Genomic DNA, 56,802 nt, shown 5'->3' with positions numbered 1-56,802 from the left:
AGTGGATACGATAAATTGACGCCCGCGCCTTTGGAATTCACGAATCACAAAACTGGCCTTTGGCCTGACGGAAGCCCATGCATTACGACCTGACCGACCTCCGCCTCTTTTTGAATGTCGGCGAGACGGAGAACCTGACCCGTGCCGCCGAGCGCAGCTTTCTGTCGCTGCCCGCGGCCAGCACGCGGATCAAGCAACTGGAAGAGGCGTTCCAGACACAATTGCTGATCCGACAGGTCAAGGGCGTGCGGCTCACGCCGGCGGGCGATGCGCTGCTGCGCCATGCGCGCGAGGTCTTCCGCGAGCTCGAATGCCTGCACGCGGACCTGCGGCCGTATGCCAAGGGCGTGAAGGGCCGCGTGCGGCTGCTGGCCAACACCACCGCGACCAACTCGTTCCTGGCCACGGGCGTCTCGCGCTTCCTGAGCGAGAACCCGGACGTGGACATCGAGCTGGAAGAGCATTTGTCGCAGGAGATCGTGTCGGCGATCAGCGCCGGCGCGGCCGATCTCGGCATCGTCGCCGGCGAGGTCGCCACGCAGGACCTGGATGCGATGCACCTGTGCAGCGACGCGCTGATCGTGATCGCCCCGGTCAACCATCCGCTGCCGACGTTCAAGCGCCTGCATTTCGCCGACCTGCTCGACACCTGCCGCTTTGTCGGCCTGAACCAGTTCAGCGCGATCCAGTCGTTCCTCGACCGCATTGCCGCCGGCATGGGCAAGCGCATCAGCCTGCGCATCCAGGTCGGCAGCTTCGACGCGGTATGCCGCATGGTCGAGGCCGGCGCGGGCATCGCCATCGTCCCCAACAGCTGCGCGCGCCGCTACGCCAGCCGCAAGGTGCTGCGCTTTATCCCGCTCGAAGACGAATGGGCCAGGCGCGAACTGCGCCTGGTGCGCCGGCCGGGGCGCGAACTGCCCCAGTTCGCCGAAACCCTGATCCAGTACCTGGTCGACGCCGCGCGCGAGCCGGTGTAGCGCGCCGCGCGGTTTCAGCCGGCGCCCAGCCCGCCGCCGTGCACCACCAGCGCCGCCAGCGGACGCAGCGACACCACCATCACCAGCAGCAGGCCCATGGCGAACACGCCGGGCCAGCTGGTGCGGCCGCGGCGCACCAGCGAGTCGTTTTCCAGTTCGGGCGAGTAGTGGTACTCGCGCAGATGCCGGATGGTGGCCTCGGCGTGCCAGCGGTAGAGTTCGTTGCCATACAGGCCCAGCAGCAGCGCCAGCGCGTACAGCAGCGGCCGGCCCGCCACCGGCAGTTCCAGGCCGAACCAGGCATGCAGCAGCGGCTCGGCGCCGACGATCAGCGCATAGACGCCCACCTGCCAGTACATGCGCCGGTAAGCCATCCAGAACGGGCCCAGCAGGCAGGCCGCCCAGTTCCACGAGATGCCGCTGTGGGTTTCGGCGACCGACCAGCGCTCGCCGTAGTACGGAAAGCGCGGCCCCACGAATGCGGCCAGTGCCGCGTCGTCACGGATCGATGCATGCATGCCAACCTCCCTTCTGCTGCGTCGGCGGCGCCCTGACGTCGCGGCGCGGCCTGTGCCACAGCATAGGTTGCGCGCGACCCCGGCTGTGTGCGCCGGCGCGCATTCGGCGCCGGAAAGTCGGGGGAAAGGGACAGGTCGGCGCGCAAGGGCACAGACCGGCGCACGGGTCCGTGGTGCGGCAACGCTACTTCCAGCGTTGCAGGATCTGCAGGATGACCAGCGTGAATACGGTGGCGATCACCGCCGTGGTGTCGCGCCCCAATCCCGCCGCCACGCCGATGGCCGCCACCATCCAGATGCTGGCCGCGGTGGTCAGGCCCTTGATATGGGCTTCGTCGTTCTGCTTGAGGATGGCGCCGGCGCCCAGGAAGCCGATGCCGGCGATCAGCCCCTGCAGCACGCGGCTCATGTCGGCCAGCGGCACGCCGGCCTGCAGCGGCACCAGCACGAACAGCGCCGAGCCCAGCGCCACCAGCATATGGGTGCGCAGCCCCGCCGCCTTGCCGGAGGATTCGCGCTCATAGCCGATCAGGCCGCCCAGCAGCACCGCCATGCACAGCCGCACCAGGATGCGGGTGGCCTCGGCCGCGTCCGGCACATCGGCAAATTCGGCGCGAAAAGCGCGCAAGATCTCGGTCCAGACTGACTCCATCGCCAACCTCCGGGACTTGGGTGCAGGCCTGAGCGTAGCACGCCACACCCGGCCCCCGGCAACACCCGTGCGCCACATCGCCGCGTGGTCCGACGTGTGCGGCGACGTCCTACAAGCCAAGCGGAACCTCCCCGACAGTCCCGCCGGCGCGGCATTCCTATATTGGAATCACCAACCACTGCCATCCCATGGAGTTGCACCATGCCCTATATCCTCGCCTGGCTACTTGGTGTTCCGGCTTTTGTCCTGGTCCTGATCTGGCTCTTCGTCCACTGACCGGCAGGCCGTGCCGGAAGCACCGGCCCTACCCTCCACTGGCGCTGCGCGCGCCGCACCTTGCACGCCCGGTTCGCCGGGCGTTTCGCATGTCGGGGCCGGCTTGCGCGCACTGCCGCGCCGCCCCGCTGCACCGCTTGCAGCGCACGTAAGCCGCACCTAAGCCGCACCTGAGTCGCACCTGAGTCGCACCTAAGCCGCCCCTAAGCCGCTCTTTCGCAAATCCGAATTTCGGCGTGCAGGGGGCTCGGGAATAATGGCCCCAGTTTCCAATCGACCCGGCGACCATGCACGCAGACCAGGATCCCGACCAGCTGTACCCCGAAATCCGCGAGGCGGTGCGCAGCCTGTGCGCGGGCTTCGATTCGGCGTACTGGCAACGGGTGGAAGAGCAGGAAGCCTTTCCCGAGAGCTTTGTCCAGGCGCTGACGCAGGCCGGCTGGCTGTCGGCGCTGATCCCCGAAGCCTATGGCGGCTCCGGGCTGTCGCTGACCGCGGCGTCGGTCATCATGGAGGAAATCAACCGCAGCGGCGGCAACTCCGGCGCCTGCCACGGGCAGATGTACGTGATGGGCTGCCTGCTGCGCCATGGCTCCGAAGCGCAGAAACAGCGCTGGCTGCCGGCGATCGCCTCGGGCGAGCTGCGCATGCAGTCGATGGCCGTGACCGAGCCGACTACCGGCACCGACACCACCAAGCTCAAGACCACCGCGGTGCGCCAGGGCGACAAGTACATCGTCAACGGCCAGAAGGTGTGGATTTCGCGCGTGCAGCACTCGGACCTGATGCTGCTGCTGGCGCGCACCACGCCGCTGGACCAGGTCAAGCGCAAGTCCGACGGCCTGTCGGTATTCGTGGTCGACCTCCGCGATGCCATCGGCAAGGGCCTGACGGTCAAGCCGATCCGCAACATGGTCAACCACGAGACCAACGAGCTGTTCTTCGACAACCTGGAAGTCCCCGCCGCAAACCTGATCGGCGAGGAAGGCAAGGGCCTGAAGTACATCCTCGACGGCCTCAACGCCGAGCGCATCCTGATCGCCGCCGAGTGCATCGGCGACGGCTACTGGTTCGTCGGGCGCGCCAGCAACTACGCGCGCGACCGCATCGTGTTCGACCGCCCGATCGGCCAGAACCAGGCGGTGCAGTTCCCGATCGCGCGCGCGTACGTCAACGTCGAGGCCGCCAGCCTGATGCGCTACAAGGCCGCGCGGCTGTTCGACGCCGGCAAGACTTGCGGCAAGGAAGCGAATATCGCCAAGCTGCTGGCCGCCGACGCCTCGTGGGAGGCCGCCAACGTCTGCCTGCAGACGCATGGCGGCTTCGGCTTCGCCGCCGAATACGACATCGAGCGCAAGTTCCGCGAGACCCGCCTGTACCAGGTGGCGCCGATCTCCACCAACCTGATCCTGTCCTACGTGGCCGAGCACGTGCTCGAGTTGCCGCGTTCGTTCTGAGAACCCTACATGTCCCAATCCCCCCAAGGCATCCGCCCGCTCGACGGCATTCGCGTGGTCTCGCTCGAGCACGCCGTGGCCGCGCCCTTCGCCACGCGCCAGCTGGCCGACCTGGGCGCGCGCGTGATCAAGATCGAGCGTCCCGGCGTGGGCGACTTCGCGCGCGGCTATGACCAGTCGGTGCACGGCCAGGCCTCGTATTTCGTCTGGCTCAACCGCGGCAAGGAAAGCCTGACGCTGGACCTGAAGAACGACGAGGCGCAGTCCATCCTGCACCGGCTGCTGGCCGATGCCGACGTGCTGGTGCAGAACCTCGCCCCCGGCGCCGCCGCGCGCATGGGCCTGGACTTCGACACCCTGCACGGCAAGTACGGCAAGCTGATCGTCTGCGACATCTCCGGCTACGGCGACTCGGGCCCCTATCGCGACAAGAAGGCCTACGACCTGCTGATCCAGGCCGCCGCCGGCCTGGTCGGCCTGACCGGCGGCCCCAACGAGCCGTCGCGCGCCGGCGTGTCGATCGCCGACATCTCGGCCGGCATGTATGCCTACAGCGGCATCCTGTCGGCGCTGCTGCAGCGCGGGCGCACCGGCAAGGGCCTGCGCGTGCAGGTGACCATGTTCGAGGCCATGGCCGAGTGGATGAACCAGGTGCTTTACTTCGGCCACTACGGCGGCACGCCGCCGGCGCGCTTCGGCGCCTCGCATCCGACCATCGCGCCGTATGGCGTGCATCGCACCAGCGATGGCAGCGTGATCTTCAGCGTGCAGAACGAACGCGAGTTCGCCAACTTCTGCGAGATCGTGCTCGGCAACCGCGCGCTGGCGCAGGACGAGCGTTATTCCAGCAATACCGCGCGCGTGCGCAACCGCGCCGAACTCACCGCGCTGATCGAAGCCCGCTTTGCGTCGCTGACGGTGGCGCAGGCCGAGGCGCTGCTGGACCAGGCGCAGATCGCCAACGCGCCGATGAACGACATCGAAGCGGTGTGGAACCATCCGCAGCTGCAGGCGCGCCAGCGCTGGCGCGAAGTGGCCACGCCCAATGGCCCGATCGGCGCGCTGCTGCCGCCCGCCAACCTGTCGGGCGTCGAACCCGTGATGGGCGACGTGCCGGCGCTGGGCGCGCACAGCCGCAGCATCCTGGCCGAGCTGGGCTACGGCGACAGCGACATCGACGCCCTGGCAAGCCAGCGCACCATCTGAGCCGACACCGGCGCCCAGTCACACCGGGCGCCCTTCCCCTTCCGCAAGCCCTGTTCAAATCTCCGGAGCCGGCATGAGCCAAGCCGCAGACACCACTTACCCGACCCGCCAGCTTTGCGATTTCCTGGCCAACCTCAAGCTGGCCGACGTGCCCGCGCCCGTGATCGAGCGCACCAAGGACCTGTTCCTCGACTGGATCGCCTCGGCCATCGCCGGCAAGGATGCCCCCGCGGTGCGCAAGCTGCAGGAATTCGCCGCGGCGATGGGCCCGTCCGACGGCGCCGCCGAAGTGCTGGTGGACCGCCGCCGCACCTCGCCCTACTTCGCCGCGCTGATCAACGGCGCTTCGTCGCACGTGGTCGAGCAGGACGACGTGCACAACGGCTCGGTGCTGCATCCGGCCGCGGTGGTGTTCCCGGCCGTGGTCGCCGCCGCGCAGGCCGAGGGCAAGACCGGCGCCGAAGTGCTGCTGGCCTCGATCGCCGGCTATGAGGCCGGCATCCGCATCGGCGAGTTCATGGGCCGCTCGCACTACCGCGTGTTCCACACCACCGGCACCGTCGGCACGCTCGCCGCCGCCGCCGCGGTGGCCAAGCTGTTCGGCCTCGATGCCGAAGGCATCAACCAGGCGCTGGGCTCGGCCGGCACCCAGGCCGCCGGCCTGTGGGAATTCCTGCGCGACGCCGCCGACTCCAAGCAGCTGCACACCGCCAAGGCCGCGGCCGACGGCCTGCAGTCGGCGTGGCTGGCGCGCGCCGGCTTCACCGGCGCGAAGCAGATCCTGGAAGGCGCCCAGGGCATGGCCGCCGGCATGTCGAGCGATGCCAACCCCGCCTGCCTGACCGATGGCCTGGGCACGCGCTGGGCCACCGCCGAGACCTCGTTCAAGTTCTTCGCCTCGTGCCGCCACACGCACCCCGCCGCCGATGCGCTCAAGGCGCTGATGCAGCGCGAAGGCGTTGCCGCCGACCAGATCGCCAGCGTCACCACGCACGTGCACCAGGGCGCCATCGACGTGCTCGGTCCCGTGGTCAATCCCGCCACCATCCACCAGGCCAAGTTCTCGATGGGCACCGTGCTGGGGCTGGTGGCCGTGCACGGCCACGCCGGCCTGGGCGAGTTCGAGCAGCATGCGCTGCAGGACCCGGCGGTGGCCGCATTCCGCGGCAAGGTCGAGATGGAGCTCGATGCCGAGATCAACGCCGCCTACCCGCGCCAGTGGATCGGCCGCGTGACGGCCAGGACCACCGACGGCCGCACGCTGGCCGCGCGCGTCGACGTGCCCAAGGGCGATCCCGACAACACGCTGTCGCGTCCGGAGCTGGAAGCGAAGGCGCTGCAGCTGGGCGCGTTCCGCAACGGCGCCAGCGAGGCCGAGATGCGCGCCATCATCGCGCGCGTGTGGGCGCTGGAGGAGGCGCCCAACGTCAACGACTGGCTCCCCGCCGCACGCTGAGCACCGCCATGTCCACTGCCGTCACTTACCTGTTCGTGCCGGGCGACCGGCCCGAGCGCTTCGACAAGGCCGCTGCCGCCGGCCCCGACGTGATGATCCTCGACCTCGAGGACGCGGTCCATCCGGATGCCAAGCCCGCCGCGCGCGAAGCCATCGCCGCATGGCTGGCCGGCCGGCCCGGCGCCAGCGCGTTCGTGCGCATCAACGACAGCGCCTCGCCCGCGTTTGCCGCGGACCTGGCCTGGCTGCGCGCACTGCCCGCCGGCACCGCGCTGGCCGGGCTGCTGGTGCCCAAGGCCGACCCTGTCGCGCTGGCCACCATCGCGCAAACCCTGCAAGCGATCAACGCCAAGGGCGAGCTGGTCGCCATCATCGAGACCGCGCTCGGCCTGCACCACGTCGACGCCGTGGCCTCCGCCAGCGGCGTCGCGCGCCTGGCCTTCGGCTCGCTCGACTATGCGGTCGACCTGGGCTGCAGCCATACCCGCGACGCGCTCGCCTTCGCGCGCGCGCGCATCGTGCTGGCTTCGCGCGTGGCCGGCCTGCCGCCGCCGGTCGACGGCGTGACCACCGCGCTCAAGGACGAAGCCGTGCTCGCCAGCGACGTCGCCTACGCGCGCGAACTCGGCTTTGCCGGCAAGCTCTGCATCCACCCGGCGCAGCTGGGCGCGGTCCGCGCCGGCTTCCTGCCCAGCCCCGAGCAGCTCGACTGGGCCCGGCGCGTGCTGGACGCCACCGCCAGCGGCAGCCACGCGGTGCAGGTCGATGGCAAGATGGTCGACCGGCCCGTGATCGAGCAGGCCCGCCGGCTGCTGGCGCTGGCGCCATAACGCGGCATCCGACTCCCCTCATGCATCCGAAGGCCACCTGCCATGACTGACGCCACCTCTGAACTCGAACGCCTGCGCGGCTGGATCGGCCGCAGCGAAGCGCGCACCGAAACCCTGACGCCGGAGCCGGTCGCCGGCCTCGCCGCCACCTTCGACCTGGACCCCGACGAAGTCGCCGCCGGCCCGCTGCCGCCGCTGTGGCACTGGCTCTATTTCCTTCCGCGCGCGCCGCAGCGCGAACTGGGCCGCGACGGCCATCCAACGCTCGGCGGCTTCATGCCGCCGGTGCCGCTGCCGCGCCGCATGTGGGCCGGCAGCGAACTCAGCTTCAGCCATCCGCTGCATATCGGCGACACCGTCACGCGCACCTCCACCATCGCCGACGTCCAGCACAAGACCGGCCGCAGCGGCGAGTTGTGGTTCGTCGCCGTCGACCACGAACTGACCGTCAACGGCAAGACCGCCATCAACGAGCGCCACGACATCGTCTACCGCGCCATGCCGGATCCCAGCAAGCCGCAACCGCCGCGCCCGCGCCTGGAACACACCGCGCAATGGCAGCGCACGCTGCAGGCCGACCCGGTCATGCTGTTCCGCTATTCGGCCCTGACCTTCAACGGCCACCGCATCCACTACGACCGCCAGTACACGCGCGAAGTCGAAGGCTATCCCGGCCTGGTGGTGCACGGCCCGATGCAGGCCATGCTGATGCTGGACCTGGTGGCACGCGAGCAACCCAAGGCGCAAGTGAAGCGCTTCGGCTTCCGCGGATTGGCGCCGTTGTTCGACCAGGACACGATTACTGTGGGTGGTGCGGCGGATCCGACGCAGCCGGGGCGGCTGGTGTTGTGGACGGGGGATGATGCGGGGGGGCAGGCGATGCAGGGGTGGGCGGAGGTGGAGGGGTAAAGGCAGGGGGCGCGGGCGGCTAGTCCCGTCGTCAGTACTGGTAGACGAACTGGAATCCGCCTGCCACGCTGGCGGTGTGAAACGTTGCCGGCTTGTACACCGGCATGCCGGCGAACAGGTCATAGAACAGCCGGCCAAAGCCAGGACCGAAGCCGCCGCGCAACCCAATCACCGCACCGGCCAGGCGCGTACCGGCAAGGCCTGCCGTCGACGGCCCGAAAACGCTGCCATAGTCGAGACCGGCGTACAGCGCCTGGCCGGTTGCGCCAAGCGGCAGCTGCAATTCATTGCGCCAGTAAAAGCCGCTGTCGCCGGCCAGCAGCCGCTCCCCGTCGAAACCACGCACGGTGTAGCGGCTGCCGATGGTCATGGCGTCCAGTGAATAAAGCCGGTCATTGGTGTACTGACCACGGAAGGTCGTGACATAGCGAAGCGGAAATTCGCCCACCTTGAACGGCACCGACAGGTTGGCATCCGCGACAAGCATCCGGAATCGCCAGGTCGGCCCACCGATCGCGGCCAGGGTGTCATCCTGCGACCCGAATCCGCCAATGCCCTGGCGGTACGCGAGCGTGCCGTCAAACTGCGCCGCACCGAAATAGTGGCGGTCGGTGAAACCAGCCTCCAGCACGGTGTTGTTGCGCCGCTGCTGGGTAATCTCCGTGTCCTCGATAAAACTGTGCCCGAAGCGGCGCGACAGTCGGAACTGCAGTCCCAACACATCGTTCTGGCTGCGCCGGATCACGCGGTGCAGCTTCAGGTCGACTGTCCGCGAATCGCCGCTGGACACGAAGGTTTGGTTGACGCCGGCAATCTGCTGGAAATAGGTGTTGGAATAGGCCGACAGCGTGCCGGTCCAGTAGCCCCACGGCACCGAATAGAAGCCGTTCCAGCCGTGCGTGCCTCGGCGCTTGTCACTGAACGCCAGATCCTGGCTGTATCCGACGTTGAACAGGTCATTGAGGCCCAGTGGGTTGTCGACGGCTAGGCTCAGGTTGCCCTGAGGCTTGCCGGTCGAGCGCGTGCCAGAGTTATCGACCGAGGCCACGAACGTCCACGGCTTGGCGCGCTTGACCGTAACGACCACGTCGCTGACGCCGGGTGTGGGAGTCGGCACGATTTGCATGTCGGCATCCTGACTGCTCACGCGCTTCAGCTGCTCCAGCCCTTGCTCCAGGTCGCGCAGGTTGAGGAGCTCTCCCGAGCGCGACGGGAACGCGGACTTCCAGGTGCCGCGTGTTTCGGGATCGGCAAAGCGGAGTTCTCCGATGAGGCCGGGGATCAATGCCAGGCGCAGCGTGCCGGTGCTCAGATCCTGCTGCGGCAGCAATACACGCGTGGTGACGTAGCCGCGGCTAAGGATGGCCTGGGAGACGCCCCTGGTGAGTACCTCCAGACCTTGCTTGCCAACGCAGGCGCCTTGGTAGTGATTGAGCCATGTCAGGGCAAAGGCGAAGGGATCTTGGGGCAAGGCGGAAGTGCCTTGTGCTTTGGCAGCTTCTGGCAGGTCGGTCGGGACGTCTAGCGTGAAGCGGTCGATGGGGAAGCAAGGCGACTCGAGCGGCAGGGCCGGGTATTCGACTGGCCCCGCAGCGTCTGCGCGGACCGCAGACGCTTGCACGGCTTGGGCGCGCTCGCGGGCTTCTTGCTGCTCCCGGGCGCGCTGTTCTTGTTCGGCAGCAACAGAAGTGGCAACTTGCTGTGCGAACACAGATGAAGGAAGTAAAAAGAGGAAGGCGACACAAAGGGAAAGAGCACGCGCCCTGCGCGCCTCGTCAGAATGAGGGTGCTTCATGGAGTTTAATCCTACTGCTTCGGCCCCAATGCCTGGCTATCTGGCTAGGAGCCTTTCTCACGGCAACATGACCATCTTGGCCGTTACCATCGATCAGATGCACGTTAATCCGACCCACATTCACCTGAAATTATGGATCCATTTCTCGCAAGCGATATATACAACTGCCAGAAATACGAATCCAGTGAATAGAAAGTAAAGAACTTTTTCTGATCGACTCATCTTCTTCCATTGATCTGGTGTTGGGCCGCCACCAATTGCCATAGTTGCTCCTTTATTCCAGTGAACCTTCGATCAATATCCTCATTGGATTACCCGAAAACCAAACTTTGTCGGTGATGCACGATACGCGGCACGGCGAGCCCAGCATATCGGGCTCGACGACGGATCGAGTACTGTATTTGTCGTGTACCGTGCCCCCGAATCGCTGTCACAATATTTGATCGAACGAGCGACGCGATCGATCACCCATATGGCGTCGATGCTCAGTCGGAATTTCGTGCCGAGTTATCGTTCGCGGTGAGCCAGTGTCCGCACACTCTGCAACGAGTCGGAGCCAAATCAACATAGGGGATCGGATGACCTCTTGGTACCGTTCTACAGAATGGACAGCGATACAGCAGACCAATCACGAGCAACAAGACGGAAACGAAAACCACAACATGGATTACAACAAGATATTCATACGACTTGTGGAGAAACTTGAATGCGGGAAACCCAAAGAAGCCCCACGATCAGGATTGCGATTACGCAATACCTAACTTTGTTGAATGCAATTATCATCGATTTATCGGATATCATTTTATTCACTTCCCTTGCCAAATTCTCGGATTCACCCATTCCCAAGCGCCCGGCCAGGTGCGAAACTAGGCTGACGGCCACAAGCCACCGCCTGGAAGCTTGGGAATATCGGCAGCACTCCAAGTCGTCGGCATTCGGCGCAGCGGTTCGAAATTGACCTTCCAAATATCCACTTCGCAAGGAATGTTTGCCTCGTCAACGAACAATGTGGCGATGACAAGTACTCCGTCCAAGTCGAATGCCTGTCCAGTAGAGGCAACCCGCCTGACGCCTCGGATTTCTGGATTCGAAGAGACTGAAATTTGAAAACTCCCCATCGCGCCATCATCCAGATTTCTGACTTGAAAACTCGACCATTCCGTAGGGCAATCCACGTTCTGTGAAATCTCACAAAGAAATGTCACGAGAGACGCTTCTGCACTTGATATTTCTCGCCAACTCATTTCGCACCCCGTACCGTAATGCGGCCAACATTTACGTTGCCGTCTTGGCCCTTGAAGCCAACGAAGTCAACTAACTTTCCGCCCACAACCACCGTTCCATTGTAGGGTCCTGAGGGTAATGCCGGCCCGATTGCGTTGAGACGGTCTCCAATCGCTGCCTGAACTTCTGCACGCGGCAAGCCGGCCTCGTCAATATGACGGAATGTGTGATATGCCTGATTCGGATTGTTTCCGAACGCTACGTTTGGATTCGAGAATATTGGCAAGCGCCCGAGATTCGGCGCAGAGTCCGTATCCCCATAAGCAAACTGCGGCAGCACCCCCCGCTGAGCTTCGGCATATTCTTTGGCAATCGGTGAGTTGGCCGGCTGCGACAGCAGTACAGTCTGGGCCTTCATGTACTGTTCGTAGGTAACGCCCTCGTCTTTCGGTATGCCCGTCTCATCGTAGTAGGTACCCAGCACCACATCCATAGCCCTTTCCATCTGCGCTGGGGTCATGCCAGCCTTCGCAGCTTCCTTTTTCGCGATTGTCCTTATGTCCTCGGGCTTGGCATATGTCAGCTGGCGATTGAACCGGTCCACAATCGAGGCGGTCGTTGAACCTGCACCGCCACCGATCACTGCTCCGATACCACCCGCAGCGATATTGCCGGCGATATTGGCAATCGCTTGATCCAGGTCGCTATTGCCGGAATTGACGTAAGTGTAGGTAGTGGTCACGCCATCTTGAATTTTTGGACCCAGTAGCGATGCCGCAGCCGCCCCAGCAGCGCCTGCCAGCGCATTGCCGCCGCCCACCCCGGCAATAAGTGCACCGCCCGCGCTGTGGAGCATGGCGCGATACTCGCCGCCCTCCTTCCAGCCGTCCACATCGGCCTGTGCCGCAGCCATCGTCAACTGGTTCTCTACGCTCGGATCCTGCCTGTACGCTTCTGCGGCGGCGTTGTATCGATTCTGCGCTTCCTCCTGCTTGGCATTGGCAACCTGGCCCACCGTCTTTGCCACCGCCTCCCCCGCCGCCTGCGCCGCGTTCAGCATGTCCGACTGCCTGTCGAGCACATCCTTCAGGTCCGGATTCTTCCCCACCGAGGTATTGGTCCCGCTCGTGTCGCGCTTGAGCTCCGCAAGGTCTTGCTTCTGGTTCCCCGCATCGCGGATGCTGACAGTGCCATCCGCAATAGCACTGCTTGCGATGCCATTCTGGCTGCCGCTCTTGTGTTGGGGAATCATCGGGCTGATGCCGCCGGTGTTCTTGCCTGAGGTTGGTCCGCTGCTCTTCTCTTCGTTCTGTGAGCCAGCGGTAATGCCGGCCGACACGCCGAACGAAGTCGCGCTGTAGTCCGAGTGGTTCTGGATGTCGCTGAAACTGAGCGTCCCGGTGTCGAGGCGGTTCTTGTCCTTGCCGCCCGCGCTGGCTATCACCGCACCCTTGAGATCGGTATTGCCCTCGACGCGGATGTCAAAGCCATCGTCGCCCGCGTAGATCCCCGACTGCTCGCTCACATTCGCATAGCTGCCGCTCGCCTTGCCCTTGCTCGCGGAGACGCTGGCCGATCCGCCTCCCTGGCCGATGCTGAAGCCGCCGCCCATGCTTTCCTGCCTGGCGCGCATTTCCTCGGTGTCTTGTCGGCTGGCGATATTGAGGTTGCCACCTACGTCGCCCACGACCTTGCCGCCATTGACTGTGGCGCCGAGGATGTTGGTGTCATTGCCCGACACAAAAGCCACCGACTCCTTGCCGCTCACATGGCTGTTGACATGGGTGGCCCCGGTACTGTCCGCGTTGCCCTTGGCCCTGGAGCCCGACGCCGATACGCCAAATCCCTGCGCACCATACGAAATGCCGACACTGGCGCTGCTCGACTTGCTGGTGCTGTGGCTTTCGTTTGTGTCCGTGGCGGACACGACGTTGATGTCGTTCCTGGCACCCAATGCCACCTTGTTTGCGGCCACGTCGGAGCCGATGATATTCAGGTTGCCGGCCGTCTGGTTGCCATCGGCGTCAATGCCGGTCGCAACGAAGGCAACGGTGCCGCCTGCCGTGACGCGTGAACTGCTATGCGTGGCGCTATCCTCGGCCAGCGTCTGCTTGCTTTGGCTGGAGCCCCACGAGAGCGTCACCGCCGCACCGGTTGCTGGGTTGGCTCCGTTAGCGAGCGCGCTGCCCGCATCGAATGCGTCGCGCGCAGAAGCGATGCCCCACAGTGCCGCAGCACGCCCGTCCTGGCTCTTGCCGACAGAACTCATCTTGTTGCCGGCATCGAGGGCAGCGCCGATGGCGCCGCCCGACACGCCAAGCGTAAAGCCGCTCTGCTTGACCTCGTGGGTTTCATCGTGATGCCGGCTTCCCTTTGTCGCTTCGATCGTGACATCAGCCGCCACGCCCGTGATGTCCTTCGCCGCAAGCAACTCGCTGCCTGTAACCCTCAATGCGCTGCCCGCATTCAGGTGGACACTGCCATCGGTGCTGCCCACCAGGCTTGCCGTCTGCGTGACGGCGTTATCGTTGGTCGCGTCCTTCTGCTCGTACTTGCCATAGGACAAGCCGGACCCGGTGGCGCCAAGCCCTGACTTGGTGGTGCGCTCGAAACGATGACTGGAACCGGTGTTCTGCGCACTCATAATAGTGAGGTCGCGGCCTGCGGCCAGGTTCACGTCGTGGGTAGCGGGGACGTTGGAGCCTGCCACGGTCAGGTCGCGTCCGGCGCTGCCAGAGACACTGTCGGCCGAGATCAGCGATCCGACCGCGATGGCTTGCCTTTCGCTGTACTCCTTCGTGGTCTGCTCCTTTGACAGGAAGCCGGACCGATTGGTCTGCGACCAGCCTTGCGCGCTATGCGTTTCGTTGATCGTACCGACGGTCACGTCACCGGTACCGGTACCGGTCAAGGTAGCGGTTCCCTTATCGGTGCCAACGGTCGAACCCAGAACCGCAAGGTTGCCGGTGCCCGTTGGCACGGCGGCTGCCTCCGGCGACATCCTGATGCCGCTTTCGCCCAGCACGGTAGCTGCCAGCTGCGCCTGCCCGGCAGCCAGCGTTGCGTTGTTGCCAGCCTGCACGGAACTCCCGCGCGCCACCTCACCGTAAGACGACTTGGTGTATTGCGCGTTCTTTCCGCCAAGCGATCCCTCGCTATGCGTGTTCGAATCCAGTGATGCCGTCGCCGTGGCATTGCGGCCCGCGATCACCGAAGCATTGCTCCCCGCGTCGACAGTCGAGCCGGTGAGCGTCGCATCGCGGCCGGCCACCACCGCGACGTTGCCGCCCGCCCGAACGCTGCTGCCCACGCCGATGGCGGTCTGGTCGTGGTAATAGCTCTGGCCATCGCGCGAGCTGGAATCCTGTGTGGTGCCAACCGCCACCGTGCCGATGTTCAGATCACGGCCTGCGGCCAGCTGTGCATGGTTCCCCGCCTCCACCATGCCGCCGGCGATATTGACGTCGCGTCCAGCCTGAACGGCAACGTTGCCTGTGCCCGAGATGGACGCCACCGATCCGATCCCCGTGGCGCCTACCGTGTGGGCGCCCATCGTGCTTTCATTGGAGATTGTCTGCGTCTCGTTGATCACGTCGCGCCCGGCAGACACGAGTGTGTCGGTGCCACTGATGCGCCCGCCAAGGTTCCGCACGTCTTGCTGGGCCTGAACCACGGTGGGACCGGCCCCGCCGATCTCGCCCCAGTTGACAATGTTGCTGCCGAACACCTGCGTCGTCAGGTCGCCCACTATCCGGCCGCTATTGGCCAGCTCACCGGAGGCATCTAGTTTGACCTTGCTGCCCGTCACCAACGCACCGGTGCTGGTGAGGTCTACGGCATGGCTATGGGCCAGGTACAGCCGGGGCACCAGCACCGACTGGCGCGTGCCGTCCGGCAGCGTCACGTCCTGCGACACCAGCCACACCATGTCGGTAGTGAGCTGCGCCATCTGGTCCTCGGACAGGCCAATGCCCGGCGCCAGGTTGAACGACCTGGCGTAGGCCGCACCGTTGTCCATCAACGCCTTGTACTCATCCATCTGGTCGCTGTAGCCGGCCAGGAAGGTGCGCCCGGTCAGTTGCGTCACCTGGTCGCGGATCAGTTTCTGCTCGTAGAAGCCGTCGCCCAGGCGCTTCTGCAGCATCGTCGGATCCATGCCGAGTTGGCGCAGCATGTAATCGCTGGAAATGAACCGGCCGTACTGCGTGAAGCGCGGGTCGGTGGCAACCAGATAGGTGGCGGCGGGCGCGGTCTGATAGCGATACAGGCCATTGGTTGGCAGGGTCAGTTCCGGCAATCCGCCGCCGGCCGTACCCACCGTCTGTGGCCGGTCGGTGTTGCCGTTTGCACCGCGAACCGGGCTGGCAGTGGCGTCGCCGCCCGAGACGCCGCTGCCTGTCACGGTCTCGCCGCGGCGGTTGACGGTGAGGACGGAGATATCCTGTGCGGTCGTCTGCACCATTTGATTGGCAGAGGCGATGGCCGGCAGTGCATCCACGGTTTGCGGGGCTTGAGGTGTGGTGGGATACGGCACCACCTGGGTGTCATTGTTGCCGCCGGTCTTCTGGTGCCAGTAGAAGGTCGACGTTTCCGTCGTGCTGACGGAATGCTGCAGAACCGTGCCGACATCCTGCACCGAGCCGCCCGCGGCCAAGCGCACGAGGTCACCGCCGGCGGCCATGATGGACGACTGGTTGAGGATGTTGCCCCCGTCGCTGTTGATGCGGATGGCGCCACCCGCCTGCAGCTTTGCGGGATCACTTGCGCTCACCAGGCGGTCCGTGGCGGTGGTGGTCGTGACCGACCGCGAGGTTTCGCTGTAGTCGTGGCTGTCCACGCCCAGATCGAAGCGGATCCGCACCTGGTCCGGACGGATGTTCCTGGCCGGATCCCAGTCCGGCCAAAAGGTGATGCTGTAGGTATCGCCGTTATCCGTGATGGACTGGTAATACTGCGTCGGGTTGCTGGTGAGGTTGCGCGTCAGGGGCTGCGCGGGCAGGCAATCGGAGCAGATGACTCGGGAACTGGCGTCAAAGTACTGTTCGACCGGAGGCTTGGTGAAAGCAAAGGACTGGTCCGTGGCATTTAGATCCGTGACGGCGGTTTTGTCTACCGTCAGGGTCACGGGCTGCATCAGGGCGTAGGTGCGGCTGGCGCTGACTGGGGCATTCCCGCCTTCCCAATACCAGCTTGGGAACGTTACGCTTTGGTGGAAGTTCAGGTCGGCTCCGCTCATGTCCGCATCCCACAGGCTCAGCGTTTGCGCCGCACTCGTGACGGGAGCGCCCGGCTCGGTGACGATGCTGCTACGCGTATTGCTGACCTGGCTTGCCGCGATGTCGATATCGCCTTCCGCTTCGATCGTCGCCGACCGGTTGGTGAGCACACTGGTCTGGTTGGCCAGCAAACCCGTGGCAGGGTCGCGAACGCCGTCGCGGGCGATCTGCAGGGTGCCGGCGCTGTAGAACGTCGCCCCATCGAGGTTCTGGACCGAGTGGGCGGCGTAGACGTTGAGGGCTTCCGCCGCCGCCATCAACGCCGCAGCCCCATTATTGGTGATGTCGTTGCCCTGCACCGTCACGTTGTTGCCGATGATGGTGCCGGTATTGGCCGTGGTCCCGCTCGTAGTCTGGACGGTATCGCCCTCGATGCGCCCGGCGTTGGCGAGGGTGCCGGCGGCGCTCACCGTAGTAGTTTTGCCGTTCATGTCCGCGCCGGCGGCGTTGACGACGTCGGCGCCGGCCACGGTCAGATCCCCCACCGCGGCCAGCGTGCCGGTGTTGGTCAGGGTGCCGGTGGCGGCAACGCGCATGTTGCCATCGGCGTGCAGCCGGTTCGCGGCATCGTTGAGATAGTCGCCGGCCACGTCGAGCACCAGGTTGCGCCCGGCGGTCATCTCGCCGCTGCCCGACACCGCTCCCTTGACCGCGATGTCCTGATTGGCCTTGATCGTGCCGCCGGCGTTGCTCAGGATCGCGACATCGATGGAAGCGTCGGTCTCGCTCTGGATCTGGCCGCCGTCATTGACTAACGTGGCGTCGGCCTGGTCCAGCACCAGACCCTTGCCGCCGTAGAGCAGGCCGCCCGAGTTGTCCGCGCGACGCCGGGTGTTGAGCGCCAGCGCGCCACTGGCGAGCACCTGGCCGTCGGCGGTGTTGTTGAGATCCTGCGCATTGACGATGACGTCGCCGTTGCCGCCCAGCGTGCCGCCGGTATTGGTCAGCGCATAGGTCGCCGTCACCGTGGTGGCCCCGTCGCCGGCGTTGGTCAGGTGACCGAGGGTGTTGTCGAAGCTCGCGGCGGAAACACCAAGCTGGCCGTGCGCGCCATTGGCGGCCAGCGTGCCGCTGGCATTGACGAGCTTGCCGGCAGCGATGGCGGCGAGGTCGCCATCGGTCTGTGCCGAGCCGCCGGTGTTGTCAATCTGGCCGCCGCTGCCAAGCGTCAAGCCGTCCTTGCCATACAGCTTGCCGTGGCGGTTGAGCAGGTCGGCGCTGGTGGCAATGGTGGCCTGGCCCTGGGCCGACATGCTGCCGCCTGCGTTGTCCAGCGCGGCCGCCGTAGCTTGCAGCGCTCCGTTGGTTTCGATCGTGCCCGCGGTGTTGGAGAGTTCGCTTTCGCTCGTCACCGTCAGCAGCCCGGCGCCGGCATGCTGGATCCTGCCACCCGCATTGGCGATGGTCTGGGCCGATGCGGAGAAGTTGGCACCATTGGCCGCAAGCGTGCCTTGCGCATTGTCGAGCGTGCCGCCAACGCGCACCGTGGCATCGCTGGCGCCGTACTGGTTGATGGTTCCGTTGCGATTGAGCAGGTCGCCAGTGGCGGTGATCGCAAGCCGGTCGCCTTCGACTCGGCCCCCTGTATTGTCAAGGGCGGCGGTGTCCAGCTTCAGCGTGGCGGCGGATAGCGCGCCCTTGCGGTTGGTCGCGGCGCCCGCAATACTGGCGGCCAGCGTGCCGCCCGCGGTCAGCTTGCCGTTGTCGTTGTCGAGCGCCTGCGTGTGGAGCGTTACGTCGCCGAGCGCATTGATCCGGCCGTGGTTGGCCAGCGCGCCGGCATTGAGCACCGCATTGCCGTTGCCACCGATCAGCCCGCCCTCGGCACCATTGGCGGTCGTGCCGGCGGCGTTGACCAGTGCCCCGCTGGTGGCGACGGACAGGCCGTCGCCGTTGAGTGACACGATGCGGCCCGCCGTGTTGTCGAGCGCGCCAGCTTGCGTCGACAGCGCGCCGCTGGCCTGGATCGTGCCCTGCGTATTGTTGACTGCGCCGGTCACCTTCAAGGTGATGGCCTGCTCCGCCACGATCTGGCCGCCCTGGTTCGATAGGCTGTCCGCCTGCAGCACCAGGCCGCCGTGGCTGGAGAGCTGGCCTCCGTCGTTGACCAGCGCACCGCCCGCCGCAGCATTGAGCGCCGCGCCCGCGCGGGTGGTGGCACCGGTCAGATCCAGCTCGCCCGCGCCAGCCTGCAGGTTCAGGTTGCCGCCCGCCGAGGTCTGGCTGCCGGCCAGGTCCATGCCCGCACCCTGCAGCGTCGCATGGCCGCTGGCCTGGTTGTGGCCAGTGGCGGTCAGTGCGCCGGCGGTAGCAACCACGGCAAGGTCGGCCGGTGCGGCGGCCGAGCCATCGGCGTTCACGCCAGCGGCCAGCGTGCCTGTAGAGGCGACACTGCCGGCATAGGCGTTGAGCCATTGCTGGCTGGCCAGCGTGCCCGTATTGGCCAGCACGCCATCGGTGTTGATCGACACACCTTGCATGCCGTACGTGGTGCCGCTGTTGTCGATGCCGTCGCGCGCGTAGGCCACCAGGTTTCCGCTGGCATTGGTTTGTCCGGCCAGCACCAGCTTGCCCTGGGCTGTCAGCGTCAGCTCGCCCGCCTGGGCGGCGGCAACGCCACGCAATGACACCCCCACGCCATGCTCGGTGGAAGCCAGCATGATCTTGCTGGCATACATGCCGCCGAGTTGCGACACATCGATGCCCAGGGCAGGTGCGGCTCCCTGGCCGGCAATCGGTGTGGCAGCCAGCGTGGCGCGATCCACCTGGCTGGCGCCGGCGATGACATTCAACTGGTTGCCATAGACCGCCGCATTCACCTGCACCGCGCGTGCGATCAGGTCCACCTGGTCGGCATAGGCTGCGTTGATGCCGTCGCCCTGGACCACGATTTGTCCGCCGGTGACGCGGAATGCATCGAGGCTGCCGCCGCCCCCGAATACCGGCGTGCCGGTGGTGAGCGTGGCCCGGCTGGTATTGATGAAGCCCAGGCCATTGACCATCAATCCATTCGGATTGGCGATGACCACCTCCGATCTGGGACCCGCCACCTCGACATAGCCCTGCAACTGGCTGGGAGACGAGCCGGTGACCTGATTGACGATGATGCGTGCCGATCCGCCCGGCAGCAGATTGGGGTTGCCGTTGACATAGCCGGCCTGCTGGGTGGAAACCGGCGTCGGCGCATTGTTCAGGATGATCCCCGGGCGCGGCACATCGAATTGCGCGTAGGCGTTGGCCGAAACGCCAGCCGCCGACGGGCGAGTGATATTGACCTGCTGCAAGCCATTGGCGGTCTGCACTACCGTCGGGCGGTTGGCGCCAGAGTTTGGATCCGCGACCACCTGCGCTTGCGCGCATGGCACGCCAGCAGCGATCCAGACAGCCAGCGCAAGTGCCGGGATCGCAAAGCGCGCAATGCGCGCGGATTGGGCGATTCCGGCAGCAGAACGCAATCCCGCCTGCCGGCCCTTGCCACATCCCGTGGCACATTCCGGCACGGCAACCGGCATGCCGCGCGCGGCGTTGAAGACAAGGCGATAGAGATTCCGATTCATACCCGGATGCGAGACGCGGATGACCGATGCAGGACCACCAGGCTGCGTTCCTGCGCGCCCTGGCGACGATTTGAAGGGGCAGGAATCAGTGCGGCAGCCGCACCACGTACACCCCGGCGGCAGGCGCCGAGGCGGTCACGTTCACGTTGGTGCCATTCACGGTGCCCTGGCTGCCTGGCGCGACGGCGTAGGTGACGCCATTGGTAGTGCTCTGGACCACTTCGATGGCCGGTGCGGCTGCAAGCGCAGCCGGCGTGGTAAAGGTCAGGCTGATTTGCGGGTTGAGCAGGCTGGCGTAGCCGCCGTCCGTCTTGACCTCGTAGACGTAATCGGCAACGATGCCCGCTGGGAGCGGATCAGGCTTGCCGAGGCAGATCGTGACGTTGGCAAGGCCCGTGGCCGGTGTCTTGACGGTCAGCCTGGCGATGCCGTCGTCGGTCGCGACGGACATGTTGGCGTTCGGCACCGCGCTGTTGGACAGCGTGAGTTTCCTGTAGCTATCGGGGCAGGAGAACGCGGCGGGCGCGGGCGTGAGGGTTGGGCTGGAGGCGCCGCCATTTACGGCAGACTGGTCCGGCGGGGAAGTGCCGGCATTGCCATCATCGCCCCCGCCGCCGCAAGCGGCAAACAGCGCGACACTGGAAACCAGACCTGCGTACATCGCCAATTTTTTCATTGCTCAAGTCCTCTGCGGGTGGGTTAATCGCTCCTCCTGACGGCATCAATAAATATGATCGCCGGCAGTGAACGAATTAACTGCTTCCCAGACTAATGCGTCTATCAGACTTGCCTTAAAACTTATAAAACAATGAAAACGTTTACTGCATGTGACGTATCAGGTTGATTTATGCGAAAATCTTCGTGCGTTATGCGTTACATCCAGAATATTACGATCCGAACATTTCTACGATTTCTTGGAAATTTCGAATTTACAAAAATATTTCTAAGGAAAATGGCCAGCGTAGATCGCCGGAGCGCAAACGCCCGATCAACACGGCGCAGTCCCAAAAATCCCTCCCAAAAAGCAAAAAGGCCGGCATCCGCCGGCCCCTCCGCAATATCCACAAACCCTCAATCCGCCCGGATATTCGCCTTCTTCACCACCCCACCCCACAACGCCAGCTCGCGCTGGATCCGGTCCCCCAGCGCCTTGGGCGTGCTGATATTGACGTCGTAACCGCCGGCAGTCATCCGTTGCCGGAACGCGGCATCCTCGCCCACCGTCTTCTGCGCCTTGACCAGCTTGTCGACCACATCGGCCGGCAGCTTCTGCGGCCCCACCAGCGCATACCAGCCGGTCAGGTCATAGTCCTTCTGGCCCGACTCGATCATGGTCGGCACGTTCGGCAGCGCCGGGTTGCGCGTCTTCGACGTGACCGCCAGCGCCCGCACCTTGCCGCCGTTGATATGGCCGATGGCGGTGCCGGTGATATCGAACATGAAGGTGACCTTGCCGCTCATCACGTCGGCCATCGCGGGCGCGTTGCCCTTGTACGGCACGTGCAGCATCTTCACGTTGTTCATCTGCGCCAGCAGTTCGGCCGACAGGTGGTTGGACGCGCCCACGCCCGCGGAGCCGAACGAGACGCCCTCAGGGTTCTTGCGCGCGTAATCGACCAGCTCGCCCACGTTCTTTGCCGGGAAGTCCTTGTTCACCAGCAGCACGTTGGTGTAGTCCGTGATCAGGCCGATGTAGGTGAAGTCCTTGACCGGGTTGAAGTTGACCGCGTGCTGGATCAGCGGGGTCATGGTCATGGTGGGGCTGGCGACGAAATACAGCGTATAGCCGTCCGGCGCCGCCTTGGCGGTCATGTCGGCGGCGATCGCGCCGCTGGCGCCGGCGCGGTTGTCCACCACCACCGGCTGCTTGAGCACGCGGCCCAGTTGCTCGGCGTAGATGCGCGCGGCGGTGTCGACCGGCCCGCCGGGGGCGTAGCCGACCAGCAGCTTGACCGGGCGCGACGGATAGGCATCGGCGGCCCATGCCGCCCCTTGCAGCAACAGCGTGGCGGTCAGCGCGGCCAGCGTCTTCCATGTTTTCATTTATGTTCTCCTCCAGGGATGGCTGTAGTGCCCGGGGCCCCGTGCCCCGCGGCCTTAGTCGAGCATGGCGCGCAGCGGCTGCTTGAGCAGCTTGCCGCTCGCCGTGGTCGGAATCACGTCGACGGTGCGGACTTCGGCCGGCCTCTTGTACGGCGCCAGGCTGTCGCGCAGGTAGGTATCCAGCGCCTTGCGGTCGAGTTCGGCGCCTTCCTGCAGTTCGATGAAGGCCACCACCTCTTCGTTGCCGTCGCCCGTGGTGCGCCCCACCACGGCGGACTGGCGCACGCCGGCAAAGGCGTTGATCACCGACTCCACTTCGATCGGATACACGTTGAAGCCGGAACGGATGATCAGGTCCTTGGAGCGGCCCGAGATAAACAGCGCGCCGTCGGCATCCAGATAGCCGAGGTCGCCGGTATTGAGCCAGCCGCCGGGCAGCAGCGCCTCGGCGGTCTGTTCGGGATTGCGGTAGTAGCCCACCATCACGCCGGGGCCGCGCACGCGGATCTGGCCGCGTTCGCCGGCGGGCAGCGGCTTGCCTTCGGCGTCGGTGATTTCGATCTCGACGCCTTCGACGATATAGCCGGCCGAGCAATCGGCACGCGGGGCGTCCATGCGCGTAATGAAGAGCGAGCCGGCGTATTCGGTGATGCCGTAGCCGTGGTGCAGCGGCTGACCGAACAGCGTTTCGACGTCGCGCTTGAGCGTGGGATCGAGCGGAGCGCCGCCGGTATAGAGGTAGCGCAGGCGCGGATAGGCGCCGGGCTTGGCGCCCGCCGCGGGCGCGACCGCCATGATGCGCGTGAACATGGTCGGCACGCCCTGCAGGATGGTGACGCCGGGCGTGGCCAGCGCCTCGAACACTTCATTGGCGTCGAAGCGCGGGCGCAGGAACAGGCTGGCGCCGGCGTACAGGGTGGCCATCAGCACCGTGGCGATGCCGAAGATATGCGACATCGGCAGCGCACCGTACGCCACGTCGGCCGGGCCCATGTCGCGCGAAGTGGCGGAGATGCGCGCGAACTGCGTCAGGCCGGCGTGCGGCACCATCACGCCCTTGGGCGCGCCAGTGGTGCCGGAGGTGTAGATCAGCGTGGCGACGCGGCCAGCCAGCTCGGCGGGCTCGCGCTGCGGCGCGCTGGCCGCATGCGCCACGCGCATGCCATCGTCATAGACCGCGCAACCCGTAGGCTGTGCGCCCAGCCGCTCGCCGTGCGCCGCGGCAACGTCGGAGACATGGCCGGTGAACAGCGCCAGCGCCGGCTGCGCGTGGTCGCGGATATTGTCGATCTCGCGCGCGGACAGGCGTGCGTTGACGTTGATCGGCCAGGCGTGCAGCAGGCTGCAGGCGAACAGCGTGACTACCATCTCGTTGCAGTTCTCGCCGACCACCATGACGCGGTCGCCCTCGCCTACGCCCTGCCCAGCCAGCCAGTCGCGCGCGGCTTCGATGCGCCGCCACAGCTCGCCATAGCTGATGACGGCACCGCTCTCGTACAGGCATGGCGCCTGCGGTGTCTGCGCGGCCCAGTGGGCGGGGATCTCGTGGATAAAGCGGGGGCGGAAGGAAGACATGGTGCTGGTGGATCTCTCGAATGCGGGCTGAGTCGGATATGCGGCGGAATGCACCCGGCCACATCAAAACTGGCCGCATCAGTTTGCGGCAAGCCTCGCGCCGCAGCCATTTGGAATTCACTAAGGTGGTGTTCGTCCACGCCACGGTCCCCGGCGGGCAGCCCTGGCGAACGCTGCCGGGCACGGGTGGTTCCGTCGCCGCGAAGGACGCCTTCCGGATTGATAAAGCAACGAATCCGAAGTGGCCCCTACAATCGGCCGGCACAGCAAGGGCTTTGGCCATGGCGCGCTGCACAACCACGGGCAATACAGGTTTGCGCGCCAGCGCCGCGCGGCCCGCGTACCACAGGGGACATACAGATGGATTTGCGTTTCACCGCCGAGGAACAGGCCTTCCGCGAGGAAGTCCGCGCTTTCGTGCAGGCCAAGCTGCCGGAAGACATCCGCAACAAGGTGCTCAACCACCAGCGCGTGGAAAAGGACGACTACGTCCGCTGGCACCGCATCCTGCAGGCGCAGGGCTGGGGCGCGCCCACCTGGCCCACGCAATGGGGCGGCACCGGCTGGACCGCGCTGCAGCGCCTGATCTTCGAGATCGAGACCTTCCGCGCCGGCGCGCCGCGCCTGCTGCCGTTCGGGCTGACCATGATCGGCCCGGTGCTGATGAAGTACGCCAGCCCCGAAATGCAGCAGCGCTTCCTGCCGCGCATCCCGGGCGTGGAAGACTTCTGGTGCCAGGGCTACTCCGAGCCGGGCTCGGGCTCCGACCTGGCTTCGCTGAAGACCCGCGCGGTGCGCAAGGGCGACAAGTACATCGTCAACGGCCAGAAGACCTGGACCACGATGGCGCATTTTGCCGACTGGATCTTCTGCCTGGTGCGCACCGACCCGGAAGCCAAGGCGCAGGAAGGCATCTCGATGCTGCTGATCGACATGAAGTCGCCCGGCGTGACGGTGCGTCCGATCACCACGCTGGATGGCGGCCACGACGTCAACGAGACCTGGTTCGAGGACGTCGAAGTGCCGGTCGAGAACCTGGTCGGCGAAGAGAACCGCGCCTGGACCTACGCCAAGTACCTGCTCGGCCATGAACGCACCGGCATCGCCGGCATCGGCCACTGCCACCGCGAGCTGCGCCAGCTCAAGCATTACGCCGCGCAGGCCACCGACGGCGCCGGCCGCCCGCTGATCGAAGACGTGCGCATGCGCGACAAGATCGCCCGCGTCGAGATGGACATCATGGCGCTGGAAATGCTGCTGCTGCGCGTGGCCACGCAGGCCGCCGGCACGCCGGGGCCCGAGGCGTCGATCGTCAAGATCCGCGGCTCGGAGGTGCAGCAGGACCTGGGCATGCTGATGATGGAAGTGGCCGGCCCCAACGCCTGGCCGTATTCGCCCGACTGGCTCGAGCCCGGCGCGACGCAGCCGGTATCGGGTCCGGAGTGGGCCGCACCGGCCGCCGCCACCTATTACGACATGCGCAAGACCTCGATCTACGGCGGCGCGACCGAAGTGCAGAAGAACATCATCTCCAAGATGATCCTGGGTTTCTGAAAGGATAGCTGACATGGACTTCACCTACAGCGAAGAGCAACAGATGCTGGCGGACAGCCTGCGCCGCTTCATCGATACCGAATACACCTTCGAGGCCCGCCGCAAGAGCGCGCGCCAGGGCGAGAGCCTGGACCGCGGCGTGTGGAACAAGCTGGCCGAAATGGGCGTGCTGGGCCTGACCGTGCCGGCCGATTTCGGCGGCTTCGGCGAAGGCCCCGCCAGCCAGCTGGTGGTGCAGCGCGAGCTGGGCCGCGGCCTGGTGCTGGAGCCGGTCACCCCCAGCGGCGTGATGGCCGCCGCCATCCTGGCCGCCCACGGCAGCGACGCGCAAAAACAAGAATGGCTGCCCGCGATCGCCGCGGGCGAGCGCATCGTCACGCTGGCCTACCTGGAGCCCACCACCCGCTACCGCCCGGAATCAGCCCGCGCCAGCGCCGAGCGCAGCGGCGACGGCTACGTGATCAGCGGCACCAAGAGCGTGGTCTGGCACGGCGCCGCCGCCGACGCCTACCTGCTGACCGCGCGCGTCTCGGGCAGCAACGAGATCGCGCTGTTCCTGGTGCCGCGCGACAGCAAGGGCCTGGGCGTGACCGCCTACCCCACCATCGACGGCCTGCGTGCCGCCGACCTGTCGCTGCAGAACGTCAGCGTGCCGGCCAGCGCGCTGGTGGGCCAGCCCGCCGACGGGCTCGCGGCGCTCGGCGTCGGCCTGGAGCACGGCATCGCCGCGCTGTGCGCCGAGGGCGCGGGCGCGATGGAAAAGCTGATCCAGATCACCGGCGAATACCTTGGCACGCGCCAGCAGTTCGGCAAGCCGCTGGCGAGCTTCCAGGCGCTGCAGCACCGCATGGCCGACATGCTGGTGCAGAAGGAACTGGCGCTGTCGATGGCCTACGTCGCCGCGCAGGCGCTGGACGAAACCGATCCCGCCGCGCGCCGCCGCATGCTGTCGGCCGCCAAGGTGACGGTGGCGCGCGCCGGGCGCTTTGTCGGCCAGCAGGCGGTGCAGCTGCACGGCGGCATGGGCATGACCGACGAGCTGTCGGTCGGCGACTACTTCAAGCGCCTGACCATGCTGGACCAGCTGCTGGGCGACAGCGACTACCACCTGCAGCGTTTTGGCGAGGTGATGGAGGCCTGATCGGCGGCGGCGTCATTGGCGACACGTCGTCCCCGCGCAGGCGGGGACCCAGTGTCTTTAAAGCGCAAGCGCTTCTTAAAGTCGCTGGGTTCCTGCTTTCGCGGGAATGACGGGGGTCTTTGTTCTTTTGGTAGGGGCCTCGCCGTGACTACCTCCACCTGGCGCCATGGCAATACCGGTCTGCTGCCCGCCTGCTGTGATTCTGCACCGTGCTATCGTTGTTCTTCCCGATACCGTACACAAGCGAAGAAGGAGAGAACATGAGAATCCTGCTTACCGCGACCGCAGCCGTTGCCGTCATGGCCGGATGCTCAAGCCCGGCACAACGGATGGCCGATTGCCAGGCGCAAGGAATCAGCCGTGACGCGTGCTATACAACCGAGCAAAACCGGCAAGCCGCTATCAATGCCGCAGCGGAGAAGCAAGCCCTGGAGAATGCACAGAAGGCGAGCGGACTGAAGAGCAAATAGGACGCTGCTGACAGAGGGTTCGTGGCGCCTTTGACAGAGGTGCGGCGTTGGCAGTGGCCGCACCGTCGCTGCGCCCTTCCCACTCTCGGCAACCCTCCTTCAAGTCGTCCCCATCGCCACCAGGTTCAGCGCCGCCAGCGCTCCCCCCGGAAACTGGTACTGCCTTCCGCCCACGGCGAGCGAACCCAAATCGATGCCGAAGAACCCGAGCCGATCGATCAACCTGGCGACCTCGGCTTTGGCGTTGGCATCGTCGCCCGACAGGAACATCACGCGGCGGCCGCCTTCGGCTTGCGGATCGCCGGAGACCAGCGCCGGTTGCAGGTGATTGAACGCCTTGACCACGCGCGCGCCGGGCACGAGGTCTGCGAACACCTCGCTCGAAGCCCGGCCATGCAGGTCCGCAGGGCGAAACAGCGGGGCTCGATCGGATTGTTGGCGTCGATGACAATGCGCCCGCCAAAGCCGGGCAGCCCGCTCAGTGCCTGCGGCAGCTTCGACCAGTTCACGGCCACCAGCACGATGTCCTGCGCCGCGGCTTCCTCGCGCGTGCCTGGGCGGATCGAAGGACCGATCGCTGTCACGACATCCTGCAGCGTTTCAGGCCCGCGGCTGTTGGCCAGCACTGCGTCGATGCCGTGCCGTGCCAGCGCCTTCGCGAACGCCGTGCCGATCGCCCCCGCGCCGATAATGCCGATGGTCTTGCCGATATGCGTTTGCATGTTGCTCTCCTGGCTCAGGCGGTGAAGCCGCCATCGGCGACGATCTCCGCACCGGTGACGAAGGCTGCGTCCGGGCCGGCGAGGAACGCCACCACGCCGGCAATCTCATGCGGCTGCCCGTATCGGCCCAGCGCAATGCCGGGTCCGACGATTTCACTGACCGGGCCGCCGGCAGGATTCATATCGGTATCGGTCGGGCCCGGATGGACCGTGTTGACCGTGATGCCTTTCGGCCCCAGGTCGCGCACCAGGCTGCGATTGAAGCCTGCGATCGCACCCTTGGTCAGCGTGTAGAGCGATGCCGTCGGAAACGCCGCGTAGCGCGCCATCGACGAACCGATGTGGATCACGCGCCCGCCCGGCTTCATATGGCGCACGGCTTCCTGCGTGGCCACGAATACGCCGGTCACGTTCACCGCGATCATGCGCTCGTAGGTGTCGAACGGGATGTCCTCGATGGCGCCGCCCAGGCCCAGGCCGGCGTTGTTGACGAGGATGTCGAGCCCACCGAATGCGGCCACCGTATCCGCCACGGCCCGGCGCACCGCCGCGGCGTCACCGGCGTCTGCGGCAAGCGCGATCGCCCTGCCGCCGGCCGCTTCGATCTCGCGCACCACGTTGGCGGCCTTGTCCGGCGAGGCACTGTAGGTCAGCGCCACGGCCGCGCCGTCGGCGGCCAGGCGGCGGGCAATGGCGGCGCCGATCGAGCGCGAGCCGCCGGTGACGAGGGCGATTTTGCCGGCCAAGGGCAGTGTCGGTTGGGTCATTTTGTTGCTCCGGTTGGGGGTGAATCAGAAGGTGTGAACGAAGTATGGGTGTTCGATTCCATGCTGATTAGCGATGAATGATTGGAATCATCTTCAAGCGATCGTGTAATCTAGATGGCATGGAAACCCTCGCCAACCTTGAATCGTTTGTGCGCAGCGCCGAATCCGGCAGCTTTTCAGCGGCGGGTCGCCGGCTGGCCCTGACGCCCGCGGCCGTCAGCCGCAACGTGGCGATGCTCGAGCGCAACCTGGGCGTGCGGCTGTTTCAGCGCTCGACTCGCAAGCTGACGCTTACCGAGGCGGGCGAACGGTTCCTTGCCTCGATCGGCGGCAACCTGGACGCGCTGCAGGCCGCCATCGCCGCCATGTCGAACGACCACGGCGAACCGGCCGGCGTGCTGAAGGTCAGCCTGGCGCCGTCGTTCGGCATGGCTTACGTGATGCCGTTGCTTCCCGATTTCCTGCACCGTTACCCCGCGATCCGCCCGGAATGGCATTTCGAGAACCGCCCCATCGACCTGATTGCCGAAGGGTTCGACGCAGCCATAGGCGGTGGCTTCGAGCTGGCGCCGGGTCTGGTGTCGCGCCCACTGGCACCGGCGCATATCGTCGCGGTGGCATCGCCCGCGTACCTGCGGGAACGCACGCTCCGAGCCGATCCATCGATGCTGGAGGCCATGGATGGCATCGTCATGCGTTCCGGCCGAACCGGACGCACGCGCCAATGGACCATGCGCGATGCCGCCGGCAAGGAGGCCGCGGCGACCATGCCAGAACGCATCGTGGTGACCGACCCGGCCGCCATGCGCGAAGCCGCGCTACTGGGACTGGGCGTGGCACTGCTGGCAGTCCCCGATGTGCTGCCATGGATCGAACGTGGCGAACTGGTGCGCGTACTGCCGCGCTGGTACGCCGATGCCGGCGCCATTTCGTTGTACTACCCTACGCGCACCCTGATGCCCGGCAAGACGCGCGTGTTCGTCGACTATGTTGTGGAGGCGTTTCGGCGCGAGGGGCTGGCGGAGCGGTTGGCGGGGAGCCTTGGGGTTTAGGGTCCGGGACCGGTCGGGGATGCGATGAAGACAAGCGGACGTGGACGGATGCGTGGCGGCTATCGCCAGCGGAGTGACTCTTGAGCTTTACTGCTGAACCTGTGCGCAAGCGAATCAAACAGCACGCTGGCATGGCAATTTTTGCCCGCTAGATTAGTCAAATCCGCGCTTTTTGCCAAAAATACTGGACATATGCCAGCATTTACCGCCGAGGTGCTGGATACGCCGATGTAGGCGGTGCCGTCAGGACGCGCCGGCCGAAGCGAGCACCGACGGCGGCGCTGCGTCACGCTGCCTTGGGGCGATAGCCGTTCCCCTGCGTCATTATTAGCAGCACGGCGATGGAAGCCACGCCAAGGCCTGAGGACAACCACAGCGACTTCCCTCCGAACTGGTCCAGACACATCCCGAAAACCCAAGGCGCCAACGCTTGCGCCACGCGAGCCGGGGCCATCAAGACGCCCTGACGATGACCGTAGCCGCCCGGTCCGAAAATAACGAGCGGCAGCGTGCCCTTGGCAATCGTGAGGATGCCGTTGCCGGCTCCGTGCAGGACGCCAAACAAGGCTGCCGCAGGTGCTCCCACGAGACCGAATGCCAGCGCGCCAAGAGGATGAAGCGCCGCTGCGATCCGGGCGGACAGCAACGGGTGGACCTTGCGCAGCAAGCCGAACTCCAGAATCCGGGCGCCGACTTGCGCCGGGCCGATCAGCGCGCCCACCATCACGGCCGTGGACAGGGACGCACCGCCCGCCTGCAGCAGCCGTGGAAGATGTGCGGCCATGGCGGTGCTGATGAACCAGGTCGCCGCAAAAACGAAAGCCAGCGCGTAGGAGGCCGCTCGTTGCGCACGCTCGTCGGCTGGGGGCGTCCGATCGTCGCCCGTTGGCGGCGTGGCATTGCCGGGTGCCGTTGCCGTGGCAGTTACTCGCGGCATGCTCAGGTTCAGGGCTAGCCCCAGCGTCAGATGCAGCGCTGCCCAGGACAGGCAAGCGCCACGCCACCCGATGTGCGCCTCCATGAAGGTGGAGAGCGGCCAGCCGACTGTGCTGGCGAAGCCGGCGATCAGCGTGATCCCCGTGATGGCGCCGCGCGAACGGTTGCCGTACAGCGCAACCAGTGTGGCGAACGCTGCTTCGTAGAGACCAGCGCCCATACCGATGCCCAGGATCACCCAGGCGGCGAAGAGGCCAGCGGCCCCCTGTGCCACGCCGAGCCCGGCGAGACCAATGGCGAATACCATGCTCGTTGCGACGAGCACCGAGCGTCCGCCCGTCCGATCAATCATCCGGCCAGCAGTGGGCCCTAGCAATGCCGAGACCACCAAGGCGACGCTGAACGCCGCAAAAATCGTCGGCGTGGAAACGCCAAGATCCTTTGCCATCGGCGTTGCCAGCATGGCCGGCAGGTAGTACGTCGAACCCCAGGCCAGCGTCTGGGCAATCCCGAGCCTGGCGACCACGCTGCTGCTGGGCTCCATGGCCGTCCCGTCCCTGGTTATTCCACTTCGCCGCGATCGGTGTCGGCGGTCTGCGCTTCGTTTTCGTGACTCATGGCAGCCCCAGCGAGGGTAATCGCGTTGGCGGGCGCGGCTTCCTTGCGTTCACTGTAGCGGTCGGTCAGGTAGTCGCTGCGGTCACGCACGAGAAGCGTGAACTTGTAGAGTTCCTCCATGACGTCGACCACGCGGTCGTAATAGGAGGATGGCTTCATGCGGCCGTTGGCTTCGAATTCCTGGTACGCCTTGGCAACCGACGACTGGTTCGGGATTGTCACCATGCGCATCCACCGGCCCAGCACGCGCAGCGCGTTGACGGCGTTGAACGATTGCGAGCCGCCGCACACCTGCATGACGGCCAGCGTCCGTCCCTGGGTCGGGCGAATCCCGCCGATCTCCAGCGGCAGCCAGTCGATCTGGTTCTTGAAGACGGCCGTCAGCGTGCCGTGACGCTCGGGGCTGCACCAAATCTGGCCTTCCGACCACTCTGAGAGCTTGCGCAATTCGACCACCTTGGGGTGATCGGCGGGCACACTGTCGGCCATCGGCAGACCGTGCGGGTCGAAGACACGGGTCTGCGCCCCGAAATGCTGCAGGATCCGTTCGGCTTCGTGCACAAGCAGGCGGCTGTACGACGTCTCGCGCAGCGAGCCGTAGAGCAGCAAGATGCGCGGCGGATGCTTGCTGACGATTGCCGGCTCCAGCTTGCGGAGGTCGGGCGTATCGAGCACCGCGGGGACGATATTGGGCAGATCCATGGTCATTGGATCCTCCGGCCTTGCTCGTCGACCACGGCCTCGCCGTCCTCCTTGGTGAAGGCCCCTTGCTGGGGCGCCGGCAGGATATCCAGCACGACTTCGGACGGCCTGCACAACCGTACGCCGCGCTCAGTGACAACGAAGGGCCGGTTGATCAGGATAGGGTTGGCCAGCATCGCGTCAAGCAACTGATCGTCGGTCAGCGCCGGATCGGCGAGGCCAAGCTCGGCATAGGGCGTGCCCTTCTCGCGGATCGCTGCTCGCACGGTAAGGCCGGCAGCGTGGATCATCGCCTGCAAGGTCTGCCGGTCCGGTGGCGTGCTCAGGTATTCGATGACGGTCGGCTCGATGCCCGCGTTGCGGATCATGGCCAGCGTGTTGCGCGACGTGCCGCACGCGGGGTTGTGATAGATAGTGACGGTCATGGGGAGGCCTCAGTGCGATTCGTACCAGTGCTGCGAGCGGTTGACGACACCAACGACAAACAGCATCACGGGCACTTCGATCAGCACGCCCACGACGGTGGCCAGCGCTGCGCCAGATTGGAAGCCGAACAGGCTGATGGCGGTGGCCACGGCCAGTTCGAAGAAGTTGCTTGCACCGATCAGGGCCGACGGTCCCGCCACGCAGTGGGCAACGCCGAGCTTGCGGTTCAGCAAGTAGGCAAGGCCGGAGTTCAGCAAGACCTGGATCAGGATCGGCACGGCCAGTAACAGGATGATCAGTGGCTGTTCCACGATGGCATTGCCCTGGAAGCCGAACAGCAGCACGAGCGTCGCAAGCAGTGCGGTGATCGAGTAGGGCCCGAGCGCGTCAACAACGCGCTTGTATGTGGCTTCCCCCCGCGCCAGCAATGCCTTGCGGATGACCTGTGCGATCAGCACGGGCACGATAATGTAGAGCGCGACCGAGGTGATGAGCGTGTCCCATGGGACGGTGATCGACGACAGGCCCAGCAGCAGCGCGACGACAGGCGCGAAGGCGACGATCATGATGGCGTCGTTGAGTGCTACCTGCGACAGCGTGAAGTAGGGATCGCCCTTGCACAGCTGCGACCAGACGAACACCATTGCCGTGCAGGGCGCGGCCGCCAAGAGGATCAGGCCAGCAATGTAGCTGTCGAGCTGGTCCGCCGGCAGCCAGCCGGCGAACAGATGGCGCACGAAGAGCCAACTCAGCAGCGCCATCGAGAACGGCTTGACGAGCCAGTTCACGAACAGCGTCACGCCGATGCCGCGCCAGTGCCCTGCAACCTGGCCCATCGCGCCGAAATCGATCTTGATCAGCATCGGGATGATCATGATCCAGATCAGCACGCCGACCGGCAGGTTCACCTGTGCGATCTCCATGGCACCAATGACCTGGAAAACCCCTGGCAGCGATTGGCCGAGCAAGATGCCGGAAACGATGCAGAGCGCCACCCAGACGGTCAGATAGCGCTCGAAGAAGCCGATGGCGCTGGGCTGCGCTGCGCCAGCGGACTGCTGCGCCGTTCTCATTGGCCGGCCTCCACGGACTGCTCACCGATCGCCCGCATCTCCTTCTGGATAGCGTTACGGTCCAGTATGTGCAACGGCAGGTTCACGAACTGGCTGACGCGATTCAGGATCTGGCGGAAGACCTGGTCGAACACCTTGCGTTTCTCTTCGTCGGAACCCTGAACTGCTGCAGGGTCCATAAAGCCCCAATGTGCCGTGATGGGCGTGCCCGGCCAGATCGGGCAGACCTCGCCAGCGGCCTGGTCGCAGACCGTGATGACGAAGTCCATGCGAGGCGCATCGGGCAGGGCGAACTCGTCCCAGCTCTTGCTGCGCAGGCCGGAAGTATCATAGCCAATCGACTGGCAGCGCTCGATGGCATAGGGATTTACCGTGCCAGACGGATGGCTTCCGGCACTGTAGGCGTGAAAGCGTCCCTTGCCGAGTACGTTGAACAGCGCTTCGGCCATCACGCTGCGGGCGGAGTTGCCAGTGCACAGCACCAGCACGTTGAAAGTCTTGTCGGACATGGTCGTAGGGGAGGAGCAGATGCCTTCCGCGCCCGAGGCATCGGTACGGGCAGGCTTGTTAGCAAAAAACTCAGCAGCAGCCGGAACCCGGCGTGCAGCAGGCGGTCTTGGCGGGTTGCTTCGGCGCGGCGTTCAACTGGACTGGCGCGCAGCACGCGGATGCTGCGGCGCTACGATCACGCGATTCGCCATAGGTTGGCGCGTTGCCGAGCGTGTGGAACGATTCCCAGGCGATACCCGTGGGGTCCACTGACCAGTGCTTGTTAGAGGTTGCGTAGCAGCAGCTGGTCTCGGACTGAGACTGCATGGGCAAATCCGCGCTGGCCAGCCGCGTCTGCATCTCGGCTAGTTCGTCCTCCGTCTCCACCTGGATGCCCAGATGGTCCACGCCCAGCGTCTCCGTGCGATTGGAAATGGCGAAGTTCACGCGCGGATCGTCCAGCGCCCACTTGGCGTAGTCGTCCCGGACGACGGTCGGGTCCGCGGCGAAGAGGGCAGAGTAGTAGCGAATGCTGGCCGGCAGGTCGGCCACGCTGACATGGACGTGGAAGCGTTTCATGGTTCAGGACTCCGTAGCGACGGAACAGGAGGACACCGGCGAACACGGCGCGCCGCCGCAACAGTTCTCTGTGAGGTAACCCAGCAAGGCATTCATGGTCTCGAAGCGAGCCGTGTAGATGATTGAGCGGCCCTCCTGGCGGCTCGCCAGCAGGCCGGCGCGGTGCAGTTCCTTCAGGTGGAATGACAGCGATGACGCGGGCATCTCCATCAGTTCGGCAATGCGGCCAGCTGGCAATCCTGCGGGGCCAGCCTGCACGAGCAGGCGAAAGACGGCCAGGCGGATGGCGTGTGCAAGCGCGGCAAGCGCTTCGAGGGCGTTATCTGTTTCCATGTTTCGAATATAGTCGAAAGATAGAATGGTTGCAATCGCAAGTTGGTGACACGGAAGAGCCGTAAAGGGGGCCTACGGTGGTTCGGACTCTCGGCCGCTCGGCCGAGGTAACACCACTGCCTGCCTGATCAACGAGTAGGCGTTAGCGGTTGTCAACCAACACTCTATCCACTGCGCTCCAGATCGCCGGGTGCTGTGGGGGCGGTTCAATCATCGATCGCGCTGCAGGCGAGGCTGGTAGCGAATGGGCTAGCGACGTCTATCGCTGCCGTCATCTGCTGGCTCGGCCAGCAGTCGATAGGCACGCTCGCTAAGATCTGGCCGATCATCACGGCATGCGACAAATTCGATCACGGCCAGCAGTTGGCTAGCCAAGCCGAAGTCAGCGGCCTCGTAGGCTGTGCTGAACACGTCAAACACTTGTTCATAAAGCGGTTTGGATTCCATAGACCGCGTTGCCAGAACGGCACTCCGCTCCCCCAGCCGTATAAGGTAGTGTGGACCTTCCTACTAGGGAAAGGTCAAGGAGCAGGAAGCCTGTCTCACCAGCAGCCCCAACCGACCTGCCGCCGAAGGCTCCTTCCCGACGCCTCCCAAAAAATTGCGAATCGTCTGATCGCCATCCCTCACGGAAAAGGCAAAACTAAGCCCATCACCGACACAACGGTGATCGGGAGTCGCAACCCGCTATTCTCTCTGACGGATGGTCGCTCATGCGACCATCCCCACACGCACGCGCGCGTCGCTTCACCATGGCGGGCCGGGCGGGGCAGCCAATAAGGCTGGCCGGTGTTCGTCAGAGAGCCGGTATTGCGACCCCCGCTGTCAGGCCCGCCACCCTCTACCATTTGCACCAGGCGGGTCTCCCAACCTTCTTCAGGAGAACGCAATGCAAGAGAAACCCCATCCACAGCACGAAACCATATTCGTCGGCATTCCCGCAGAAACCCTGGAATCGCTCGACCGGATCCAGGCCGGCCTGGGTAGCGTGCTGTCGCTGCTGGAAGTGGAAAGCGAACGATCCGAGGGATGCCACGGCGTCCATTGCCTGCTGGCGATGATCAAGATGCAGGTGGATCAGGTAGCAGAGGCGTTGCAGCCTGAGGCTGAGTCGTTATGACACCCCGTCATCCGGCTCTGCCGCTGCCGCGGATCCGTCTTCGCGCGAGCAGGCGATACATTCCGCGACCTGCCCGACAGTGCTTTCCACGGTAATGCGGCGCCATAGCGCTCGACCAGCGCGTAGCTGCTGGACCGGCCGAGGCCGGTCCCTCATCCGCTTCTTGGTGGTGAGAACATTGAAATACCCGTTACAGGCCTCTACCATGCGCCCATGACCGCAACGACTCCATCCTGGACGCTGCGGCTCGTCACGCTTCCTATGACCGGTGCCACCGCGCGCATGCGCATCTGAAGACCCTGAATCGATCCTTCCAAAACCATGGCACCACAGCAAGCCCCGGACCATCCCGCCTATACCCTCTGGCAGCTGGTGGCCTATTTCCTCCGCCTGGGGACCTTTGGCTTCGGCGGCCCGGTAGCCCTGGCCGGCTATATGCACCGCGACCTGGTGGAGCGGCGTGGCTGGATCACCGATGGCGACTACAAGGAAGGGCTTGCGCTGGCGCAACTGGCACCAGGCCCGCTGGCCGCGCAACTCGCCATCTATCTCGGCTACGTGCATTACCGCATTCGCGGCGCAACGCTGGTTGGTCTGGCATTCGTGCTGCCGTCGTTTCTCATGGTGCTGGGATTGGGCTGGGCTTATATCCGCTTTGGCGGACTGACCTGGATGCAATCGGTGTTCTATGGGGTGGGCGCCGCCGTCATCGGCATCATTGCCATCAGCGCCTATAAGCTGACCACCAAGAGCGTGGGCCGCGACAAACTGTTGTGGGCGATCTACCTGACGCTGGCCGCCGTGACCGTGATCACGGAATCGGAGATCGCCTGGCTGTTTCTCGCCGCCGGCGTACTGGTCTGGTTCTGGCGCGCACCGCCGAAGTGGTTGCGCCAAAGCGGCGCCAATGCGCTGGCGGCCACGCAGCTGCCGGCCGCAAGTGGGCTGTTCAGCGCGCTCGACTGGCCGCTGCTGTCACAGATCGGCGTGTTCTTTGCCAAGGCGGGCGCCTTTGTATTCGGCTCGGGTCTTGCGATCGTGCCGTTTCTCTACGGCGGGGTGGTAACGGAATACCACTGGCTCACAGAAAAGCAATTCGTCGATGCGGTGGCCGTCGCCATGATCACGCCCGGCCCGGTGGTCATCACGGTGGGATTCATCGGTTACCTGGTAGCCGGACTGCCCGGGGCCTGTGTGGCGGCATTGGCTACCTTCCTGCCGTGCTACCTGTTCACGGTACTGCCCGCCCCATATTTCAAGAAATACGGGAAGCTTCCCGCCATTCTCGCGTTTGTCGACGGCGTCACGGCGGCGGCGATTGGCGCCATTGCCGGGGCCGTGATCGTGCTGGCCAAACGCTCGATCGTCGATGGCCCCACCCTGCTGCTGGCGCTGGTGACGGTCGCACTGCTGCTGAAGTTCAAGAAGCTGCCTGAGCCGGTCATCATCACCGGTGCCGCATTGATCGGCCTGGCCGCTTATCCCATGCTGCACCACTGAGCCACTGACAGGAGATCGCACTGGTCAGCTCGTCGCCTTGCTGCCGACGGACATCAACGGTCTTGCGCTTGCGTCACCTCGCGCTGCGCCGCCACGATTTTTGGTGGCCAGGTACTTTTGATATACGCCAGCACGGCAACAATATCCTGGTCAGACAGCGATTGCCCGAATGCCGGCATGTCACTGACATACCCTTCCGGAGCCGTCACCCCGGCTACCAGCCCATCCTTGGTAATCGCGAATAGCACGGCGTCGGGATGATGCCAGGTATGGCCGGACGCATCATGCGGAGGCGCCGGCATCCGGCCGTTCGGCAGCCGCTCGCGCCAGTTGGGCTGGCCTTCCAGGTTGGCGCCATGGCATGCGGCGCATTGCTGTGCGTAGATCTTGCGACCCTGCGCGACGCTGGCCGCATCGGTGGCATCGATGCGCAGCCGCCGTATATCGCCTGTCTTGCCGGCATCGGCGGGGGTATCGAGATACCGCCTGGTCTGCAGTGCAACGGCGGTGGCAATCGCCGCGCCAAGCACGAGCAGCGCGACGATCCGCCAGCGTGGCTTGCCTGATCTGTTCATCTCGCGCCTGACCTTTTGGCCGACGCATACACCACCGCGAACGGTAAGGCCGGAGGCGTCGTGACGCCAATGGGAAGCAATGCTGCCGCGAAAAGAAACTTCATCACTACGTCTGACCCCTGATATCGAATAGAACCACCCTCGGACGCCCCCGGGTCCAGTATGGGTCCGGACACCAAACAACAGGGCGCCTTCGGCAAGGCGCCCGCCCGGCAAACCGATGGTATGGGCCTATTCCTGACCAGGACGTTACGCATCGATTACATCCCGGTAAGCTGACGCGAGTTGTCTGTCGAGTCTTTGAGGTTGCCAGCAGCCGGAAGAGTCACGCGGCAATGATGGGGCAGATGACTGCAAGATGCCCCCAACCAGCCTATGCCGCTACACGCCAAACGCTGCTACCATTCCCGCCAACCCCGGGCATCTCTCGTGCGTACTACTTTCCGTCGGCTCTGGCTTGCCGCCTTCCTGCTGAGCGCTTTCCTGACAGTGCAACTGGCAGCGGCGGCGTATGCCTGCGACGGCAGCCGCTATGCGCTGGAGCCGACGCAAGAAATGGCAGGCATGACCGAAGCTTGCCCCGACATGGCCAAGGAAGACGCCGGGCCGGCCGTGCATGACGGGCTTTGCCAGGAGCACTGCCAGCTCGGCTCCAAGTCGGCCGACCATGCAACGCCACAGATTCCCGCCTTCCATCCGGTACTGGTCAATGTCGTGGTGCCCGCGCCGACACCGGTACTCGCGCATCGCATAGCCACGCCCGGCGACGCGATTCCCCGGGCGCCGCCACGCCCCCTTCCCATCCTCAACTGCTGTTTCCGAACGTAGCCTCCGCAGCAACGCCAGCTATCGTGCCCTGAGCCATCGTCGCCAGGGCGGTCGTTGCCTTGCGGAGGCTTTATGCATTTGCGCTTATCCACCCAGTGCGGGCGCCGGCTGGCGCTCGCCCTTGCGCTGCCTGCCGTGATTCACCCGGCATGGGCGCAGCCCGCGCCAGCGCTGTCCTTGCAGGAGGCGCTCGCGCTTGCGTCGTCACGTTCGGCCGATGCCGAGACCTCGCGCTCGGCGGTCCAGTCCGCCATCGAGATGGCCGTGGCTGGCAAGCAGTTGCCGGACCCGGTGCTGAAGGTCGGTGTCAACAACGTCCCGGCGAACGGCCCGGACCGGTACTCGCTCGGCACGGACTCGATGACGATGCGGTCGATCAGCCTGATGCAGGAATTCACACGGCCGGCGAAGCGCCAGGCCCGCGCCGAGCGCTTCGAGGCCGAGGCCTCTTCGGCCGAGGCCCAGCGGATGGTGGCGCTGGCCAATGTGCAGCGCGGCACGGCCACCGCATGGCTTGACCGCTGGTACGCGGAACGTGCGCACGCGCTGCTCGCCGAACAGGCGCAATCCGTCAAACTGCTGATCGATGCGGCACAGGCGGCCTATCGCGGCAACCGCGGTTCCCGCGCCGATATCCTGGCCGCGCGGATCGAATGGCAGCAACTGCAGGATCGCGAAGACGAAGCGCGCGCCGCGGTTGCCTCGTCCCGGGCGATGCTGCGCAGATGGATCGGCGACGCCGCAGCGTTGCCGCTGGCCGAACGGCCCCCGCTCCAGGCCCCGGCCTGGCTCGATGACCTGGACGCCGCCGGTGCGCAATTGCCCGACGTCGCGGCCGCGCAGGCGCAGGCGGGCGTGGCCGAGGCGGAAAGCCGCGTCGCGCGCGAGAACAAGGTGCCGGATGTCAGCGTCGAGCTGATGTACAGCCAGCGCGGTCCCGCGTACTCGAACATGGTATCGCTCAATGTCTCGCTGCCGGTGCCCTGGGATCAGAAGGATCGCCAGGACCGCGAGCTGGCCGCGAAACTCGCGCAGGCCGGTGCGGCGCGGGCGCAAGCCGAATCGGTGCGCCGTGGCCTGGTCGGACTGCTTCGCGCCAGGCAGGCTGAACTGCAACTCGGCCAGTCCCGCCTGGAGCGATACCGGAATACCACCTTGCCCCTGGCGAAGGCGCAAACCGAGGCGGCCCTGACTGACTATCGCACTGGCGCCGGCACCCTGACCGCGGTCGCTGACGCGAGCCGCAAGGCGCTCAATCTCTCGCTCGAACAACTCAGGCTGGAGGCCGCTACCGCCAGGCTCTGGGCCGAGCTGACGTACCTGATGCCATTACAGACAGCCGCGCAAGCGATGCCGCCGCAAGGGGTTCAACCATGAAGAAGTCCACCATTGCACGGACCGCGGCGGTCCTTCTCGTGCTGGCTGGCGCGGGCGGTTCCTACTATCTCGGCCATCAACAGGGGAGCCGGCATGGCGCCGCGTCGGACGCACCCGCCCGTGGCACCGCTGGAGCGAACCTGAAGGCCGGCGATATCGATCCGGGCACGGGCAAGCGCATCCTCTACTGGCATGACCCGATGGTGCCGGGCCAGCGCTTTGACAAGCCCGGCAAGTCACCCTTCATGGATATGCCGCTGTCTCCGGTGTACGAGCAAGCCGGTGACGGCGCGACCGTGACCATTGACAGCCGCGTGGCGCAGAACCTCGGCGTTCGCACGGCAGAGGTGAAGGCGGGCCGGCTGGCATCGACACTCGAAGTTCCCGGCAATGTGGCGATCAACGAACGCGGCATCGAAGTGCTGCAGGCCCGCACCACCGGGTTCGTCGAGCGGGCGTATGTCAGGACGACGCTGGACCCGGTTCGCCGGGGCCAGCCGCTGGCGCAGATCTACTCGCCGGAATGGGTCACCGCGCAGGAGGAATATTTGGCGGTGGTCCGCCTGGGCGCAGGCCTGCAGGGCGATCTGCGCGAGGCCGCCGTGGCCCGCATGCGGCAGGCCGGCATGACCGACAGCCACATCCGGCTGGTGCAGGACACCGGCAAGCTGCAGCCGCGGCTTGCCGTCACCAGCACCGTCGACGGCATCGTCACCGAGATCGGCGCGCGCGACGGCATGACGGTGTCGCCGGGCACAACGCTCTTTCGCCTTGCCAGCCTGGCGACGGTATGGGTGCTGGCGGAAGTACCGGAGACCCATGTCGCACAGCTGCGGCCCGGACAGGCGGTATCCGTGGTCGCCGCCGCACTGCCCGGACAACCGCTGGCCGGCAAGGTCGATGCCATTCTGCCGGACATCAACGCCAGCACCCGCACGGTCAAGGTGCGGGTGGAACTGCAGAACCAGCGCCGCCAATTGCTGCCGGGCATGTTCGTCACTGCGCGCTTCGATGCCGCACCCGGCCCGGACCGGCTGCTTGTCCCGACCGAGTCGCTGATCCGCACCGGAACGCGCACGATCGTGATGGTGGAAACGGGCCCGGGCGGCTTCAGCCCCGTCGAGGTCAGGACAGGCGCAGCCTCCGGCGGGCAGACCGAAGTGCTCGAGGGCCTCCGGGCCGGACAGAAGGTGGTGGTATCCGGCCAGTTCCTGCTCGATTCCGAAGCCAGCCTGCGCGGTACCGCGCAGCGCATGGCCGCGGCGCCGGCCGCGCCGGCAGCCGCCGCAGCGCAGGAGCACGAGGGCACCGGACGCGTGGAAGCGGTCAGCGCGGACAGCATGACGATTTCCCACGGGCCGATCCCGTCGGTCCAGTGGGGCGCCATGACCATGGACTTCGCCGCCCCCGCATCCGGCATGCCGAAGGGATTCAAGCCCGGCGACCGTATCCGGTTCCGCTTTCACCTGGATCGAGACGGGGCGGCGGTGTTGTCATCGGTGGCGCCCGCCGGTTCCGCCGACGGAGCCCGGCCATGATCGCGCGGCTGATCCTGGCGTCGATCCGCAACCGCTTCCTGGTGCTGCTGGCCACGCTCGTGCTGACCGCGTGGGGCCTGTGGGCCGCGCGCGGCATGCCGCTCGACGCGCTGCCGGACCTGTCCGACGTGCAGGTGATCATCCGCACGCCCTTTCCCGGCCAGGCTCCGCAGATCGTGGAGAACCAGGTCACCTATCCCCTGACCACGACGATGCTGTCGGTGCCGGGCGCCAGGGCCGTGCGCGGCTATTCGTTCTTCGGTGACTCCTTTGTCTACGTGCTGTTCGAGGACGGCACCGATCTCTACTGGGCGCGCTCGCGCGTGCTCGAATACCTGAACCAGGTGCAATCCCGGCTGCCCGCCGCCGCCCGGCCCGCCCTTGGGCCCGATGCGACCGGCGTAGGCTGGATCTACGAATACGCCCTCGTCGACAAGACCGGACAGCATGATCTCGGCCAGTTGCGCGCCTTGCAGGACTGGTTCCTGCGCTTCGAGCTCAAGTCGCTGCCCAATGTGGCCGAAGTCGCGTCGCTGGGCGGGATGGTCAGGCAGTACCAGGTTGTCCTGATGCCGGACCGGCTGCGTGCCTACAACCTGTCGCAGGGCAAGGTGCTGGCGGCGCTGAAGGGGGCGAACCAGGAAACCGGCGGCTCGGTGCTGGAGCTGGGCGAAGCCGAGTACATGGTGCGCGCCAGCGGCTACCTGAAGACGCTGGACGACTTCCGCCAGATTCCGCTCGCCACCAGCGCAGCCGGCATCCCGGTACGGCTGGGAGACGTTGCCACCATTCAACTCGGGCCGGAAATGCGACGCGGCATCGCCGAACTCGACGGCCAGGGCGAAGTTGCGGGCGGCATCGTTGTGATGCGTTCCGGCAAGAACGCGCTGGAGACCATCGACGCGGTCAAGGCCAGGCTCGCCAGCTTGCAGGCGGGCCTGCCCAGCGGCGTCGAGCTGGTGACGACCTACGATCGCTCCGCGCTGATCAAGCGCGCGGTCGATAACCTGAGCGCCAGGCTGATCGAGGAATTCATCGTGGTGGCGCTGGTGTGCCTGGTGTTCCTGTTCCACGTGCGCTCCGCGCTGGTGGCCATTGTCTCGCTTCCGCTCGGCGTGTTGGCGGCGTTCCTGGTGATGCGCTACCAGGGCGTGAATGCCAACATCATGTCGCTTGGCGGCATCGCCATCGCCGTCGGCGCGATGGTCGATGCGGCGGTAGTGATGATCGAGAACGCGCACAAGCACCTGGAACGGTGGCACGCCGGCAACCCCGGCCGGCAGCCGACCGCGCAGGAGCGATGGCGCATCACTGGAGAGTCGGCAGTGGAAGTCGGGCCCGCCCTGTTCTTCTCCCTGCTGATCATCACGCTCTCCTTCATTCCCGTATTCACGCTGGAGGCGCAGGAGGGGCGCTTGTTCTCGCCGCTGGCGTTCACCAAGACCTACGCCATGGCGGCTGCGGCCGGGCTGTCGGTCACGCTGGTCCCGGTCCTGATGGGCTATATGATTCGCGGCAGGATTCCGCCGGAACATGCCAACCCGCTCAGCCGGTGGCTGATCCGCGGGTATCGGCCGCTGCTCGGCAAGGTACTCACGTACCCCAAGACCACCATTGTCATCGCGCTACTGCTGCTGGCCGCTACCGCGTGGCCCGTGCTGCGCATCGGCGGGGAATTCATGCCGCCGCTCGACGAGGGCGACCTGCTGTACATGCCGTCGGCGCTGCCCGGCCTCTCCGCAGGCAAGGCGGCGCAGCTGTTGCAGCAGACCGATCGGTTGATCAAGACCGTGCCCGAGGTCGCGACAGTGTTCGGCAAGGCAGGCCGCGCCGACACCGCGACCGATCCCGCGCCGATCGAAATGTTCGAAACCACCATCCAGTTCAAGCCGCGGGACCAGTGGCGGGCGGGCATGACGACGGAGAAGCTGGTCGAGGAACTCGATCGCGTGGTCAGGGTGCCCGGCTTGTCGAACATCTGGGTGCCGCCGATACGCAACCGCATCGACATGCTCGCCACCGGCATCAAGAGCCCGGTCGGCATCAAGGTGGCCGGCACGGACCTGAAGGAGATCGACAGGCTGGCCGCAAGGATAGAAGACGCCGTCAGGACCGTACCGGGCGTCACGTCCGCGCTTGCCGAACGGCTCACCGGCGGGCGCTATATCGATGTGGATATCGACCGCGAATCGGCGGGCCGGTATGGGCTCAACATCGAGGACGTGCAGCGTATCGTGTCATCCGCGATCGGCGGCGAGAATGTCGGCGAAGTGGTCGACGGGCTGGCGCGCTTTCCGATCAACGTCCGGTATCCGCGCGACTATCGCGATTCGATCGAGCAGTTGCGCGCGCTGCCCATCGTCACCGACACGGGACTGCAGCTCACCCTGTCAGACGTAGCGCGCATCGGGGTCGTGCAAGGGCCGCCGATGCTGCGCAGCGAGAATGCGCGCCTGTCCGGCTGGGTCTATGTCGACATTCGCGGGCGTGATCTGCGCTCAGCCGTGCGCGAGATGCAGGCCGCGGTGGCAAAGGCGGTACCGCTGCCCGCGGGTTACTCGCTGAGCTGGTCCGGGCAGTTCGAATACCTGGAGCGAGCCACGGCCAGGCTGAAGGTGGTGGTGCCGTTCACCTTGCTGATCATCTTCGTGCTGCTCTACATGATCTTTGGCCGCCTCGATGAGGCGCTGGTGATCATGGGCACGCTGCCCCTTGCGCTGATCGGCGGTTTCTGGCTGCTCTATCTGCTGGGCTACAACCTGTCCGTGGCCGGCGTCGTCGGCTTCATTGCGCTGGCCGGCGTGGCGGCGGAGTTCGGTGTCATCATGCTGCTCTATCTGAAACAAGCCTGGAGCGAACGCGAACGCCGTGGCGACACCAGTCATGCGGCGCTTCTCGATGCGATCCAGGAAGGGGCAGTGCAACGCGTGCGCCCCAAGGCCATGACGGTCGCCGTCATTCTGGGCGGCCTGGTTCCCATCATGGGGTCGCATGGCACCGGCTCGGAACTGATGCAGCGCATTGCGGCGCCGATGGTCGGCGGCATGGTGACTGCCCCATTGCTCTCGCTGTTTGTCGTGCCGGCGGTGTATCTGCTGATGCGCCGACGGCGCCCAGGCGTTGCCCCGGTTTCCCCCCAACCTTCCCTTCAGGACGAATCGCAATGAAGCCCAGCAAGACTCTCGCACTCGTGCTCACCGTCGCCGCCGCCTCGACCGCATTTGCGGCGGGATCCATGGACGGCCACAGCATGCACGGCATGGACAGCAAAGCACCCGCCGCGTCAAAGCAGTCCTCCCAACCCGTGCCAGCCGAGATCAAGAAGATCGATGCATCGGCCGGCAAGGTGACGCTCAAGCACGGCCCCATCGAGAACCTCGGCATGTCCGCCATGACCATGGCGTTCCCGGTCAAGGACCGTGCCTCGCTGAAGAACTTCAAGGAAGGCGACTCGGTTTCCGTCACGTTCGACAAGGTCGACGGCAAGCCGACCGTCATCGACATGCAGCGCAAGTAGGCGCCATGGCAAACACTACCGTCATTCCCGCGCAGGCGGGAACGACGGTGGTTATCCCGCGGCTAATGCACCGAGCCAGGCTGCAGCTCCACCTTGATCCAGCCCGGCTGGCGCTTGTCAAAGGCCTGGTAGGCCTCGATCGCCGAGGTCATCGGCTCGCGCCGCGTCAGGATGGCGGACGGGTCGACCGCGCCGGTGCGCACCAGCTCGACCAGCCGCGGGATATAGGCGCGGTGGTTGCAGTTGCCCATGCGCACCGTCAGGTTCTTGTTCATGGCCGCACCGATCGGGAAACTGCGGTCGGTGGGCGGATACACGCCGATGATCGACAGCGTGCCGGCCTTGGCCAGCGCGCGGATGGCCCAGTCCAGCGCCTGCGCCGGCGCGTCGCCGGGGACCCAGTTGCCCTGCTCTGACGGATGGGCGTGCGGCGCCAGGCGCGCGGCCTCCTGTTCGCTCTCCGGGATGGACGGATCCTGCGCCGCCGGGCCGTGGTGCGCGTGCATCGCATCGACGCCCACGGCATCGATGGCCCGGTCCACGCCGATGCCGCCGGTCAGCTCCACGATGGTCTGCACCGGGTCTTCCGCATCGAAGTTCACCACCTCGGCGCCCTGCGCACGCGCCATGTCGAGCCGGTCGGCCACCGCATCGACGGCAAAGATACGGCCCGCGCCCATCAGCTTGGCCGACGCGATCACGAACTGCCCCACCGGGCCGCAGCCGAACACCGCCACGGTGTGGCCGGGATGGATGCTGGCGAGGTCGGCGCCGAAATACCCGGTCGGGAAGATGTCGGAGAGCATGATCGCCTGCTCGTCGCTGACGTTGTCGGGCAGCTTGACCAGGTTGACATGGGCGAACGGCACCCGCGCCTTTTCGGCCTGCAGCCCCTGGAACGGGCCGGTCTGCTCGGGCCCGCCGTAGAACGCGGTGCCGGCCTGCTTGCCGTGCGGGTTGGCGTTGTCGCACTGGGCGTAGTAGCCGGCGCGGCAGTACGAGCAATAGCCGCAGGCAATGGTGGAAGGAATCACGACGCGATCGCCCACGCTCAGGTTGCGCACGCCGTCGCCAAGGGCTTCGACCACGCCCACGCCCTCGTGGCCAAGCACGGTGCCCGGGGCCAGGCCTTCCATGGTGCCGCGCACGAAGTGCAGGTCCGTGCCGCAGATGGCGCTGGCGGTCAGGCGCACGATGGCGTCGGTGTCCTGCTCGATCGACGGCTCCGGCACATCATCGAGCCGGATATCGCCGATCCCGTGAAACACAACAGCTTTCATGGTGTCCTCCAGATGAAGCCGGAGCCACCTCCGGCAAGGTCAGTCGGAGTACCTCAGCTGCAAGGAACGTTCCCAAGGGCCACCCCATACACCGCACAGGGCACGGAGGCCCGGCAGAGCGCGCCTGGCAATTTCTGCTACGCGCCTTGCAATCCATTCCGGCCTCGCGCAGGCCACCGGTAACGCGGCCAGAGGACACGCTGCGTCGTCGTGATGGCGTGCCACCCGGGCATGTCGATTGCTAAATCACAGCTGACGCGCGCACGGCGTTCCACGCACCTTTTCCGCACATCTGATCAGGCAGCCCGTTCCGCTTCTGACGCTGCCGCGCCCATACCAAGGAGACCCATCATGAAGCTGTACTACGCTCCCGGCGCATGCTCCCTTGCCGCACATATCGCCCTGATCGAGGCCGGCCTTTCCTTCTCCACCGAGCGCGTCGACCTGCGCGCCCAGCCGCATAAAACCGAGACCGGCGCTGACTACAACACCATCAATGCCAAGGGCTACGTGCCGACGCTGGCGCTGGAGAACGGCGAGCTGCTGACCGAGGCGGCCGTGGTGGTCCAGTACATCGCCGACCAGGCCCCGGACGAAGGGCTTGCGCCGGCGTGCAATACGCTCGAGCGCTATCGCCTGCAGGAATGGCTGAACTTCATTTCGTCGGAACTGCACAAGGGCTTCGGGCCGTTCTGGAAGCCCGGCACGCCGCAGGATCAAAAGGACGCGACGTGGGAACGCCTGTCACAGCGCTTCGACTGGCTGGCTCCGCAGCTTGCGGACAAGGACTATCTGATGGGGCGGTTCAGCGTTGCGGACGCCTACTTGTTCACCATCTTGAGATGGCCGGAACATTTCAAGCTGTCGCTTGAGCGCTGGCCGGCGCTGCAGGCATATCGCGCGAGGGTCGCCGCGCGTCCGTCGGTGCAGCAGGCGTTGAAGGATGAGGGTATCGGGTGAGCCGCAGCGCCGGTAGCGCGCGCCGGCTCAGCGACGCGCCAGCGCGGTGCCGCCCGGCGCGGCGAAACGGTTCGCCAGCAAGGCGGCCACGCGCGTGCGCTTTGCCGGATCGCCCGCCAGCACCACCAGTCCGCCAGCCACCGCCCGGTCCCAGGGGATCGCGCCGTCGAGCAAGCCGCGCAGCACCGCTTCGCCGGTGACCACCACGACGTCGCCTTCGGCGGGGCCCGCGGCGTGGTCGGCATGCTGGCCCGCATCCGCTGCCGCATGGGCCGTGCCGGCCGGTGCGTAGCGCGTCCAGAGCCGCGATTCAACCAGCAGCAGCGACACCGGCGGCAGCTTCGATCGCACTGACGCCAGCCGCTGCTCGAGCCGATGCACGGCCTGGTCCGCGCTCTCGCGCGGGCCGGCGCCGGCAGGCGCCGCATTGGGCGGCAGCATGCCCGCGCTGCGCGCGTCCAGCATGGCAAAGGCGACGCCGATCGAGGCCGGATGCGCCGCGCCCACTTCGTCGCCCAGCACGAAGTCGGAGCCGCATGCCAGCGCGGGTAGCGGAGCCAGGGCCAGGCAGGCGGCGGCCAGCGCGGACCTCAGTGTGAGAGCGCAGGCGGTCATGGCGTCACGATGTTGAACCAGAACGGGAACGAGTCGAGCAGTCCGAGCAGGTCGCCCAGCGCCTCGCGCCGGCCCTCGACCTTCATGTCGCCGCTGGCGATGGCGTTCTCGACCGTGGTCTGCTTGAGCTGGATCGCATCGAGCGTCGCCTTGGACAGCGTGATCTTCGCGTCCGCCTGCGGCAGTGGCTTGCCATAGTTCAGGACCGCGTTCTCCACCGCCAGGCCGTACTGCTTGTTCAGATCCGTAAAGTCCAGGTTGAGCGAGATCTTCTTGCCGGCCGCCTTCGGGCCGTTCAGGCGCACGGCCATGTAGTCGAACAGCATTTCCGGCGGCATCGCCTTGATGGTATCGGGGCTGGCGACATCGGTGCCGCCGGCCTTGGGCACGCCATTGCGCAGCTCGTACGCGCCCATCAGGTAGACCGAGCGCCACGGGCCGCTCTCGGCCTGGTAGCCGAGCTGCTCGAGCGAATCCGCCAGCAGGTCCTTGCCGGCCTTGCTGTCCGGGTTGGCGTACACCACATGCTTGAGCGCTTCCGCGGTCCAGCGGTAGTCGCCCTTGTCGAAATCTGCGCGGGCGCGGCGCAGCACCGCGGCCTCGCCGCCCATGTACTCGACGTACTTCTTCGCGGCCATCTCGGGCGGCAGGTTGTTCAGGTCCGACGGATTGCCGTCGTACCAGCCCATGTAGCGCTGGTACACCGCACGCGAGTTGTGGCGCAGCGTGCCGTAGTAGCCGCGGTTCGGCCAGAACTTGTCCAGCTCCGGCGGCAGCTTGATCAGCTCGGAGATCTCCTCTCCGGTATAGCCCTTGTTCATCAGGTTGACCGACTGGTCATGGGTGTACTTGTAGAGATCGCGCTGCTTCTTCCAGTAGTCGATGATCTTGGCATTGCCCCACATCGGCCAGTGGTGCGCCTGGAACTTGAAATCGACGTCCTTGCCGTAGGTCTCGATGGTCTCGTTCAGGTAGCTCGACCATTTCAGGGCATCGCGCACCTGCGCGCCGCGCAGCGTCAGGATGTTGTGCATGGTGTTGGTGGTGTTCTCGGCCATCCACATGCCCCGGAACTGCGGGAAGAAGGTGTTCATCTCCGCCGGCGCCTCGGTGCCCGGCGTCATCTGGAACACCATCCTGACGCCGTCCACCGTGATCTCCGTGCCGGTCTTGCTGACGATGTCAGTCGGAATGATCAGCCCCGCGGCCCCGGCGGACACCGTCTGCCCCAGGCCGCCATTGACGCCGCCGCGCGCGTTGCGCGGCAGCAGCGCCCCATACATGTACACCGCGCGGCGGCCCATGGCGTTGCCGGCGATGACGTTCTCGCTGATGGCATGCTCGGTGAAGCCCTGCGGGGCGAAGATCTTGACCTTGCCCGCCTTGACGTCGGCCTCGTCCACGATGCCCCGGACCCCGCCGTAGTGGTCGATGTGCGAGTGGCTGTAGATCACCGCGACCACCGGGCGCTGGCCCAGCGTCCTGGTCACGAAGTCGAGCGAGGCCTTGGCGGTTTCGGCGGAAATCAGCGGATCCAGCACGATCCATCCGGTGTCGCCCTGCACGAACGTGATATTGGACAGGTCGAAGCCACGCACCTGGTAGATGCGGTCCGCCACCTTGAACAGCCCGTGCTGCATGTTCAGTTGCGCATTGCGCCACAGGCTCGGGTTGACCGTGTCCGGTGCGGGCTTGTCGAGGCCAATGTAGCTTTTGTATTGTTCGAGGTCCCAGACCACGTCGCCCTTGGCGTTGCGGATCGTCAGCGTGTCGGGTTTTGCCACCAGGCCGCGCTGGGCATCCTCGAAATCAGAGCGATCGTTGAACGGCAGTTCATTCTGGACGGCGGCATTGGCGGCGCGCGTGGCGGCCGTGGCCGGCTTGCCGCCGACCGGCGTTTGCGCACTGCTCAGGGACGAAACGGCCATGGCCGCCGCAGTGGTCAGGATCAGTGCTGCCCGCATTGCCGCTCTCCAGGTTAGGGTGCTGGCCACGTGCGGACTGCAACGTGGCTCCTGGCGCAGGGTAGGCGCTTTGCCGGAGCAGGCGGAAGTGAAACTTTCGGAAGCGTGGTTTTAGCGTTTTCGATCAGCCGCAGAGAGAAAACCATCCGTAGGACGGCTACGGCAGAGTGGTTAAGGTCTCTCGGCCGCTTGTTATTCGCATCGATACCGGGACATCTGCGCACCGGCTCGCTGTACAGCCTCGGATGCTTTCTGGATCTGGGCGAAATTATTCGTGAGCATTGCCCGCTCGGAATGGCTGACCGCGGCCAGGTATGACTGGCGCAGTGACGGGCACACGATGCTTGATGCTAGTCGCTTCTGCCCCTCCTGGTCGAAGAACGAAGAGGGTTCAGAACGGTATTCCGCGTTTCGTTGGCCGATGGATTTCCTCACTGCTTCAGTCTTTGCGCCGTGCTGACACGGGGCGTCCTGCAACGTGACATGCCCCGCGGGGCTTCGACATTGATATATGGTCTGGCTTGAGGCATTCGTGGCCAAGGCAAACATCGCGAGCGTCAGATATTTCAGCATGACTGACCTCAAGCCACAGGTGTGCGCACGACCCGCAGCTTTCGTTCGTCCTCTGCCACGGAAGAACCAACTACCTTGGCCGGCAGAGGCGGGACAACGCTGATGTAGTCGCTGAGGATAGTGTTCAGATCCACGTCTTTGGACTTGTAGCGCATGATTGGAATGCCGGCCGATGCGAGAACGTCATTCTTTTGCTTGTCGCGCTTCTGAGCTGCTGCGCTACTGTGCGAGGCGCCGTCAAGTTCGATGACGTAGAGGGGTCGCATCGTTCGGCGCTCGCATACGAGATAGTCGACGTACTTCTGAGCGAAGAGATTCCTGGCGGCTTGTGACCTCCCTTTATGCTGCACAAACGCGGACATGGCGACCTGCGGAAAGACGTGCGTGTCTTTGAGCGCAGCGGTCAGCCGTTCGTAGAGATGTATCTCATCCTGCCGCAAGAACGGCGACCTGCGCCCAAAGCGGAAATCCCTGGATGAGCTTTTGCTGGCCGCTGCCGCCTTCAGCATGGCCAGAAGCACGACGGCAACGGCAAAAAGAACCAGCCCTGGCATCGCTTTCACATGACCCTCCTACGCATATTGTTTTGCGCGATGCTAAGCGGTCAGACAAGCTGGAAGCACCCCTCCATAGGAGGGCCCACTTGGGTTGGGATGCGCCAGCCGGCTTTTACCCCGTTCGACAGATCTTGCCAGCGCTTCAAAACGCGCACTGGAGAGGCGGCGTCTCACACGGAATACCATCGCCATCGCCATCGCCATCCATCTTCACCGCCGGACAGTTCTTCAGGTAAAAACGGGCTTCCGCGCAGGTAGCCTCTGGCTGCAGTGTTGCTTGCCCTCGCACGGCCGCCGGGCTCCATCCCGCGCCGCGCATTCAGCTGAACGATAACGACGCGATCAAGAGCCCGGTAGCAGCAGGTTACGGCGCAGCGCTGTTGCCGCATGAGGCCACTACGCCATTGCCCGACAGTCGCATCGTCATGCGGCCGCTGCGGCCGGCGTTGTGGCGACGGCTCGGTATTGCCTGTCGTGGGGGGTTGCGTCGAGCGCTCCACGCAACATGTGCCGGATGTGTTGTGGGATTTGCGCTTGCCGTAGGCGTTGCACCCGGAACAAACGTCGTGTTCCCACGTCTCCGCCCGCCGATAACGCCGCAGCATCACAGTCTTAAATTAACTTCATATTGCCTGCCCCGCCGCCGCTGACTAGTATTCTGAGACAAAAACCAAGGGGGGCTTCCATGCGGCCGATTCAGGTTTCCCTCGCAGGCAGGCGATGCTCCGGCGACTGGCTGCACGCACAGGCCCGCCACGGCCTGCCGATCCTCCCCGACGCGCCCACGGCGTCACGCCACCGCCGGCCTCATCGCTACCGACACCCCCAGCCCGCCGCCTGATCCACCCCGGCAGCGCCGCGGCGGATGGCAGGTGCAGATAGCGCGCCCGTACCGCAACGCCGCTGCCGATGATCTCCCTTTCGTGCGGGGGCAAGATGCGCGTAGTGCTGTATCACGACGATCGTGCCAGGCTCGAGCGCGATTTGCACGAGCATGGCCTGCCGGACCACCTGCCGCTGGACGAGAATGCGCGCGGCATGCTGGCGGTGCTGGTGGTGGCCGACGGCAATCGCGTCACCGAGGCGGCGCAGCGCTGGCTGCGCGCCGAGCCGCGCGCCGACGCGTTTATCGCCGGGTGCACCGCCGCGACCCGCTGCCATTGCATCCCCGAGGCGTGGTGGCCGGCGGCGCTGTGCGACCTGGTCTGCGCGCCGGATCATGACGCGTTGCTGACCGAACTGGCCGCGCGGCTGTGCCGCCTGGCCGAGATCGAGGCGGTGCTGGAGGCGCCGTGGCTGCGCGAGCGCGCCGTCGGCGACTCGCCGGCATGGCGCGGGACCTTGCGCGCGGTGGCGCAGGTGGGCCGCTATGGCCGCGGCACCTGCCTGCTGCTGGGCGAAAGCGGCTGCGGCAAGGAGTTGCTGGCGCGGCTGATCCACGATCTCGATCCGGAGCGCCATCGCGCGCCCTTCGTCGTGGTGGATTGCACCATGCTGAGCCCGGAGCTGTCGGGCAGCGAGCTGTTCGGCCATGCCAAAGGCGCCTTCACCCACGCCGTCTCGGCTCGCGACGGTGCGGTGGCGATGGCCGATGGCGGCACGTTGTTCCTGGATGAGGTGGGAGAGCTGCAGCTGCCGTTGCAGGCGCGCCTGCTGCGCGTGATCCAGGAACGCATGTACAAGCGCGTGGGCGAGGATACCTGGCGCAAGTCGGATTTCCGGCTGACTTGCGCGACCAACCGCGATCTCGAAGCCGAGGTGCAGGCCGGCCGGTTTCGCGGCGACCTGTACTTCCGCATTACCCAGTGGACCGTGCGCGCGCCCACGCTGGCCGAGCGCCGCGAGGATATCCCGCTGCTGGTGCGGCATTTCCTGGCCGAGAGCCTGGCCGGAACGGGACCGGGCATGCCGCACGTCATGCCCGAGGTCATGCACTACCTGGTGACGCGCGACTACCAGGGCAATGTGCGTGAACTGCGCAACGTGGTGTCGCGCCTGGCCGAGCGCCAGCGCGGCTTCCAGGTGATCAGCACTGGCGGGCTCGACGGCCCCATGCCGGGGATGCGGACCGAACTCGCGGCGGACATCGTCAACCCGTGGCCGGAAATGCTGCGGCATGCCATCGAAGGCGCACTCGATGCAGGGCTCGGCCTGAAGCATATTGGCCAGATCGCCGAGTCCATGGCGGTGCAGGTGGCCGAGAGCCGCCACGGCTGCACCAGCCGCGCCGCGGAACTGCTGCAGGTCACGCCCCGGGCGCTGCAACTGCGCCGGCAAGTGCGGCCAGCGCCGCCGGCGTGAAGCCGTGGCCTGGGCGCGAATGCCGTTCAGTTAACCACCGTCGTTCCCGCGCAGGCGGGAGCCCGGTGGCTTCAAAGGACGCTGGATTCCCGCCTGCGCGGGAATGACGGTGGTGTTTGATGCCTTGCCTGAACGGCATCAAGGCCTGTGCGCGCATTCCTTCTGACGGAGGTTCGCGCCGGCAGCGCTACGCGCGCCAGCAGGCGCAATGCATTGCCGCCCGCCATGCGCGCAAAGGCTTCCGGCGTGGGACGCAGCGCGCGCAGCTTGGCCAGTTCCAGGCCCGGGTGCAGCCACGGGCCATCGGAACCGAACAGCAGCTTGCCGGGGCCGGCGCGCCGGAACGCTTCTTCCAGCACGTCGAAGCGCCGCACGCCCGAGGTATCGGCAAACAGGTTGGGATAGCGCGCAATCAGGTCCACCACCTGGCGCTGCGCCGCCCAGTCGTCGGCAAAACTGCCCAGGTGCGCGAACACGAACGCCACCTCGGGATGCGTCTGGGCCAGCAGGCGCAGCGCGCCGGTCTCGCCGCCGGGGTCGTACAGCACCGGCAGCCGCCAGTGGCGCGCGGCATCGCAGACCTGCCGGTGGATCGGGGCATCGTGCCGATGGACCTTGATGCCGCGCAGGCCCAGCCGCAGTACGGCTTCCTCGATCATGCGGTGCGTGCGTGCCCGGTCGCGTTCGGCATGGATCATCGCAAAGCCGGTAAAGCGCGCGGGATCGGCGCGCGCCAGCGCCGCCACGTCGCGGTTGCCTTGCACGTAATCCGACTGGAACACGGGCAGCAGCACCGAATGCGCGATGCCGGCCTGCCGCGCGCGCCGGGCATAGTCGGCGAGCGGCGCGGTGGTGTCCCACGGTCCCGTCATGCCGTCGCCCTGCCCGGCATGAACATGGAAGTCGACGATCATCGCGACAGCTCGAAGCGCTGGCCGGGCCCGTACTGCAAGTCATTGCCGGCGCCGGCGAGGATGCCGGCCGGGACCAGGTTGCGGATCGACAGGCCGCTGCCGACGGTCACCGTGCCGCGCAGCTTGTCATTGGCCAGCGCGAAGCCCCGGTTGCCAAGCGTGCGCACGATGGCGTGCTCGACCGCCGCGCGCTCGCCGGCGCTGGCCACATTGGCCGTCCATACGGTCAGCGGGGGCGCACAAGGACACGAAGCACCGGCGCGCGCGCTGCCCTGGCGCGCGTGGTACCAGCCATGCACGCCCAGCCGCGCCGGCAGGCTGGCCGCCGTGCCGACATAGACCGGCGTCGCACCGCGCTGGAACAGGTAGACGCCACCGCCGCGGGTTGCGCGCGCGGCGGCGTCCAGGCTCGGCCAGCGGCGCCATTGCAGCGTCACGTTGGCGGATTTGGGCGCTGACTCGAACGCCAGTTCGGCAAGCGCAGGCCCGCCCTCGTACCGGCTCGCCGGCGCACGCCACCGGTCCAGGCTGAGCCCGACCAGCGACAGGCGTCCCGCGTGCTGGCGGGCCAGCAGGCAAGCGCGGCAGCACGCGCCGCCGTATGCGCCGCCGTATGCGCCACCACTGTCCAGCCGGCTCTCATACCGCGCCGTGCCGAGGCGCGAGGGCGTGCCGACGCGCCGTGCGCGGGCCACCAGCTGGCGCAGGTCGGTCAGCAGCGCCTGCGGCGGCGTGCCGGCCGGATACCGCCGCACCTCCGCCAGCAGACGCAGCAGCCGGCGCATGCGCCATGGCGCCAGTTCCAGTGTTTCACCTTCCGCAGTCTTGAACATGGAGGCTCTCCCGATAGGCCGGCGGCGCACGCCCGCGCGGCACGGCCGGCTGGCCCGCCAGCAAGGCAAGCGCCGCCAGCAGGCCGTCAATCTCTTGCGGCGCGTGGCTGGCGCGCACCACCACTGCCACGGCGCAGCGCCCTTCGGCCTGCCGCAGCAACGCCGTGCGGAATCCCGCCGCGCGCAGCCCCGCGTGCAGGGCACGGGTGCGCTCGGCCGACCCCAGCCGCAATTGCTGCATGGGGTGCAGCGGCACGCTGATCTGCAGGTCCGGCAAGCGGTGCTGCGCCAGCCAGCGCAAACCCCGCCGCAGGCGCCGCACCCGCGCCAGCAGCGCCGCCCGCAGCGCGTCGCCGTCGCGGCGGTTGCGCGCCAGCGCGTTCAGCCCGGCCAGCAGCGCGGCCTGCGAGGCGGCGCTGCAATGCGCCTGGGTCGGGCCGTCGCGGGCGATCTCGCTCACCAGCGCGGCGGGCCCGCACAGCGTGGCCAGCGGCGCGCCGAAGGCCTTGGCCCACGATGCCAGCAGCAGCACCGGCTCGGCGGGCGCCAGGCCCGCGTAGCGCAGCAGTCCGCCGCCGCCGCTGCCCCATGGCCGTCCCGGGCCGGGTTGCGCACCGGCCAGGCCCAGCAGCTGGGTGTGGTCCGCCACCACCAGGCCGCCACGCTCGCGCACCAGCGCGAGATAGCGGCGCAGCGCCACGGGCGCGCCTTCGCGGCGCGTGCCGTCGGTCACGAGCGCGGGCGGACGAGTGCCGGTGTGCTGGCGCAGCCGCCGCGCCAGATCGGCCAGATCGGCATGGCGGAACAGCGTGACCGGGACCCCGAGCCCGCGCACCCGCTCGAGCCCCCAGCGCATGACCGGATAGAGCGTGTCGTCGGCCACCAGCGCGTGCGTGCGCCCGATCCGGTCGAACAGGTCGAGCGACAGATGCAGCGTCGACGGCCCGGCCAGGCCGGCCTCGCAACCCTGCAGCGCCGCTGCCTGCGCCGCCAGCGTGCCCGCCAGCGGCGATACCGCCAGCGCGGCGGGCGTGCCGGTGGTGAGCGCCGCATAGCTGCCCAGTTGCGCGGCGGGATGCGACATGCCCAGGTAGAGCGCCGACGCGAAATCGATCATGGCCGCCTGCCCCTCCGCTTTGCTTGCAGCTGCCGCCGTGACACGGTGGACATCCGTCCGCCCCGGACATCCACCGCGGCCCTTCAGGCCACCCGCGCGCCACGGTGCTCCTGCAGCCGGCGCAGCAAGTGCATGCCGGGCACCTGCACGTCGACCGGCTCGGCGCCGATATCCACGCCGGTGACGGCCCGGTACGAATGGATATAGGTCTGGATCTCGGGGCGGAAGTACGCCGCCCAGTTCGCCGCGTTGGACGGATCGTTGACCGAATTCCAGTCGCTCCAGCGGATCGACGACACGATCTGTTCGCCGGTGGTGGCCAGCTGCCAGAACTGGTACGTGTTGGTATCGCCCCAGCCCTGCAGCTTGCGCATGCTTTCCACCGAGTGCATCCACGGCTCCGGATACGCGATCATCGAGCGCCGCGGCAGGAACTCGCGGAATTCGGGCCGCGCCAGGATCCACTGCTGCATCATCATCTCGATGCGCGAGGTGGTCGGCAGGTCGCCAAACTGGTTGTGCGCGCCCTCGGACAGGATCAGGTGCACCTCGCGCAGCGCGTTCAGCAGCGGGAAGCCATCCGGCACCACGGTGGTATCGTCGGCCTGCCGGAAGAA

Annotated in this window: 46 protein-coding genes and 2 pseudogenes (1 of these 48 running past the window's edge); 20 read left to right on the top strand and 28 right to left on the bottom strand. The window is 66.1% G+C overall.

Annotated features, from left to right (window positions below; all coding sequences use genetic code 11):
- Positions 1-77 precede the first annotated feature (77 nt).
- Positions 78-980 (top strand): LysR substrate-binding domain-containing protein, encoded by a 903-nt coding sequence (locus tag CBM2594_RS17455; RefSeq protein WP_012355383.1) that lies wholly within the window; start codon positions 78-80, stop codon positions 978-980.
- Positions 981-994: 14 nt separating this feature from the next.
- On the opposite strand, the gene CBM2594_RS17450 is transcribed toward CBM2594_RS17455, so the two are convergent.
- Positions 995-1,498 carry a DUF2628 domain-containing protein gene (locus tag CBM2594_RS17450; RefSeq protein WP_116358084.1) on the bottom strand — a complete coding sequence of 168 codons (504 nt, stop codon included), beginning with the start codon at positions 1,496-1,498 and terminating at the stop codon, positions 995-997.
- Positions 1,499-1,682: 184 nt separating this feature from the next.
- Positions 1,683-2,150 carry an MgtC/SapB family protein gene (locus tag CBM2594_RS17445; protein WP_116358083.1) on the bottom strand — a complete coding sequence of 156 codons (468 nt, stop codon included), beginning with the start codon at positions 2,148-2,150 and terminating at the stop codon, positions 1,683-1,685.
- A gap of 563 nt (positions 2,151-2,713) precedes the next feature.
- Between CBM2594_RS17445 and CBM2594_RS17440 the strand changes: the two genes are divergently transcribed.
- The 5 genes from CBM2594_RS17440 (at position 2,714) to CBM2594_RS17420 (ending at position 8,284) form a co-directional block, all read left to right on the top strand.
- Positions 2,714-3,883 carry an acyl-CoA dehydrogenase family protein gene (locus tag CBM2594_RS17440; protein ID WP_116358082.1) on the top strand — a complete coding sequence of 390 codons (1,170 nt, stop codon included), beginning with the start codon at positions 2,714-2,716 and terminating at the stop codon, positions 3,881-3,883.
- A gap of 9 nt (positions 3,884-3,892) precedes the next feature.
- Positions 3,893-5,089, top strand: coding sequence for a CaiB/BaiF CoA transferase family protein (locus CBM2594_RS17435; protein WP_116358081.1), 1,197 nt, complete (start codon positions 3,893-3,895; stop codon positions 5,087-5,089).
- Between the two features lie 73 nt (positions 5,090-5,162).
- Complete coding sequence (locus CBM2594_RS17430; RefSeq protein WP_116358080.1) at positions 5,163-6,545, top strand: MmgE/PrpD family protein; 1,383 nt, start codon at positions 5,163-5,165, stop codon at positions 6,543-6,545.
- 8 nt (positions 6,546-6,553) lie between these two features.
- Positions 6,554-7,375, top strand: a complete 822-nt coding sequence (locus CBM2594_RS17425; protein WP_116358079.1) for an HpcH/HpaI aldolase/citrate lyase family protein — start codon at positions 6,554-6,556, stop codon at positions 7,373-7,375.
- Between the two features lie 42 nt (positions 7,376-7,417).
- A complete protein-coding gene (locus tag CBM2594_RS17420) occupies positions 7,418-8,284 on the top strand; it encodes an FAS1-like dehydratase domain-containing protein (RefSeq protein WP_116358078.1) in 867 nt (288 codons plus the stop codon).
- A gap of 31 nt (positions 8,285-8,315) precedes the next feature.
- On the opposite strand, the gene CBM2594_RS17415 is transcribed toward CBM2594_RS17420, so the two are convergent.
- From CBM2594_RS17415 to CBM2594_RS17395, 6 genes are all read right to left on the bottom strand, one after another.
- Positions 8,316-10,079 (bottom strand): ShlB/FhaC/HecB family hemolysin secretion/activation protein, encoded by a 1,764-nt coding sequence (locus CBM2594_RS17415; RefSeq protein WP_198048167.1) that lies wholly within the window; start codon positions 10,077-10,079, stop codon positions 8,316-8,318.
- A gap of 866 nt (positions 10,080-10,945) precedes the next feature.
- Entirely contained in the window at positions 10,946-11,323 is a 378-nt protein-coding gene (locus CBM2594_RS27140) for a DUF6984 family protein (RefSeq protein WP_284496023.1), read from the bottom strand.
- Positions 11,320-20,136: a two-partner secretion domain-containing protein gene (locus CBM2594_RS17410; RefSeq protein ID WP_116358076.1), complete on the bottom strand. Its 8,817-nt coding sequence runs from the start codon at positions 20,134-20,136 to the stop codon at positions 11,320-11,322. The genes CBM2594_RS27140 and CBM2594_RS17410 overlap by 4 nt, the downstream gene beginning before the upstream one ends.
- Positions 20,137-20,221: 85 nt before the next feature.
- Positions 20,222-20,812, bottom strand: a complete 591-nt coding sequence (locus CBM2594_RS17405) for a hypothetical protein (RefSeq protein ID WP_116358075.1) — start codon at positions 20,810-20,812, stop codon at positions 20,222-20,224.
- A gap of 395 nt (positions 20,813-21,207) precedes the next feature.
- Complete coding sequence (locus CBM2594_RS17400) at positions 21,208-22,179, bottom strand: Bug family tripartite tricarboxylate transporter substrate binding protein (RefSeq protein WP_116358074.1); 972 nt, start codon at positions 22,177-22,179, stop codon at positions 21,208-21,210.
- A 54-nt stretch (positions 22,180-22,233) separates the two neighbouring features.
- Entirely contained in the window at positions 22,234-23,754 is a 1,521-nt protein-coding gene (locus CBM2594_RS17395; protein WP_116358073.1) for a class I adenylate-forming enzyme family protein, read from the bottom strand.
- Between the two features lie 360 nt (positions 23,755-24,114).
- Between CBM2594_RS17395 and CBM2594_RS17390 the strand changes: the two genes are divergently transcribed.
- The 3 genes from CBM2594_RS17390 (at position 24,115) to CBM2594_RS17380 (ending at position 26,919) form a co-directional block, all read left to right on the top strand.
- Positions 24,115-25,308: an acyl-CoA dehydrogenase family protein gene (locus tag CBM2594_RS17390; protein WP_116358072.1), complete on the top strand. Its 1,194-nt coding sequence runs from the start codon at positions 24,115-24,117 to the stop codon at positions 25,306-25,308.
- Positions 25,309-25,321: 13 nt separating this feature from the next.
- On the top strand, positions 25,322-26,449 hold the full coding sequence (locus CBM2594_RS17385; protein WP_116358071.1) for an acyl-CoA dehydrogenase family protein: 1,128 nt from the start codon (positions 25,322-25,324) through the stop codon (positions 26,447-26,449).
- A gap of 260 nt (positions 26,450-26,709) precedes the next feature.
- Positions 26,710-26,919, top strand: a complete 210-nt coding sequence (locus CBM2594_RS17380; protein ID WP_116358070.1) for a hypothetical protein — start codon at positions 26,710-26,712, stop codon at positions 26,917-26,919.
- Between the two features lie 99 nt (positions 26,920-27,018).
- Here the strand turns inward: CBM2594_RS17380 and CBM2594_RS17375 are convergent.
- Together CBM2594_RS17375 and CBM2594_RS17370 are read right to left on the bottom strand one after the other, a co-directional pair.
- A pseudogene (locus tag CBM2594_RS17375) lies at positions 27,019-27,641 on the bottom strand (NADPH-dependent F420 reductase).
- Between the two features lie 14 nt (positions 27,642-27,655).
- Entirely contained in the window at positions 27,656-28,408 is a 753-nt protein-coding gene (locus tag CBM2594_RS17370; RefSeq protein WP_116358069.1) for an SDR family oxidoreductase, read from the bottom strand.
- A 119-nt stretch (positions 28,409-28,527) separates the two neighbouring features.
- On the opposite strand from CBM2594_RS17370, the gene CBM2594_RS17365 reads away from it, so the two are divergent.
- A complete protein-coding gene (locus CBM2594_RS17365) occupies positions 28,528-29,460 on the top strand; it encodes a LysR substrate-binding domain-containing protein (protein ID WP_116358068.1) in 933 nt (310 codons plus the stop codon).
- 286 nt (positions 29,461-29,746) lie between these two features.
- Here CBM2594_RS17365 and CBM2594_RS17360 read toward each other — a convergent pair whose 3' ends face one another.
- From CBM2594_RS17360 to CBM2594_RS17325, 8 genes are all read right to left on the bottom strand, one after another.
- The gene (locus CBM2594_RS17360; protein WP_116358067.1) at positions 29,747-30,940 is read right to left on the bottom strand and encodes an MFS transporter; all 1,194 of its coding nucleotides are present in this window, start codon (positions 30,938-30,940) and stop codon (positions 29,747-29,749) included.
- A 17-nt stretch (positions 30,941-30,957) separates the two neighbouring features.
- Positions 30,958-31,722, bottom strand: coding sequence for an arsenical resistance protein ArsH (arsH, locus tag CBM2594_RS17355; protein WP_116358066.1), 765 nt, complete (start codon positions 31,720-31,722; stop codon positions 30,958-30,960).
- A complete protein-coding gene (gene arsC / locus CBM2594_RS17350) occupies positions 31,719-32,141 on the bottom strand; it encodes an arsenate reductase (glutaredoxin) (RefSeq protein ID WP_116358065.1) in 423 nt (140 codons plus the stop codon). Before arsC ends, arsH begins: the two co-directional genes overlap by 4 nt.
- 9 nt (positions 32,142-32,150) lie before the next feature.
- Entirely contained in the window at positions 32,151-33,215 is a 1,065-nt protein-coding gene (gene arsB, locus CBM2594_RS17345) for an ACR3 family arsenite efflux transporter (RefSeq protein ID WP_116358064.1), read from the bottom strand.
- Complete coding sequence (locus CBM2594_RS17340; RefSeq protein WP_116358063.1) at positions 33,212-33,724, bottom strand: arsenate reductase ArsC; 513 nt, start codon at positions 33,722-33,724, stop codon at positions 33,212-33,214. Before CBM2594_RS17340 ends, arsB begins: the two co-directional genes overlap by 4 nt.
- A gap of 70 nt (positions 33,725-33,794) precedes the next feature.
- Complete coding sequence (locus CBM2594_RS17335; RefSeq protein ID WP_116358062.1) at positions 33,795-34,283, bottom strand: ArsI/CadI family heavy metal resistance metalloenzyme; 489 nt, start codon at positions 34,281-34,283, stop codon at positions 33,795-33,797.
- Positions 34,284-34,286: 3 nt separating this feature from the next.
- Entirely contained in the window at positions 34,287-34,616 is a 330-nt protein-coding gene (locus tag CBM2594_RS17330) for an ArsR/SmtB family transcription factor (RefSeq protein WP_116358061.1), read from the bottom strand.
- A 249-nt stretch (positions 34,617-34,865) separates the two neighbouring features.
- The gene (locus tag CBM2594_RS17325; RefSeq protein WP_147310428.1) at positions 34,866-35,063 is read right to left on the bottom strand and encodes a hypothetical protein; all 198 of its coding nucleotides are present in this window, start codon (positions 35,061-35,063) and stop codon (positions 34,866-34,868) included.
- A gap of 442 nt (positions 35,064-35,505) precedes the next feature.
- Here CBM2594_RS17325 and CBM2594_RS17320 point away from each other — a divergent pair, with 442 nt between their 5' ends.
- Both CBM2594_RS17320 and CBM2594_RS17315 read left to right on the top strand, forming a co-directional pair.
- Entirely contained in the window at positions 35,506-35,736 is a 231-nt protein-coding gene (locus CBM2594_RS17320; protein WP_116358060.1) for a DUF1484 family protein, read from the top strand.
- A 321-nt stretch (positions 35,737-36,057) separates the two neighbouring features.
- Positions 36,058-37,236, top strand: coding sequence for a chromate transporter (locus CBM2594_RS17315; RefSeq protein WP_116358059.1), 1,179 nt, complete (start codon positions 36,058-36,060; stop codon positions 37,234-37,236).
- Between the two features lie 53 nt (positions 37,237-37,289).
- Here CBM2594_RS17315 and CBM2594_RS17310 read toward each other — a convergent pair whose 3' ends face one another.
- Entirely contained in the window at positions 37,290-37,811 is a 522-nt protein-coding gene (locus CBM2594_RS17310; protein ID WP_116358058.1) for a c-type cytochrome, read from the bottom strand.
- A gap of 429 nt (positions 37,812-38,240) precedes the next feature.
- On the opposite strand from CBM2594_RS17310, the gene CBM2594_RS17305 reads away from it, so the two are divergent.
- The 5 genes from CBM2594_RS17305 to CBM2594_RS17285 all read left to right on the top strand — a co-directional run bounded on the left by CBM2594_RS17305 (position 38,241) and on the right by CBM2594_RS17285 (position 45,071).
- The gene (locus CBM2594_RS17305) at positions 38,241-38,639 is read left to right on the top strand and encodes a copper resistance protein (RefSeq protein WP_116358057.1); all 399 of its coding nucleotides are present in this window, start codon (positions 38,241-38,243) and stop codon (positions 38,637-38,639) included.
- Between the two features lie 72 nt (positions 38,640-38,711).
- On the top strand, positions 38,712-40,016 hold the full coding sequence (locus tag CBM2594_RS17300; RefSeq protein WP_116358056.1) for a TolC family protein: 1,305 nt from the start codon (positions 38,712-38,714) through the stop codon (positions 40,014-40,016).
- A complete protein-coding gene (locus tag CBM2594_RS17295; protein ID WP_116358055.1) occupies positions 40,013-41,554 on the top strand; it encodes an efflux RND transporter periplasmic adaptor subunit in 1,542 nt (513 codons plus the stop codon). The genes CBM2594_RS17300 and CBM2594_RS17295 overlap by 4 nt, the downstream gene beginning before the upstream one ends.
- Complete coding sequence (locus tag CBM2594_RS17290) at positions 41,551-44,721, top strand: efflux RND transporter permease subunit (protein WP_116358054.1); 3,171 nt, start codon at positions 41,551-41,553, stop codon at positions 44,719-44,721. Before CBM2594_RS17295 ends, CBM2594_RS17290 begins: the two co-directional genes overlap by 4 nt.
- A complete protein-coding gene (locus CBM2594_RS17285; RefSeq protein ID WP_116358053.1) occupies positions 44,718-45,071 on the top strand; it encodes a copper-binding protein in 354 nt (117 codons plus the stop codon). The genes CBM2594_RS17290 and CBM2594_RS17285 overlap by 4 nt, the downstream gene beginning before the upstream one ends.
- 62 nt (positions 45,072-45,133) lie before the next feature.
- On the opposite strand, the gene CBM2594_RS17280 is transcribed toward CBM2594_RS17285, so the two are convergent.
- Positions 45,134-46,351: a zinc-dependent alcohol dehydrogenase gene (locus CBM2594_RS17280; RefSeq protein WP_116358052.1), complete on the bottom strand. Its 1,218-nt coding sequence runs from the start codon at positions 46,349-46,351 to the stop codon at positions 45,134-45,136.
- A 351-nt stretch (positions 46,352-46,702) separates the two neighbouring features.
- On the opposite strand from CBM2594_RS17280, the gene gstA reads away from it, so the two are divergent.
- Positions 46,703-47,311 (top strand): glutathione transferase GstA, encoded by a 609-nt coding sequence (gstA, locus tag CBM2594_RS17275; RefSeq protein WP_116358051.1) that lies wholly within the window; start codon positions 46,703-46,705, stop codon positions 47,309-47,311.
- A 27-nt stretch (positions 47,312-47,338) separates the two neighbouring features.
- Here gstA and CBM2594_RS17270 read toward each other — a convergent pair whose 3' ends face one another.
- The 4 genes from CBM2594_RS17270 to CBM2594_RS17255 form a co-directional block, all read right to left on the bottom strand.
- Positions 47,339-47,926 carry a hypothetical protein gene (locus CBM2594_RS17270; protein WP_116358050.1) on the bottom strand — a complete coding sequence of 196 codons (588 nt, stop codon included), beginning with the start codon at positions 47,924-47,926 and terminating at the stop codon, positions 47,339-47,341.
- Positions 47,923-49,890, bottom strand: coding sequence for an alkyl/aryl-sulfatase (locus CBM2594_RS17265; protein WP_116358049.1), 1,968 nt, complete (start codon positions 49,888-49,890; stop codon positions 47,923-47,925). Before CBM2594_RS17265 ends, CBM2594_RS17270 begins: the two co-directional genes overlap by 4 nt.
- A gap of 192 nt (positions 49,891-50,082) precedes the next feature.
- Positions 50,083-50,463, bottom strand: a complete 381-nt coding sequence (locus tag CBM2594_RS17260) for a DUF4124 domain-containing protein (RefSeq protein ID WP_116358048.1) — start codon at positions 50,461-50,463, stop codon at positions 50,083-50,085.
- An 8-nt stretch (positions 50,464-50,471) separates the two neighbouring features.
- Positions 50,472-51,017: a DUF2726 domain-containing protein gene (locus tag CBM2594_RS17255; RefSeq protein WP_116358047.1), complete on the bottom strand. Its 546-nt coding sequence runs from the start codon at positions 51,015-51,017 to the stop codon at positions 50,472-50,474.
- 299 nt (positions 51,018-51,316) lie between these two features.
- Here CBM2594_RS17255 and CBM2594_RS17245 point away from each other — a divergent pair.
- Both CBM2594_RS17245 and CBM2594_RS17240 read left to right on the top strand, forming a co-directional pair.
- A pseudogene (locus CBM2594_RS17245) lies at positions 51,317-51,563 on the top strand (LysR family transcriptional regulator substrate-binding protein); the annotation flags it as partial.
- A 366-nt stretch (positions 51,564-51,929) separates the two neighbouring features.
- A complete protein-coding gene (locus tag CBM2594_RS17240; RefSeq protein ID WP_232346659.1) occupies positions 51,930-53,321 on the top strand; it encodes a sigma 54-interacting transcriptional regulator in 1,392 nt (463 codons plus the stop codon).
- A 71-nt stretch (positions 53,322-53,392) separates the two neighbouring features.
- On the opposite strand, the gene CBM2594_RS17235 is transcribed toward CBM2594_RS17240, so the two are convergent.
- From CBM2594_RS17235 to CBM2594_RS17220, 4 genes are all read right to left on the bottom strand, one after another.
- Entirely contained in the window at positions 53,393-54,235 is an 843-nt protein-coding gene (locus tag CBM2594_RS17235; RefSeq protein WP_232346658.1) for an amidohydrolase family protein, read from the bottom strand.
- A complete protein-coding gene (locus CBM2594_RS17230; protein WP_116358046.1) occupies positions 54,232-55,068 on the bottom strand; it encodes a hypothetical protein in 837 nt (278 codons plus the stop codon). The genes CBM2594_RS17235 and CBM2594_RS17230 overlap by 4 nt, the downstream gene beginning before the upstream one ends.
- Complete coding sequence (locus CBM2594_RS17225) at positions 55,046-56,185, bottom strand: aminotransferase class I/II-fold pyridoxal phosphate-dependent enzyme (RefSeq protein WP_116358045.1); 1,140 nt, start codon at positions 56,183-56,185, stop codon at positions 55,046-55,048. Before CBM2594_RS17225 ends, CBM2594_RS17230 begins: the two co-directional genes overlap by 23 nt.
- 83 nt (positions 56,186-56,268) lie before the next feature.
- Positions 56,269-56,802 carry the final stretch of an 8-amino-7-oxononanoate synthase gene (locus CBM2594_RS17220; RefSeq protein ID WP_116358044.1) on the bottom strand. The gene runs 1,515 nt beyond the window's last position, so only the last 534 of its 2,049 coding nucleotides appear in the window; the start codon falls outside the window, past its right edge; its stop codon occupies positions 56,269-56,271.

It is taken from the genome of Cupriavidus taiwanensis, from assembly GCF_900249755.1.
GTDB lineage: Bacteria > Pseudomonadota > Gammaproteobacteria > Burkholderiales > Burkholderiaceae > Cupriavidus > Cupriavidus taiwanensis_D.
This window is presented reverse-complemented; position numbering and strand designations above follow the sequence as displayed.

What these genes read in the sequence shown, in the direction of transcription:
- CBM2594_RS17255 (WP_116358047.1), bottom strand. Translation starts at nt 51,017, where the DNA reads ATGCCAGGGCTGGTTCTTTTTGCCGTTGCCGTCGTGCTTCTGGCCATG.
- CBM2594_RS17325 (WP_147310428.1), bottom strand. Translation starts at nt 35,063, where the DNA reads ATGGAATCCAAACCGCTTTATGAACAAGTGTTTGACGTGTTCAGCACA.
- CBM2594_RS17280 (WP_116358052.1), bottom strand. Translation starts at nt 46,351, where the DNA reads ATGAAAGCTGTTGTGTTTCACGGGATCGGCGATATCCGGCTCGATGAT.
- arsB (WP_116358064.1), bottom strand. Translation starts at nt 33,215, where the DNA reads ATGAGAACGGCGCAGCAGTCCGCTGGCGCAGCGCAGCCCAGCGCCATC.
- CBM2594_RS17260 (WP_116358048.1), bottom strand. Translation starts at nt 50,463, where the DNA reads ATGCTGAAATATCTGACGCTCGCGATGTTTGCCTTGGCCACGAATGCC.
- CBM2594_RS17235 (WP_232346658.1), bottom strand. Translation starts at nt 54,235, where the DNA reads ATGATCGTCGACTTCCATGTTCATGCCGGGCAGGGCGACGGCATGACG.
- CBM2594_RS17415 (WP_198048167.1), bottom strand. Translation starts at nt 10,079, where the DNA reads ATGAAGCACCCTCATTCTGACGAGGCGCGCAGGGCGCGTGCTCTTTCC.
- CBM2594_RS17290 (WP_116358054.1), top strand. Translation starts at nt 41,551, where the DNA reads ATGATCGCGCGGCTGATCCTGGCGTCGATCCGCAACCGCTTCCTGGTG.
- gstA (WP_116358051.1), top strand. Translation starts at nt 46,703, where the DNA reads ATGAAGCTGTACTACGCTCCCGGCGCATGCTCCCTTGCCGCACATATC.
- CBM2594_RS17310 (WP_116358058.1), bottom strand. Translation starts at nt 37,811, where the DNA reads ATGAACAGATCAGGCAAGCCACGCTGGCGGATCGTCGCGCTGCTCGTG.
- CBM2594_RS17315 (WP_116358059.1), top strand. Translation starts at nt 36,058, where the DNA reads ATGGCACCACAGCAAGCCCCGGACCATCCCGCCTATACCCTCTGGCAG.
- CBM2594_RS17230 (WP_116358046.1), bottom strand. Translation starts at nt 55,068, where the DNA reads ATGTTCAAGACTGCGGAAGGTGAAACACTGGAACTGGCGCCATGGCGC.
- CBM2594_RS17295 (WP_116358055.1), top strand. Translation starts at nt 40,013, where the DNA reads ATGAAGAAGTCCACCATTGCACGGACCGCGGCGGTCCTTCTCGTGCTG.
- CBM2594_RS17365 (WP_116358068.1), top strand. Translation starts at nt 28,528, where the DNA reads ATGGAAACCCTCGCCAACCTTGAATCGTTTGTGCGCAGCGCCGAATCC.
- CBM2594_RS17425 (WP_116358079.1), top strand. Translation starts at nt 6,554, where the DNA reads ATGTCCACTGCCGTCACTTACCTGTTCGTGCCGGGCGACCGGCCCGAG.
- CBM2594_RS17385 (WP_116358071.1), top strand. Translation starts at nt 25,322, where the DNA reads ATGGACTTCACCTACAGCGAAGAGCAACAGATGCTGGCGGACAGCCTG.
- CBM2594_RS17370 (WP_116358069.1), bottom strand. Translation starts at nt 28,408, where the DNA reads ATGACCCAACCGACACTGCCCTTGGCCGGCAAAATCGCCCTCGTCACC.
- CBM2594_RS17405 (WP_116358075.1), bottom strand. Translation starts at nt 20,812, where the DNA reads ATGAAAAAATTGGCGATGTACGCAGGTCTGGTTTCCAGTGTCGCGCTG.
- CBM2594_RS17330 (WP_116358061.1), bottom strand. Translation starts at nt 34,616, where the DNA reads ATGGAAACAGATAACGCCCTCGAAGCGCTTGCCGCGCTTGCACACGCC.
- CBM2594_RS17440 (WP_116358082.1), top strand. Translation starts at nt 2,714, where the DNA reads ATGCACGCAGACCAGGATCCCGACCAGCTGTACCCCGAAATCCGCGAG.
- CBM2594_RS17285 (WP_116358053.1), top strand. Translation starts at nt 44,718, where the DNA reads ATGAAGCCCAGCAAGACTCTCGCACTCGTGCTCACCGTCGCCGCCGCC.
- CBM2594_RS17410 (WP_116358076.1), bottom strand. Translation starts at nt 20,136, where the DNA reads ATGAATCGGAATCTCTATCGCCTTGTCTTCAACGCCGCGCGCGGCATG.
- CBM2594_RS17340 (WP_116358063.1), bottom strand. Translation starts at nt 33,724, where the DNA reads ATGTCCGACAAGACTTTCAACGTGCTGGTGCTGTGCACTGGCAACTCC.
- arsH (WP_116358066.1), bottom strand. Translation starts at nt 31,722, where the DNA reads ATGACCATGGATCTGCCCAATATCGTCCCCGCGGTGCTCGATACGCCC.
- CBM2594_RS17320 (WP_116358060.1), top strand. Translation starts at nt 35,506, where the DNA reads ATGCAAGAGAAACCCCATCCACAGCACGAAACCATATTCGTCGGCATT.
- CBM2594_RS17300 (WP_116358056.1), top strand. Translation starts at nt 38,712, where the DNA reads ATGCATTTGCGCTTATCCACCCAGTGCGGGCGCCGGCTGGCGCTCGCC.
- CBM2594_RS17450 (WP_116358084.1), bottom strand. Translation starts at nt 1,498, where the DNA reads ATGCATGCATCGATCCGTGACGACGCGGCACTGGCCGCATTCGTGGGG.
- CBM2594_RS17445 (WP_116358083.1), bottom strand. Translation starts at nt 2,150, where the DNA reads ATGGAGTCAGTCTGGACCGAGATCTTGCGCGCTTTTCGCGCCGAATTT.
- CBM2594_RS17360 (WP_116358067.1), bottom strand. Translation starts at nt 30,940, where the DNA reads ATGGAGCCCAGCAGCAGCGTGGTCGCCAGGCTCGGGATTGCCCAGACG.
- CBM2594_RS27140 (WP_284496023.1), bottom strand. Translation starts at nt 11,323, where the DNA reads ATGAGTTGGCGAGAAATATCAAGTGCAGAAGCGTCTCTCGTGACATTT.
- CBM2594_RS17430 (WP_116358080.1), top strand. Translation starts at nt 5,163, where the DNA reads ATGAGCCAAGCCGCAGACACCACTTACCCGACCCGCCAGCTTTGCGAT.
- CBM2594_RS17335 (WP_116358062.1), bottom strand. Translation starts at nt 34,283, where the DNA reads ATGAAACGCTTCCACGTCCATGTCAGCGTGGCCGACCTGCCGGCCAGC.
- CBM2594_RS17455 (WP_012355383.1), top strand. Translation starts at nt 78, where the DNA reads ATGCATTACGACCTGACCGACCTCCGCCTCTTTTTGAATGTCGGCGAG.
- CBM2594_RS17390 (WP_116358072.1), top strand. Translation starts at nt 24,115, where the DNA reads ATGGATTTGCGTTTCACCGCCGAGGAACAGGCCTTCCGCGAGGAAGTC.
- CBM2594_RS17225 (WP_116358045.1), bottom strand. Translation starts at nt 56,185, where the DNA reads ATGATCGATTTCGCGTCGGCGCTCTACCTGGGCATGTCGCATCCCGCC.
- CBM2594_RS17400 (WP_116358074.1), bottom strand. Translation starts at nt 22,179, where the DNA reads ATGAAAACATGGAAGACGCTGGCCGCGCTGACCGCCACGCTGTTGCTG.
- CBM2594_RS17420 (WP_116358078.1), top strand. Translation starts at nt 7,418, where the DNA reads ATGACTGACGCCACCTCTGAACTCGAACGCCTGCGCGGCTGGATCGGC.
- CBM2594_RS17270 (WP_116358050.1), bottom strand. Translation starts at nt 47,926, where the DNA reads ATGACCGCCTGCGCTCTCACACTGAGGTCCGCGCTGGCCGCCGCCTGC.
- CBM2594_RS17380 (WP_116358070.1), top strand. Translation starts at nt 26,710, where the DNA reads ATGAGAATCCTGCTTACCGCGACCGCAGCCGTTGCCGTCATGGCCGGA.
- CBM2594_RS17395 (WP_116358073.1), bottom strand. Translation starts at nt 23,754, where the DNA reads ATGTCTTCCTTCCGCCCCCGCTTTATCCACGAGATCCCCGCCCACTGG.
- CBM2594_RS17265 (WP_116358049.1), bottom strand. Translation starts at nt 49,890, where the DNA reads ATGCGGGCAGCACTGATCCTGACCACTGCGGCGGCCATGGCCGTTTCG.
- CBM2594_RS17435 (WP_116358081.1), top strand. Translation starts at nt 3,893, where the DNA reads ATGTCCCAATCCCCCCAAGGCATCCGCCCGCTCGACGGCATTCGCGTG.
- arsC (WP_116358065.1), bottom strand. Translation starts at nt 32,141, where the DNA reads ATGACCGTCACTATCTATCACAACCCCGCGTGCGGCACGTCGCGCAAC.
- CBM2594_RS17240 (WP_232346659.1), top strand. Translation starts at nt 51,930, where the DNA reads ATGATCTCCCTTTCGTGCGGGGGCAAGATGCGCGTAGTGCTGTATCAC.